Source organism: Mesorhizobium sp. ES1-3, from assembly GCF_020164795.1.
In the GTDB taxonomy this organism is placed as follows: domain Bacteria; phylum Pseudomonadota; class Alphaproteobacteria; order Rhizobiales; family Rhizobiaceae; genus Mesorhizobium.
In genome coordinates, this window is sequence record NZ_JAIUGW010000006.1 from 57,672 (window position 1) to 113,713 (window position 56,042).

A 56,042-nucleotide genomic window follows, 5' to 3' on the forward strand; every position below is an offset into this window, starting at 1 on the left:
ACAAGAACCGGCCCGACCGGATCTACATCCTGCTTGGTCTGACGCTGATCATAGGCGGCTGGATCTACCTCGGCCTCGTCTTCGACAGGGATCCGCTGCACATCGTCCACATCGATCCCAATCAGCTCAACATCTTCGTGGCTGTGGTGTTCGCCTCCAGCCCCGGCGTGTTCCGCATCGTGCGCGGCCTGACCATGGATATCAAGACTCGCGACTATGTGGCGGCGGCGCAAACGCGCGGTGAATCACCCTGGTACATCATGCTGTGGGAGATCCTGCCCAATGCACGCGGTCCGCTGATCGTCGATGCCTGCCTGCGCATCGGCTACACCACGATCCTGCTCGGCACGCTGGGCTATTTCGGCCTCGGCCTTGCGCCCGAGAGCCCGGACTGGGGCACCGCGATCAAGGATGCCAGCCGATTGCTGCGCTCCTTCATCCACCCGGCGCTGCCGCCGACGATCGCGCTGATGTCGTTCGTGCTGGGGCTCAACCTGTTGGCCGATTCGCTGCGCGAGCAATCGATGAAAGACTGATTGACGGGTCTTGACCCGCATCTGGTATAATTTGGATTGGAGCGACCCATGAACGAGGCAGTTCGAAATCCCGCCAAGCCGACCAATGGGCCGATCATCGAGATCGAGAACTTGTCGATCTCCTTCTTCACCCGCAAGGGCGAAATACCGGCCGTGATGGATTTTTCCTGCACGGTCATGCCGGGCGAGGCGATGGGCATCGTCGGTGAATCCGGCTGCGGCAAGTCGACCGTGTCGCTCGGCATCATGCGCGACCTGTCCAACATCGGAAAGATCGTCGGCGGCAAGATCAAGTTCCAGGGCAAGGACATGGGCGAGCTCTCCGACGAGGAGCTGCGCGCCATCCGTGGCAACAAGATCGCCATGATTTACCAGGAGCCGATGGCCAGCCTCAATCCGGCGATGAAGATCGGCCAGCAGCTGATGGAAGTGCCGCTGATCCACGACAAGGTGTCGAAGGAAGAGGCCTATTCCAGAGCGCTCGAAATGGTGCGCTCGGTCAAGCTTCCGGATCCCGAGCGCATGATGCGCTCCTATCCGCACCAACTTTCCGGCGGCCAGCAGCAGCGCATCGTCATCGCCATGGCGCTGCTGTCGAAGCCGGCGCTGCTTCTGCTCGACGAGCCGACCACCGCGCTCGATGTGACCGTGGAGGCGGGCATCGTCGATCTGGTCAAGGGTCTCGGCGAGAAGTTCGGCACCTCGATGATCTTCGTCTCGCACAATCTCGGCCTCATCCTGGAAACCTGCGACCGCATCACGGTGATGTATTCGGGCGAGGCGGTAGAGACCGGCAAGATCAAGGACGTCTTCGACCGGATGCGCCACCCCTATACGCAAGGGCTGTTCCGTTCGATCCCGCTGCCGGGCGCGGACAAGAACTCGCGGCCACTGATCTCTATCCCCGGCCAATTGCCACTGCCGCACGAGCGGCCGAAGGGCTGCAATTTCGGCCCGCGCTGTCACCATTTCGTCGAGGGCGTCTGCAACGCCGCCGAGATCCCGATGATCGAGGTTCCGGGACACGAAGGCCATTTCTCGCGCTGCGTGCGCTTCAACGAGATCGACTGGGAAGCCCTGCCGCCCGGCGCCAAGAAGGTCAACGAACGTGTCGTCCCCGGCGCGCCGGTGCTCAAGATCGAGGACCTCCGGAAATACTACAAGGTCGGCGGCAGCGAGGTGTTCGGCTCGAGCGAGGGCCGTGTCGTCAAGGCCAACGAGACGATCTCGTTCATGGCGCGCGAATCCGAGACGGTCGCCATCGTCGGCGAATCCGGCTGCGGCAAGTCGACCCTGGCCAAGGTGCTGCTCGGGCTGGAGACGGCCAGTTCCGGCAGCGTGACGCTGGGCAACAAGGAAATCCAGTCGACCGGCATCGAGAGCCGCAGCGTCGACACCGTGTCGTCGATCCAGATGGTGTTCCAGAATCCATTCGACACGCTCAACCCCAGCCATTCGGTCGGATCGCAGATCATCCGCACGCTGGAAAAATTCAATGTCGGCAAGACGGTCGCCGACCGGCGCAAACGCATGCTGGAACTGCTCGACCTGGTGAAGCTGCCGCGTGCCTTCGAGACCCGCAAGCCGCGCCAACTCTCCGGTGGCCAGAAACAGCGTATCGGTGTGGCACGCGCCTTCGCGGGTGACGCCAAGGTGGTGGTGGCTGACGAGCCGGTTTCGGCGCTCGACGTCTCGGTGCAGGCGGCGGTGACCGAATTGCTGATGGACATCCAGCGCAAGAACAAGACGACGATGCTGTTCATCAGCCACGATCTCTCCGTCGTGCGCTACATCGCCGACCGCGTCGTCGTCATGTATCTCGGCTATATCGTCGAGCAGGGCACGACCGACCAGATCTTCGCACCGCCCTACCACCCCTATACCGAGGCGCTGCTGTCGGCGATCCCGATTGCCGACACCAGCGTGGTCAAGAAACATGTCGTGCTGGAAGGCGACATCCCCTCGGCGATGAACCCGCCGTCCGGCTGCCCGTTCCAGACACGCTGCGGCTACAAGAAGCTGGTGCCGGACAATCTATGCGAGACCAAGGTGCCGCCGGTCAAGAACCTCGGCGACGGCCATATGAGCCTGTGCTGGCTTTCCGACGAAGTGCTCAAGACCATGGAGCCGGTGATCAAATTCGACAAGGAACACGCCGCCAATGAGGGCGTGCCGGATGATGCGCCCCATGGCGACGGTCCGGGCTTTGCCGGAACTCCGCCCGACCGGCCGCATGGCAAGACGGCCAGTGCGGAAGCCGACACCGCGGGGGAGGCCGCCGAGGAGGCCGAAGCCGTTTCACGGGCCCGCCGGCACGAAGTTCGGGACGACGTCTCCGAGACCGGCGATGCCTCTCCGAAGCCCGCCAACGCCACCTCCGCGCCGTTCACGCCAAGGACGCTTGGAGACGGCCGCCAGGCGGAGAACGCACGCGTGGCTCCAATTGCTGAGCCGGCGGCGAGGCAGACCCGTCTGGCCGGCGCAAATGTCGACAAGAACCGCCCGTCCGGCATCGCCAAGCCTGCCAAATCCGATGACCTCAAGCTGATCTCCGGCGTCGGCCCGAAGACGGAGGGCATCCTCAATGGTCTCGGCATCTTCACCTACGCCCAGGTCGCCGCATGGAAGAAGGCAGAGCGCGAGTGGGTTGACGATCATCTGAGATTCCACGGCCGTATCGAGCGCGAGGACTGGGTCAAGCAGGCAAAGGCGCTAGCCAAGGGCGGCGAGGCTGAATACATCAAGGTGTTCGGCAAGAAGCCGCGCTGAAAGCCACGACCGTTGCGGCAACACTTTAGTTGCCGCACTGGCTCAGTTGCTGTGCATAATCGCGGGCCATCTTGTCGGTGGCCCGTGCATAGCCCTGTACCCCGGCATCGCCACGATTGCCTCGGCCATAGGCGGTCCAGCCGAGATAGTAGGCGAGATAGAGGTTGTAGGTGTCGTTGCGCGCGACGCCGTAGCTGTCTGATGTCTTGGAATGATACCAGCCTACGAAGTCGACGGCGTCGGCGAATTTCGTTCGCCGTGCCGCCCAATTGCCGGTCTCGCTCTGATATTGCGACCAGGTGCCGTCCAGCGCCTGCGAGAAGCCGGTGGCCGACGAGACGTGTTTCCAGGGGATGAAGCCGAGCAGCTTTGTACGCGGCGGCCGGGCGTTGCTCTTGAAGCCGGACTCCTTGCGCACGGTGGCCATCAGCACTGGCACCGGCACGCCGTATTTCTGGGATGCGCGCTCGGCCGCCGACTGCCAATTGTCAAACCAGCCGTCATTCTGGTCGAAGACGGCGCAGACATTGTTGATGTGGCTGGGCGCGGTGGCGCAAGCCGAAAGCGCCAACAGCGCGCAAACTGCTACAATTTTACTAAAACTCGACCTACGCATGTGAGGAGCAATAGGCCGAAATCATAAAGGGAATCTTGCTACCGTCGTTAAGGCTTCGCCGGCACCAGCAGATGGAAAATGCCGTATCGGTATTCCGACGCCGATTGTCGCTTTTTCTAAACAGACATTGCAGATATGCCGCCTTGGCTAAAATCACGCCGGCAAGCGGCGTATTTCTGACAGACCGGCCGCGCTGCCGAAGCTTTGATGCCGGCATGACCGAACCAAGACGCAAGCGCGGCGCCGAGCGCACCAGCAACAGAGGCCCAGCGCCTATCGCGCAGCTGCCGCCCAGGCGGGTGACGAATCCCTATCCGCCGATGGCGTTGTTGTCATCAGACCAGATCGAGGCGATCCATCAGGCGTCGATGCACATATTGGAGAATTTCGGTATCGAGGTGATGAGCCCGCGTGCGCTATCGCTGTTCGAGAAGGCCGGCGCCAAGGTCGATCACGCCTCGGCCAATGTGCGTGTCGATCGCGGCATGATCGATGAGGCGCTGAAGACCACGCGGTCAGACTATACGCTGACCCCACGCAACCCGGCCAAGTCAATCCATCTCGGCGGCAACACCATCAATTTCACGCTTGTAGCCGGTCCTCCCAATGTGCACGACATGGAGCGCGGCCGCCGCGCCGGCAATCTGCGCGACTATGCCGATCTCACCCGCCTGGCGCAGCATTTCAACTGCGTCCACATGCTTGGCAACCAGGTCTGCGCGCCGGTCGAGCTGCCGGCCAACTCACGCCACCTCGACACCTACTTCACCAATCTGACGCTGACCGACAAGAGTTTCCATGTCTCGGCGATCGGTCGGGGCAGGGCTCTGGACGGCATCGAGATGATGGCGATTTCACGCGGGCTGACACTGGATCAGATGCGCGATGATCCCGGCATCGCCACCATCATCTCGGTCAACTCGCCGCGCCGCTTCGACGAGATGATGGCAGAGGGGCTGATGACCATGGCCGAGTACGGCCAGTCGGTGGCGGTGACACCGTTCACGCTGATGGGTGCGATGAGCCCGGTGACGCTGGCCGGCGCCCTGGCGCAGCAGAATGCCGAGGCGCTGTTCGGCGTTGTGCTGACGCAACTCGTGCGTCCGGGCGCGCCTGTGATGTACGGCGCCTTCACGTCCAATGTCGACATGAAGTCGGGCGCGCCGGCCTTCGGCACGCCCGAAAACACCAAGGCCAACATCGCCTCGGGACAGTTGGCGCGGCGCTATGGCCTACCATACCGGACGACACCGGGCTCGGCCTCCAACGCCGCCGACGCACAAGGCGCCTATGAGACGCTGATGGCGCTGTGGGGGGCGGTGCTCGGCCACGGCAATCTCGTCTACCACGCCGCCGGCTGGCAGGAGGGCGGGCTGACGGCGTCGTTCGAGAAATTCATCATCGACGTCGAGATGATCCAGCACATGATGGAGTTTTTGCGCCCGATCGTGGTCGACGAGGCCGAGCTTGCCGTCGAGGCATTGGGCGCGGTGCCGACCGGCGGCCATTTCTTCGGCGAGCCGCACACGCTGGAGCGCTATGCGACCGCCTTCTACCAGCCGATGCTCTCCAACTGGCAGAATTTCGAAGCCTGGCAGGAGGCCGGCGGTCTCGACGCAACCGCGCGCGCGACGCGGCTGTGGAAGAAGGCGCTGGAGGATTATGTCGAGCCGGCAATGGACATTGCCGTGCGCGAGGAGCTCGAGGCTTACATTGCCAAGCGGCGCGAGGCGATCGGGCAGGGCGAGCCGTGACTTTAGCGTCGACGCGAGGCACTTCCCATCCCGATTCACATCACCCATCCAACTCGTTGACATCAGAGAAAAATTCATGAAATCGCATGCAAAGGTCGTGGTCATTGGCGGCGGTGTCGTCGGATGTTCCGTGCTGTTCCACCTCGCCCGCCATGGCTGGACCGACATCGTGCTGCTGGAGCGCGACGAGCTGACCTCCGGCTCGACCTGGCACGCGGCCGGCGGCATGCACACGATCAATGGCGACCCCAACGTCGCCAAGCTGCAGAAATACACCATCAACCTTTACAAGGAGATCGAGGAGCTGTCGGGCCAGGCGACCGGCGTCCACCTGACCGGTGGCGTGCTTTTGGCTGCAACCGAGGCGCGACTTGACTGGTTGCGCGGGGTGGTCGCCAAGGGCCGTTATCTCGGCATCGAGCTGGAGGAAATCTCGCCGAAGGAGGCGGCCGAACTGATGCCGCTGCTCGACCCCAGCCAGTTCGTCGGCGCCGTCCGCAACAAGGAGGACGGCCACCTCGATCCCTCTGGTGTCACGCATGCCTATGCCAAGGCGGCGCGAAAGCTGGGCGCCGAGATCGAACGGTTCACCAAGGTGGAGGACATCGTGCGCCGTCCCGACGGGATGTGGCGCGTCATCACCAACAAGGGCGAGGTGGTGGCCGAGCATGTCGTCAATGCCGGCGGCCTGTGGGCGCGCGAGGTCGGCCGCATGGTCGGGCTCGAACTGCCGGTGCTCGCCATGGAGCACATGTACCTGATCACCGAGGACATGCCGGAGGTCGCTGCCTGGAACCAGAAAACCGGGACCGAGGTCATCCATGCGGTCGATTTCGACGGCGAGCTCTATCTGCGCCAGGAGCGCGGCGGCATGCTGATGGGCACCTACGAGAAGGCCAACAAGCCGTGGTCAGAATACCAGACGCCGTGGAATTTCGGTCATGAATTGCTGGCGCCGGACATCGATCGCATCGCGCCGTCGCTCGAGGTCGGCTTCCGGCATTTCCCGGCTTTCCAGAACACCGGTATCAAGCAGATCATCAACGGACCCTTCACTTTCGCGCCGGACGGCAACCCGCTGGTTGGGCCGGTGCGCGGCCTGCCGGGCTTCTGGGTCGCCTGTGGCGTCATGGCCGGCTTCAGCCAGGGCGGTGGCGTTGGCCTGGCGCTGTCCAACTGGATGATCGAGGGCGATCCGGGCGCCGATATCTGGGCGATGGACGTGGCGCGCTACGGCGACTGGGCGACCATGGCCTACACCAATGCCAAGGTGCGCGAAAACTATTCCCGGCGCTTTTCGATCCGCTTTCCCAACGAGGAACTGCCGGCCGGGCGGCCGCTGAAGACGACGCCCGTCTATGACCTGTTGTCGGCCAGGGGCGCGCAATGGGGCGTCGCCTACGGGCTGGAGGTGCCGCTCTGGTACGCGCCGGAAGGCGTCAAGGACGAGTTCTCATGGCGGCGCTCGAGCGACTTCACCCATGTCGCCGCCGAAGTCGCGGCGGTGCGCTCAGGCGTCGGCCTGTCGGAGATATCGAGCTTCGCCAAATACAAGGTGACGGGCGAGGGGGCGGCGGCCTGGCTCGACCGGATGCTCGCCTGCAAGCTGCCGAAGCCCGGTCGCATGACCCTGGCACCGTTGCTCAAGGAAGACGGCAGACTGATCGGCGATTTCACGCTGGCCAATCTGGGCCCTCAAGATCGGGAAGAAGGGGGCTGGTTCCTGGCCGGCTCCGGCATTGCCGAGCAATATCACATGCGCTGGTTCGAGCAGCATCTGCCCGATGATGGCTCGGTCCACATCGAAGCGCTGGGGCAAAGGCTCACCGGCCTGTCGATCGCCGGTCCCAAGGCGAGGGACGTGCTGGCGAAAGCCACGCGCTGCGACATATCGAATGCGGCGTTTCCCTTCATGGCTATCGGCAAGATGGATATCGGCATGGCGCCTTGCCTGGTCGGCCGCGTCAGCTACACCGGTGATCTCGGCTACGAGATCTGGGTGGCGCCGGAATATCAGCGTGCGGCGTTCAACGCCTTGATGGCGGCGGGCGAAGAGTTCGGCATCGGCCTGTTCGGCTCGCGCGCGCTCAACGCGCTGCGTCTGGAGAAGAACCATGGCTCATGGGGGCGCGAATACCGGCCGATCTACGGGCCGCTGGAAGCCGGGCTCGACCGCTTCGTCGCTTATGGCAAGGAGGCGGATTTCATCGGCAAGGCGGCGGCGCTGGCCGAGCGCAAACAGGGTGGCAAGCTGCGGCTGCGCGCCTTCATCGTCGATGCCGATGATGCCGATGTCATCGGCGACGAGCCGATCTGGTTCGGCGGCGCGGTGCGTGGCTGGGTGACGTCGGGCGGTTATGCCCATCATTCGAAGAAGTCCGTCGCTGTGGGCTATGTGCCGAAGGAGATCGCCGACGAGAGCGACGGCTTCGAGATCGAGTTGCTGGGCAAGCGGCATGCTGCGCGCATGCAGGCGACGCCGCTGTTCGATGCGAATTTCGAACGAATGCGGGGGTGAGAGCGCATCCCCGCATAGGGCATCACGCGTTGCGGCGGTTGTCGAGCGCGAAGGCGCCGGCGCCGGCAAAGACCAGATAGAGGAAGATGAAGCAGAACGAGATCGCCGCGTCGCCGCTGTTGTTGACGGGGAAGAAGTCGCGCGGCATGTGCGCCGAGAAATAGGCGATCGCCATTTCACCGGCCAGGAGGAACGCGACCGGGCGGGTGAAAAGGCCGAGCGCCAGCAAGATGCCACCGGCGAATTCGAGGATGCCGGCGGTCGTGGTCAGCCCGGTAAGGGCGTGGGGTTGGGCGCTTACCGGGAAGTTGAACAGTTTCTGGCTGCCGTGTTCGATGAACTGCAGCGCGGTCATGATGCGCAACACCCCAAGCGCCTGCTGCTGGTACTTGGCAAGGCCTTCAAAAAGTTTCATCTGAACTCCATTTTTACCCTCCGGCCCGGCGATAGATTATCGCCCAGTGATGGACCATTCACTTCCCCTGGCATGTCATCAACAATCGGTGATTGAAAACGTTCCCCCAATATTATTCTCGCCTGGGTTGCATTTTTGTCGCTATGGTTGTATTGACATGGGCACTCTGAACGTGTGGATTTCCTTGCCATGAAAAAAGTTATCATCAGCCTATTCGCACTCGTTGCAGGCACCAGCTTCGCCATGGCCGAGGATGCCGGCTGCGAGGCCTTCAAATGGCCGGTGACGCGCGAACAGGCGCTGTTTCCCGCTGCACCCTCAACGCCGTCCGGAGCGACGCTCGCAGTTGGTGCCGCCGCGGATCTGGCGTTGGTGCCGGCCGAGAAGGCCGGCTTTGCCATGCCGCCCGAACACGCGCCGGCAGCGGGCACGTTCGGCGCCGTCGCCAGCGTGGCGGTGCCGCCGGAGGGAGCCATCCAGATCAGCCTGTCGGGCGAGGCCTGGATCGATGTCATCCAAGATGGCCATGCGGTGAAATCGGTGGGCTATAGCGGCGTCAAGACGTGCCCCGGCATCCGCAAGAGCGTGCGCTTCAAGCTGGCGGCCGGCCAAGCCACCGTCCAGTTCAGCGGTGCCAAGAAAGAGACCCTCAAGGTCGCGGTGCTGGCGCCGGAATGATCCGACGCCAGCAAGCGTGATATCAGCGGTCGGCGCGGGCTACCGCACCGGCGCCATCAAAGCGAAATGCGCACCTTGCGGATCCTGGCATTGCACGATCCAGCTGCCACCGGGGACGTCCATCGGCCCCATCAGGATCTTGCCGCCATTGTCGGTGACGCGTTTGGCGGCCGCGTCGATTGCCGGGACGTTGAAATAGAACTGCCAGACCGGCACCGGAATCTGCTCGGGCTTGTTCATGATGCCGCCACCGGATTCAGGGCCGGCGGTAAAGGTCTGGTAGATGCCCATCGGGCCCATGTCGAACTCGCCGGCATTGACCCAGCCGAACTGGCCGGAATAGAAATCGAACGCGGCCTTCCAGTCGCTCGTGTAGAGTTCGTGCCAGCCGATATGGCCCGGCGTGCTGGCCGGCACGACGGGCTGGTCCGGACCGTTCGGCTGCAGGAACATGAAGGTCGCGCCTTGCGGGTCGGCCACGACGGCGAAGCGGCCGACGCCTGGAATGTCGTCGGGCCGGCGGTGAACGGCGCCACCTGCTTTTTCCAGCGACGCCGTTGCTGCGTCGACATCCCTGGCGTGGATATAGCCCAGCCAGGCGGGCGGCATGCCCATCTTGGCCGCATCCTCGGGTATCGTCATCAGGCCGCCGACCCCGCGCTCGCCGACATTCATGACGATATAGCGCGGCATGCCCGGGGCTTTGTCGAAGGGCTCGGCCCGCCAGCCGACCACGGCGGTGTAAAAAGCCTCGGCGGCGTCGAGGTCTGATGTCATCAGTTCGTACCAGAAGAAGGGCATCGGGGATTTTGGCATGGTCGGTCTCCTCACCGTTGTGCACCGATCGTCGTTCGATCCATCCTAGGACGATCTCGATGACAGAAATCCGACATCTGGGCTAGAAATCGGAAACGGCAAGGCGCAGCCTCCAGGCATCTTGCATGCCTTGCGATTTTCGCCTTTGCTTGGACTTTAGAAGGGGGCGTCGATCCATGCGGCAGATGTCACTTACGGCCGAGCTTGTCGCACTATGTCATCGCGAGGAGGCCGATCCCGGGCCCAGTGGCAACTGGACGCAACTGAGCGACGAGGATTTCCGGGTCCTTTCCGCGCGGCTGTCCGGTGAAGCCGATGCGGGGCCGCTATGGGTGTTCGCCTATGGCTCGCTGATCTGGAAGCCGGCTTTCGAGTCTGTCGAACGGCAGCGCGCCACCGCGCATGGCTGGCATCGCTCCTTCTGCATCGACATGGTCCGCTGGCGCGGCAGCGTCGCGCAGCCAGGACTGATGATGGCGCTCGAGCGCGGCGGGCGATGCGATGGCGTGATCTATCGTTTGCCGGAAGGGGAGAAGACTGCTCAGATCGAAAGGCTATTGCGGCGCGAGATCGACGATCATGAGAGCGTCGCTTCGGTCAGGTGGGTTCCGGTGCGTACGGCGCAAGGGCCGTTGCGGGCGCTGGGTTTCTGGGTCGGGGTGACGGGTAGAGGCACTTCGCTCGGGCAGCCGCTGGAGACTGTGGCACGGGTGCTGGCGCGCGCCTGCGGCCATGTCGGCTCCGGCGCGGAATACCTTTACAATACGGTCAGCCATCTCGAGGAATTCGGCATCCGCGACCGCAATCTCTGGACATTGCAGCAATTGGTCGCCGATGAGATCAGGTCGATCCACGGCATTGGCATGGGCGGCGGCTCTATGCTTGCCTCACCGTCACCTTAACTTGAATGCTTGTGTCATCTTTTAGTTCAGCCTTTTCAGCAGTTTGCGTCAAAAATTGACCAATTGATAAAAAAATAAAACGTGCTAGCCTTCCCCAAAACGAAAACATGGGGAACTGAAAATGCCAGAGGGCCAGTTCAAAGAGGGTATCGTCGGCGGCCGACTTCTGCCCGACCAATACGCGGACAATTTTTCCGACCTGCATCCGCCGCTCGATCATCACGAGGCGCTGGTCGAATCCGACCGCTGTTATTTCTGCTACGACGCGCCGTGCATGAATGCATGCCCGACCTCGATCGACATTCCGCTGTTCATCCGCCAGATCTCGACCGGCAACCCGATCGGGTCGGCCAAGACCATTTTCGACCAGAACATCCTGGGCGGCATGTGCGCCCGCGTCTGCCCGACCGAGACACTGTGCGAGGAGGTCTGCGTGCGCGAGGTGGCGGAAGGCAAGCCGGTGCAGATCGGCCGCCTGCAGCGCTACGCCACCGACGTCGCGATGAGCGAGAACAAGCAGTTTTATCCACGTGCCGAACCAACAGGGAAGGCGGTCGCCGTGGTCGGCGCCGGCCCGGCCGGCCTTGCCGCGGCGCACCGGCTCGCCCGCCATGGCCATGACGTGACTATCCTGGAGGCGCGCCCGAAGGCCGGCGGCCTCAACGAATACGGCATCGCCGCCTATAAGAGCGTCGACAACTTCGCCCAGGCCGAGGTCGACTATGTCACCGCGATCGGTGGGATCGACATCCAGAACGGCAAGGCGCTCGGCCGCGACTATCAACTCTCCGACCTGATCCGCAATTACGATGCGGTGTTCCTCGGCATGGGGCTGGGCGGCGTCAACGCGCTGCGCGCCGACGGCGAGGACGCGGCCGGCGTCACCAACGCGGTCGAATTCATTGCCGAACTGCGCCAGGCCAGCGATCTTTCAGCCTTGCCGGTCGGCCGCCGCGTCGTCGTCATCGGCGGCGGCATGACGGCGATCGATGCCGCCGTGCAGTCGAAGCTGCTTGGCGCCGAGGAGGTGACGATCTGCTATCGGCGCGGCCAGGAGCATATGAACGCCTCCGAATTCGAGCAGGACCTGGCCGCCGCCAACGGCGTCACCATCCGTCATTGGCTGCAACCGAAGCGGGTGATTGCCGAAGGTGGCAAGGTGTCGGGCATCGAACTCGAATACACCGCGCTCAACGGTGACAAGCTTGCCGGCACCGGCGAGACGCTGACACTGGTTGCCGACCAGGTGTTCAAGGCGATCGGCCAGAGTTTTGTGCCGGTCGCACTCAACGGCAGCGGAGCGTCGATCGACCTCGAAGCCGGCCGCATCAAGGTTGACGAGGAAGGGCGCACCTCGCTGGCCAAGGTCTGGGCCGGCGGCGATTGTATTTTTGGTGGTGATGACCTGACGGTCTCAGCCGTTGCGCAAGGACGCGATGCGGCGGAATCGATCAACCGGGCACTGGCCTTGAACGGGAGGGCATGAGCATGGCAGACATCAGAAACAATTTCGTCGGCATCAAATCGCCAAATCCGTTCTGGCTGGCCTCGGCGCCGCCAACTGACAAGGCCTATAATGTCATCCGCGCGTTCAAGGCGGGCTGGGGCGGTGTCGTCTGGAAGACGCTAGGCGAGGAAGGCCCGCCGGTGGTCAACGTCAATGGCCCGCGCTATGGCGCGATCTGGGGTGCCGACCGGCGCCTGCTCGGCCTCAACAACATCGAACTGATCACCGACCGCGATTTGCAGACCAATCTGCGCGAGATGAAGCAGGTCAAGATGGACTGGCCCGACCGCGCGCTGATCGCATCGATCATGGTGCCTTGCGTCGAGGAAAGCTGGAAATCCATCCTGCCGCTGGTCGAGGAGACCGGCGCCGACGGCATCGAGCTCAATTTCGGCTGCCCACACGGCATGTCGGAGCGCGGCATGGGCGCGGCCGTCGGCCAGGTGCCGGAATACATCGAAATGGTGGTGCGCTGGTGCAAGCAGTACACGCGCATGCCCGTCATCACCAAGCTGACGCCCAACATCACCGATATCCGCAAGCCGGCGCGGGCCGCACATGCCGGTGGCACCGATGCGGTGTCGCTGATCAACACCATCAACTCGATCACCGGGGTCGACCTCGACAGTTTCGCACCAATGCCGACCATCGACGGAAAGGGTTCGCATGGCGGCTATTGCGGGCCGGCGGTGAAGCCGATCGCCATGAACATGGTGGCCGAGATCGCCCGCGACCCCGAAACCCGCGGCCTGCCGATCTCCGGCATCGGCGGCATCACCACGTGGCGCGACGCCGCCGAATTCATGGCGCTGGGCGCCGGCAATGTGCAGGTCTGCACGGCGGCGATGACCTACGGCTTCAAGATCGTGCAGGAGATGATCGCCGGTCTCGAAAATTGGATGGACGAGAAGGGCCACCGCTCGCTCGACGACGTCATCGGCCGTGCCACGCCAAACGTCACGGACTGGCAATATCTCAACCTCAACTATGTCGCCAAGGCGCGTATCGACCAGGACGCCTGCATCAAATGCGGCCGCTGCCACATCGCCTGCGAGGACACTTCGCACCAGGCGATCACCAGCATGGTCAACGGCGTCAGGCATTTCGAGGTGATCGAGGCCGAATGCGTCGGCTGCAATTTGTGCGTCAATGTCTGCCCGGTCGACAATTGCATCACCATGGAGCCGCTGGCGGCGGGCGTGATGGACGAGCGCACCGGCAGGCCGGTGTCGCCGGTCTATGCCAACTGGACGACGCACCCGAACAACCCGATGGCCAAGGTGGCGGCGGAGTAGGGGCAGACATTCGATGAAAAAGCGGCGCCTTCGGGCGCCGTTTTCATTTTCCTATTGCAGATAAAAACTATCCACGATAAAAGATATCCATGAATTGGAGATTGGCATCATGAAGCTGGGCGAGGGCGTTGAGGCGGCCATCCACTGCGCGGCCACCCTGGCGAGCGTCGACGGCAACAGCACCATGCCGGGCGCTGCGCTGGCGGAATCCTTCGGCCTGTCACCGAGCTATTTGTTGAAGCATCTCAACATGCTGACGGCGTCCGGTGTTCTGCAATCGGTGCCGGGTCCGGCCGGTGGCTACCGGCTGGCACGGCCTGCCGAGCGCATAACACTGCTTGACATCGTGCTGGCCATCGAAGGGCGCGAGCCGGCGTTTCGCTGCGGCGAGATCCGCCGCAACGGTCCGGTCAAGATCGATGCCTCGGCCTATGTCAAACCTTGCGGCATCAACGCCGCGATGTTGAAGGCGGAGCGCGCCTACCGGGCAGCGCTGGCCGAGGTGAAGTTGTCTGACATCGTGGCGGATTACGCAGCGGAAGGCGACCCCAGATCGTTTGCCGCGAGCTGCGCCTTTGTCGAGCGTCATCAGCGGCCGCAGAAATCCAGTTCAACCAACCAAGCCTAACCTCCCCAAGGATGCGAAAGGAAAGACGATGAAACAGAGAATGCAGTTTTTCGCCAAGGCGCCGGAAATCATGAAGGCGGTGTCGGCGCTCAACAAGGCGGTCGACGAATGCGGACTGGAGGTGAGCCTGCTGCACCTGATCAAGCTCAGGGCCTCGCAGATCAACGGCTGTTCCTTCTGTGTCGAGATGCACAGCCGCGAAGCCAGGCGCGACGGTGAGACCGAACAGCGGCTCTATCTCGTTGCCGCCTGGAAGGAATCGCCGCTCTTCTCCGAACGCGAACGCGCCGCCTTCGCCTGGACCGAGGCCGTGACGCTGATCGCCAACAATGGCGTGCAGGAAGAGCTTTACATCAGCGCGCTCGAGCATTTTTCGGAAGAGGAACTGGTCAAGCTGTCCGTCGCGGTCGGCATGATCAACACTTGGAACCGGCTCTGCGTCCCGTTCCATGCCATCCATCCGATGCCGGCCGCCAAGGCGGCCTGACAGTCCGAATATTTATTGGGGCGCCGCCGAGGAAGGCGGCACTTCTACTGTTTCAAGGGGAGAGTTCAATGCCTGTCGATTTGCCTTCGACCTTGCTGTTTCTCGGCCGCCTGCTGCTCGGCGGCGCCTTTGTCTTGGCCGGCCTGCGCAACATCCAGAACGCGGCCTTGCTGACCGGGTTGATGGCCGCGCGTGGCGTGCCCCAGGCCCGGCTGGCGCTGTGGGCCGGCATTGTCCTGCAGATCATCGCGGGGGTGCTGGTGGTGACCGGCATCTGGACCGCGATTGCCTGCGCGGTGCTAGTGCTGTTCCTGATCGTGGCGACGCCAATGTTCCACAATTTCTGGGATCATCAGGGGCCTGACCGGGCAGCGCGCATCAACGGTTTCGTGGGCAATGTCGCGCTGAGCGGAGGGTTCCTGACGCTGATCGCGCAGTCGCTCTAGTCGACGGACGGCGCCGTCGCCAAGGCAACTCCGATACTTATTGTTAGGACAGTCCCGATATCTAATCTCTAATCGTAATTTCGTTGAGCGTTAAATGTATATTCTCAGAGGGAGAAGGCGAGACGCCCTGAGATGGCTGCTTATGGGAGGAGGGCTGACAGTTGTCGTTGTCGTCCTTCTGGAACATTTTCGGTCAATTACGGCTAGGGATTCGTTCGTTTTATTAGATATCTATTTTATATCGAGCTTGTTGATGATTTCTGTCCTACTACGAAATTCGGACGAGAAAAGCTTTCTAGCGTCCCCTGGATTCCTAGGGAAATCAGCAACTCGCTTCACCCTATTTGTCTATTTCGTTTATGGCGCATTCGCGCTGTACCCTTTGGTGGAAGACCGCTCTCGCTCTGAATTTATGGGCGAGATTGGGTTTTTTATAATTCTCTTAGTAATGGGGTTCCCCGATGTCCTCCTTTTTCTTCGAACAAAGGCCGATTCCGGGAAACCTATCTATCAAAGGGCGAATCTGTTTGGCTTTTGGATATTGCTGCTGTTCGTCATCGCGGCAATCGGTGCTGGGATAGTCGCCGGGCGATAGAAGGCCCCCGGCTCGTCCAAGTCGCAATACCGTTGTCACGTTTCTTCCAGCCGCATGCACTGCCTATGCCGCGAATCGCAAGCCGCCGTCGCAGGTCAGGACCTGGCCGGTCATGAAGCTGTTGGAGACGAGGAAGGCTATCGCCGAGGCAACATCCTCGGCGCGTCCGATCCGGCCGACCGGGGTCTTGCCGGCATATTCGCTGAAGACTGCCTGCCGCTGCCCAGCGGGCAGAAAATCCCACCAGGGCGTATCGATGACGCCGGGCGCCACGACATTGACGCGCAGCGGCTTCAGTTCTACCGCCAGGATCGGCGCGACGGTCAGCAGCATGCCGTTGATGGCGCCGATGCCGGCGACGCCCGGCATCGCGATTTGAGCCGACACCGCCGAAATGAAGGTGACCGATCCCGATTTGTTCAGCGTCGGCAAGGCAGCCTGCAGGCAGGACAGTTGCGGCCGCACCTTCTCGTCGACGCCGCCGCCGATGTCTGCAAGGTCGAGCGTCTCGAACGGGCCAAGACCCTTGCCGCCGCTCGCCGCCAGAACGAGGTGGTCGAACGGACCGAGGCGCTCGAAGAACTGGCGCACCTCATCCGGCTTCGAAGCGTCGAAGGCGGCCTTGTCGGCGGCGCCGCCAAGGCTTTTCCAGGCGCTGACGAGCTTGTCCTGGTTGCGTCCGGTGATGGTGACCTTCATGCCCGGGCCGAGCAGTTTGCGCGCTGTCGCCAGGCCGATGCCGGACGAGCCGCCGATGATGACTGTGTGTTCGGTCCTGCTGGTCATGATTTTTCTTCCTTCGATTTTGGCGAAGCCAACCCGACGAGGTCGAGGCTCAGGCTGCGCAATTGACGTCTTGCCCTGGCGTCATAGGCCTGGGCGTCGGCGCGGGATTCGCGCAGGCCGTCGAAATAGAGGCCGCTGCGCCCTTCGAGCGCGGATGAGGTGGCGAGGTTCAAGATGGCGTCGGCGCCGGTTTCGACCGAACTCCATGGCGTCACGCCCGCCTGTCGGACCATGGTGGTGTTCATGTAGCTCGCCGGATGCAGCGCGTTGACGGTGACGCCGCTGCCTTTCAACTGCTCGGCCAGATCGACGGTGAACAGGATCTGCGCCAGTTTGCTCTGGCAGTAGGCGCGCACGCCGCTATAGCCGTGGGTCAGCATGACGTCGTCGAAATCGATCGCCTGCTGGCCGGCGGACGCGACGTTGACGATGCGCGCCGGGGCGCTTGCCCTGAGCAGCGGCAGCAGTTCCGAGGCCAGCAGGAAGCCGGCGAGATAATTGACGGCGAAGCGCAGTTCGTAGCCATCGGCGCTTGTCTGTCGCTTGTCGCCAGCAGTGCCGACGCCGGCATTGTTGATGAGGATGTCGAGGCGGGTTGTGCTGCTGCTCACGGCCTCGGCGAGGCGTCTTACCTCCGCCAGCGAAGCGAGATCGGCCGCGAAAAACTCGGCCTTGCCGCCGGCGGCTTCGATCTCGGCGACAACAGTCTTGCCGCGTGTGGCATCGCGGCCATGCACCAGCACGCGTGCGCCGGCGGCACCCAGCCTTTGCGCCACGACTCGGCCGACGCCGTCGGTCGAGCCGGTGATGAGGATGATCTTGTCTTTCAGTTCCATGTTCAGAGCCTCCTGTCGTTGCTCTGAATGCAAGATGGGGCGCTTCACCCATGGCAAACAGTTCAAACTTTATCCTGGTATCAATACTGCTATAATAGCCGGCATGGACGTTCCCGCTGCCTCCACCCGATCAACCGACGAGAGCCGCCGGCGCGAACTCGGCGCCTTCCTGCGTTCGCGCCGGGAAAGGCTGACGCCATCGGCCACCGGCATCGCGACAGGTCCGCGACGGCGCACGCCGGGTCTGCGGCGTGAGGAAGTGGCGATGATCGCCGGTGTCGGCACCACCTGGTACACCTGGCTCGAACAGGGCAGGGACGTGCGGCCCTCGGTGGAAGTGCTGGTGGCGCTCTGCGAGGCTTTGCGCCTCGACGCCGTCGAGAAGCGGCATCTGTTCATTCTGGCCGGCCGCCAGCAGCCGGAACGTCGTGTGGCGGCGCCCGAGAAGGTCGACGCCACACTGTTGCATATGCTGCAAAGCCTGGTGCTGCAGCCCGCCTATGTCGTCGGCCGGCGTTGGGACGTTCTTGCCTGGAACGAAGCGGCCGTGGCGGTGTTCGGCGACTATGGCCTGCTGGAGGGCGATAGCAGAAATATCGTCCACATGGTGTTCACCAACCCGCACCACCGCCGCCTGCTGGTCGACTGGGAAGAACTCGCCCGCGTGGTGCTCGCCTCGTTTCGTGCCGAAAGCGCCAAATATGTCGGCGATCCCGATTTCGACAGGCTGATCGCGCTGATGATGAACTCAAGTCCCGAGTTCCGCGACTGGTGGCCCCGGCGCGATGTGGCGCGAAAACTGACCGGCGTGAAGCACGTCCGGCATCCCAAGGCAGGCTTGATGGCTTTCGAGCATATGAGCCTGTCGATCGACGACGGCTCGGACATGCGGCTGATCGTCTACACGCCGCTCGCCGAGCAGAACTCGATCGCCAAGCTGCAACAATTGCTCGACGCGATGCCGGCCGAACGGCGCAGCGCCTGAGATCCCTCAGCTTCGTCATCCATGGGCGGAGCGGGAGCAAAGCGGACGCGCAGACCCGAGGATCCATTCCGTTACCTTTGCCGCGGGATGCAGCGGTGCAGGATTCTGGACCGCAGCGGCGCTTCCAAGGCACGGAATGGATCGCGCTGCGTCGCTACGCTCCTTGCTTCGCCCATATGGATGACGAAATGATGAGCGCCTCGGCTAACCTCCACGGTCAGCAGCAACCAAGCAATCGGTGGGTCGACCGCTAGCCCTTAGGCTTCAGCCCATCGAGGAACAATTGCTCCAGGAAGCGGGCAGCGTCCTCGAAGCGGCCGTCGCCGCCGCGGTTTGGTCCCAGCACGGCGCGGACCTGGACGTCGAAATCGGCATAATGCTGCGTCGTCGCCCAGATCGAGAAGATCAGGTGCCAGGGATCGGTCCGGGCGATCTTGCCGGCGCGCATCCAGCCCTTGATGACGGCGGCTTTCTCGTCGACCAATGTCTTCAACTCGCCCACCAGCAACGGCATGATGCGCGGCGCCCCCTGCAGGATCTCGTTGGCGAACAGCCGGCTCTCACGCGGAAAATCGCGCGCCATTTCCAGCTTGCGCCTGATATAGCTCCTGAGTTCGGTCATCGGATCGCCGATGTCGTCAAGTTCCCTGAGCGGCGCCAGCCAGGTTTCGAGCAGCCGCTCCATCAATGTCTCGTGAATGTCTTCCTTGCGGCGGAAATAGTAGAGCAGGTTCGGCTTCGACATGCCGGCGGCTTCGGCGATCTGGTCGATGGTCGAGCCGCGGAAGCCGTTGGTGGAGAACACTTCGAGCGCGGCCTCCAGGATCAGTTCACGCTTTTCCTGCTGGATGCGTGTGCGGCGAGGGGCTTGCGTGCTCGTGGTCACCGTTGCGGCCCCTCGCATAGACGGTCATCTGGACCAATTCTCTGGACCAGTTTTTCTCCAGCCTGTGGAACGCACTTCAGGAGCCGCATTTCCGCTAGTAATCCATTGACCGCCGACAGGGCGGTGCTAACGTTTGTCCAATCGGTCAAAATTTGCGTAGCATGAATGCGCGGCAAAGACCAAGCGTTGGACGCAGCGAAACAGGTTACAAGGGGAAGTCTTGGTCATGTCCAACCGGCTGAAAGTCACGCCGAACGATCTCAGCGCATTCTGGATGCCGTTCACGGCAAACCGGCAGTTCAAGCAGGCGCCGCGCATGTTCGTGTCCGCCAAGGACATGCATTACACGACCAGCGATGGCCGCAAGGTGCTGGACGGCACCGCCGGCCTGTGGTGCGTCAATGCCGGCCATTGCCGTCCGAAGATCACGGAGGCGATCCAGCATCAGGCCGCCGAACTCGACTATGCGCCTGCCTTCCAGATGGGCCATCCGATCGTGTTCGAGCTGGCCAACCGCCTGGTCGATGTCGCGCCCAAGGGCATGGACCATGTGTTCTTCACCAATTCCGGTTCGGAATCGGTCGAGACGGCGCTGAAGATGGCGATCGCCTATCACCGCGTGAAGGGCGAGGGCTCACGCACCCGCCTCATTGGTCGCGAGCGCGGTTATCACGGTGTCAATTTCGGTGGCATCTCGGTCGGCGGCATCGTTACCAACCGCAAGATGTTCGGCACACTGCTGGGCGGCGTCGACCACATGCCGCACACGCATCTGCCGGAGAAGAATGCGTTTTCGAAAGGCGTGCCGGAGCATGGCGCGGAACTCGCCAACGAGCTGGAGCGTATCGTCGCTTTGCATGACGCCTCGACCATCGCCGCCGTCATCGTCGAGCCGGTCGCCGGCTCCACCGGCGTCATCCTGCCGCCGAAGGGCTACCTGGAGAAGCTGCGCGAAATCTGCACCAAGCACGGCATCCTGTTGATCTTCGACGAGGTCATCACCGGTTTCGGCCGTCTCGGTGCACCGTTCGCCGCCGACTATTTCGGCGTGACGCCCGACATCATGACCACCGCCAAGGGCGTCTCCAATGGCGTCATCCCGATGGGCGCGGTGTTCGTGAAGAAGGAAATCCACGACGCCTTCATGACCGGCCCGGAGCACATGATCGAGTTCTTCCACGGCTACACCTATTCGGGCAATCCGATCGCCTGTGCGGCAGCACTCGGAACGCTCGACACCTACAAGGAAGAGGGCCTGCTGACGCGTGGCGAGGAACTGGCGCCTTACTGGGAAGACGCGCTGCATTCGCTGAAGGGCGAGCCGCATGTCATCGACATCAGGAACATCGGCCTGATCGGCGCGATCGAGCTGGCGCCGATCGCCGGCAGCCCGACCAAGCGGGCCTTCTCGGCCTTCGTCAAGGCCTTCGAGCGCGGCGCGCTGATCCGCACCACCGGCGACATCATCGCGCTGTCGCCGCCGCTGATCATCACCAAGGGCCAGATCAACGAACTGATCGACCATGTGCGCGAAGTGCTGCGGTCGATCGACTGAGGCACTACCGCGGCCACCTCCCGACGCAGGCGAGAGTGGCCGCAAACCGGCAGGTCAGCGCGGCGCCGCGCTGACCTGAATCTATTGTGGCAAAGGGCGGCCGCAGTCAGGCGGGCCGGGCGCCGATTCCGGTCAGGATCACCCGTTTGATATTTTCCTTGGCTTCCCGCCATTGCCGGTCGGACAGAGGCTTGCCGCCGTTGAGCGTCTCGATCTGATGGCCGAAATCGGCATAATGCTGGGTCGCCGCCCAAAGCATGTAGAGCAGGTGGCGCGGATCCACCGGGTCCATCTTGCGTTCCTCGATCCAGCGCCTGATGATCTCGACCCGACCGTCGGTCCATTCGCGCAGCGTCGATTCCATATAGTCCTGAAGCACCGGCGCACCGTGCATCACTTCAGAAGCCCAGACCTTGGAGCCGTCCGGATGGCGGCGCGATATTTCCATCTTGGCGTCGATATAGGCACTGATGCCGTCTATCGGCCCGCGCGCCGCGTCGAAGCAATTGGCGGCCTGTAGCCAGATTTCAAAAATGTTCTGGACGACGGATCGGTAGAGCTCTTCCTTGGTGGCGAAATAGTAGTGGAGATTTGCCTTTGGCAAACCCGCCAGATCGGCGATCAACTGCATCGTGGCGCCGCCAAACCCCGCCTCGGCGAATACCTTTTCGGCGGCGACGAGAATGGCTTTTTCGTTCTCCCGGCGGATGTCCTGGCGCCGCATGGGGCGGGTGGCTTCGGTCATGTCTTCCCCAAGATTCTAGTTGACCGCTTGGTCAGGTTGTGTAGTCTGAAAGCTGACCATACGGTCAGGATGCAAATCACTCAAGGGGCGACAAGACTCCTGGTGTAGATGGGAACTCGAGATGGCCGCACCCGGCGAAAATCTGCGAATCAATTCAGACCGCTTGTGGGATTCCATCATGGAGATGGCGAAGATCGGCCCCGGCATTGCCGGCGGCAACAATCGCCAGACCGTGACCGACGAGGACGGCGAGGGCCGGCACCTGTTCAAGCGCTGGTGCGATGCGGCCGGGCTCGAAATGGGCGTCGACGAGATGGGCACCATGTTTGCCCGCCGCGAAGGCACCGACCCCAGCCTGCCGCCGGTCTATGTCGGCAGCCATCTCGACACGCAGCCGACCGGCGGCAAGTATGACGGCGTTCTCGGCGTTCTCGGCGGCCTGGAGATCGTGCGCTCGCTCAACGATCTCGGCATCAAGACGAAACATCCGATCGTCGTCACCAACTGGACCAACGAGGAAGGCGCGCGCTTCGCCCCTGCGATGATGGCCTCCGGCGTGTTCGCCGGCGTGCTCGACCAGGCCGATGTCTACGAGCATGCCGACAAGAACGGCAAGAAATTCGGCGAGGAACTGGAGCGCATCGGCTGGAAGGGCACCGAGAAGGTCGGCGACCGCAAGATTCACGCCTTCTTCGAACTGCATATCGAACAGGGCCCGATCCTGGAGGACGAAGGCATCGACATCGGTGTCGTCACCCATGGCCAAGGGCTGAAATGGCTGCAGGTGACGCTGACCGGCAAGGAGGCGCATACAGGCTCGACGCCGATGCCCAAGCGCCGCAACGCCGGGCTCGGCATGGCTCGTGTAATCGAACTGGTGCACGAGATCGCCATGGACTACCAGCCCGATGCCGTCGGCGCGGTCGGCCACATGGAGGTCTATCCCAACTCGCGCAATATCATCGCCGGGCGCACCGTCTTCACCATCGACATCCGCTCGCCGGAGAAGGAAGTGCTCGACGCCATGGATGGCCGCATCCGCGAAGGCATCGACACGATCTGCGACGCGCTCGACATCCGATACGAGATCGAGCAGGTCGGTCATTTCGATCCGGTCACTTTCGACAAGGGCTGCGTCAAAGCGATCCGCGATGCCGCCGAGCGGCTTGGCTATACGCACCGCAACATCGTCTCAGGCGCCGGTCACGACGCCTGCTGGATCAATCGGGTCGCGCCGACCGCCATGGTGATGTGCCCTTGCGTGGATGGGTTGAGCCACAACGAGGCGGAAGAGATCACCAAGGAATGGGCCGCGGCCGGAGCCGACGTTCTGTTCCACGCGGTGGTGGAGACGGCCGTCATCGTGGAGTGAACCAAGAGATTTACCTTCAAACGTCGCTCACCAAGAAGCGCGAAGAGAAGAACAGGGAACAGCAAAATGACCAAAGTCATCAAGAACGGCACCATCGTCACCGCCGATCGCACGTGGAAGGCCGACGTGCTGATGCAGCACGGCAAGATCGTCGCCATCGGCTCGGGCCTGCATGGCGACCATGAGTATGATGCCACCGGTTGCTATGTGATGCCGGGTGGCATCGATCCGCATACCCATCTCGAAATGCCGTTCATGGGCACCTATTCCGCCGATGATTTCGAATCCGGCACGCGCGCGGCCCTTGCCGGCGGCACCACCATGGTGGTCGATTTCTGCCTGCCGTCCCCACAGCAATCGCTGCTCGAGGCCTTGCAGATGTGGGACAACAAGACCTCGAAGGCTGCCTGCGATTATTCCTTCCACATGGCGATCACCTGGTGGGGCAAGCAGGTGTTCGACGAGATGGCCACCGTCGTCGACAAGGGCATCACCTCGTTCAAGCACTTCATGGCCTACAAGGGCGCGCTGATGGTGGACGACGACGAGATGTACGCGTCGTTCCAGCGCTGCGCCGACCTCGGCGCGCTGCCGCTGGTGCATGCCGAGAATGGCGATGTGGTCGCTGCCCTGTCGCAGAAGCTGCTTGCCGCCGGGAACAATGGCCCCGAAGGGCATGCCTATTCTCGCCCGCCGGAAGTGGAGGGCGAGGCGACCAACCGCGCCATCATGATCGCCGACATGGCCGGCGTGCCGCTCTATGTCGTGCACGTCTCCTGCGAGCAGAGCCACGAGGCGATCCGCCGGGCCCGCCAGAAAGGCATGCGCGTGTTCGGCGAGCCGCTGATCCAGCACCTGACGCTGGACGAGAGCGAGTACTTCGACAAGGACTGGGACCATGCCGCGCGCCGCGTGATGAGCCCGCCCTTCCGCAACAAGTTGCACCAGGATTCTCTGTGGGCCGGCCTGCAGGCCGGATCGCTGCAGGTGGTGGCGACAGACCATTGCGCCTTCACCACCGAGCAGAAGCGCTTCGGCGTCGGCAATTTCACCAAGATCCCCAACGGCACAGGCGGTCTCGAGGACCGGCTGCCGGTGCTGTGGACCAAGGGCGTCAACACCGGGCGGCTGACGATGAACGAGTTCGTCGCGGTGACCTCGACCAACATCGCCAAGATCCTCAACATGTATCCGAAAAAGGGAGCCATCGTCGAAGGCGCCGATGCCGACATCATCGTCTGGGATCCCCAGCGCAAAAAGACGATTTCTTCGAAGAAGCAGCAGTCTGTCATCGACTACAACGTCTTCGAAGGCGTCGAGGTGACGGGTCTGCCGCGCTTCGTCTTCTCGCGCGGCGAGTTGTCGATCGAGGAAGCCGAGGTGAAGGCAAAGCCCGGCCATGGCCAGTTCGTCGGCCGCGAGCCGAACGCCGCGGTCAACCGGGCGCTGTCGACCTGGAAAGAGATCACCGCGCCGCGCAAGGTCGAGCGGACCGGCATTCCGGCGACCGGGGTTTGAGGATGCGGACTCTTGCTCCCGCGATGGCGGCAACCGCGATACTGACCTTGGATGGCAACACCCATATGGAAATGTCTCGGTGCCGATGATTGCCGAGGTCGGCGCCGCCCCTCATCTGCCTGCCGGCATCTTCTCCCCGTATAGAGACGGGGAGAAGGACGCCGTCGCGAAGGATTTCGCCAATCGCCTGCGTTGCCAGAAAGAGCACCGAGGTCGCACTCATCGCCCTTCTCCCCGTCACTATACGGGGAGAAGTGCCCGGCAGGGCGATGAGGGGTGGCGCCGGCCTGAGGCAATTGTTCTACCTGCATTCCCCATGCGGACTGCCCACCGGCCAATGCCGGTCTCAGGCGACCAGCGCATCCAGTTCCGGCAACAGGACGACGCTTTCCTGTTCGTTGGGGTCGGTGCGGGCGATGACGGCGGAGGAGGGGGCGTTGCTCAGATTGGCAGGCAAATGCGGCACCCCTGCGGGAATGTAGAAGAGGTCACCGGCCTTGACGACGATGTGATGCTCCAGCCGGTCGCCATACCAGGTATGGACCTCGCCGGAGAGCACGTAGATCGCCGTTTCATGGTTCTCGTGCAGATGCGCCTTGGCGCGGGCGCCGGGCGGCATGGTGAGCACGTGCATGCAGATGCCGGAAGAGCCGACCGACTCGGTGGCGATGCCGGCGAAATAGGTCAGACCCTGCTTGCCTTCATAAGTGCTTTCAGGGCGGATAAGATGACAAGTGGGTTTAGGCGACATCGGGAAACTCCGGGCGTCGGTTGAGTGGAACAAAGTCAGCAGGACTGAAGGCCAATGGGACGGGTCGAATGGAAAACAACATCGCGATAAAAGCAATCGGAATCGGGACGGCGCCGCGGGAACAGGCAGGCCGCAACCGATGACGGGAACTTCGCCAGCCGTCGTTTCGGCAAACAAACTTGGCCTCACCTTCCAGACCAATGACGGGCCGGTGCAGGCGCTGTCCAATGTCGACCTGACCATCGGCAAGGGTGAGTTCGTCTCCTTCATCGGGCCGTCGGGCTGCGGCAAGACCACTTTGCTGCGCGTCATCGCCGATCTGGAAAAGCCGACCTCGGGGGCGATTTCGGTCAACGGCATGACGCCGGAACAGGCGCGCGAGAAACGCGCCTATGGCTATGTCTTCCAGGCAGCCGCCCTGTTTCCCTGGCGCACCATCGAACGCAATGTCGCGCTGCCGCTGGAGATCATGGGCCTGTCCAGGGCCGAGCAGGCGGAGCGCATCAAGCGCACGCTCGACCTCGTCAATCTCAGTGGCTTCGAGAAGAAGTATCCCTGGCAGCTTTCCGGCGGCATGCAGCAGCGCGCCTCAATCGCGCGTGCGCTTGCCTTCGACGCCGACCTCCTGCTGATGGACGAGCCATTCGGCGCGCTGGACGAGATCGTGCGCGACCACCTCAACGAGCAATTGCTTGAACTGTGGGGACGGACGAACAAGACCATCTGCTTCGTCACCCATTCCATTCCGGAAGCCGTCTACCTGTCGACGCGCATCGTCGTCATGTCGCCGCGTCCGGGCCGGGTCAGCGATGTCATCGAATCGACGCTGCCGAAGGAGCGGCCGCTCGACATCCGCGAGACGCCGGAGTTCCTGGCGATCGCCGCGCGCGTGCGCGATGGCTTGAGGGCAGGGCATAGTTATGATGATTGAGTGGGGGCAGGATGAGCTTCCTCCTCTCCCCCACGGGGAGAGGGTGGCCGGAGCGAAGCGGAGGTCGGGTGAGGGGGCAGCGCCGACAGATCCGACCAAAAGGAAGGTCGGGGCAACCGAACGCGCCCGAAGGCTGCGGGTTGACGAGACCGAGGCTGAATACAGACTTTGGGGCGAACTGAGAGGCCGTCATCTCAACGGTTACAAATTTGTGAGGCAAGTGCCTCTCGGACCCTTCATCGCCGATTTCGTTTGCCGCGAGAACGGCCTGATTGTCGAACTTGACGGCAGCCAGCACGCGGATTCCCCAGCCGATGCCGTGAGAACCGCTTGGCTGAACGGCCAAGGGTATTCCGTTCTGAGATTCTGGAACCACGAAGTGTTGGCCGAGCGCCGAGCGGTCCTTGATACGATCTTGGCTTGCCTTGACGGAAAGATTTCTACCCCCTCACCCGACCTCCGCTTCGCTCCGGCCACCCTCTCCCCGTTGGGGAGAGGAGGGCGCCAGCCCGGCGAGGATCGCTAGATGGACACCTTCCGCGACAAACTCATCCCGGTCACCTCGATCCTCGCCGGCGTCATCGTGCTCTGGTACGTTTTCGCCGTCATCCTCAACGCGCCGTTCCAGCGCGATCTCGATACCCGCGCAAACGAAACGCCAGGCACCGTCGAATTCATCGGCAAGACGCTGTCGCAGCCGAAGCCGACGCTGCCGGCACCGCATCAGGTGGCGGTGAATTTCTTCGAGAACACTTTTCTGCGGCCCATCACCTCGAACCGCAGCCTGGTCTACAACGCCTGGGTAACGCTGTCGTCGACGCTGCTCGGCTTTGCCTTCGGCACCGCGCTCGGCATCGTCATCGCCGTCGGCATCGTCCATGTGGCGACGCTCGACCGCAGCCTGATGCCGTGGATCATCGCCTCGCAGACCATTCCGATCCTGGCGGTGGCGCCGATGATCATCGTCGTGCTGGCAGCCATCGGCATCACTGGCCTGATCCCGAAGGCGATGATCTCGACCTATCTGTCGTTCTTCCCGGTCACCGTCGGCATGGTGAAGGGGCTGCGCTCGCCCGAACTTATGCATCTCGACCTGATGCATACCTACAATGCCAGCCGCGCGCAGACCTTTTGGAAATTGCGCGTGCCGGCCTCGGTGCCGTTCCTGTTCACCTCGATGAAGGTGGCGGTGGCGGCGAGCCTGGTCGGCGCCATCGTCGGCGAACTGCCGACCGGTGCGGTCGCCGGCATCGGCGCCAAGCTGTTGGCCGGCGCCTATTACAGCCAGTCCATCGACATCTGGTCGGCGCTGGTCGCTGGTTCGATCGTGGCGGCGCTGCTTGTGATGGTGGTTGGCATAGCCGGCCGCGTCGTCGACCGCGCCATGGGCGGGAGGCCGGCATGAACCGGCTGAAACCCTCCTGGCAAGCGGCGCTGGCGATCCTGCTCTGCCTGATCGCGGTTGCGCTCGGAGCGATCGCGGCGCCAAAAGTGGATCCGCTGGCGCAGCCCGCGGGGACGTTGATCTATCCCTATGCAGCCACGAGCTGGCTGATCTTTGGCGCGCTGCTTCTCGCCGCTTTGATCCCGATGGCCAAAGTACCGCCCGTGGTCGAAGCCGTCGTGCTCTTCATCGGTGCGCATCTGGCGGCCTGGTTGCTCATCGGCGGCATTGCCGGCTTCGAAGGTCTGGCGCGGGCGCCATATTTCCTGCTGCTCGGGGCCGGCTGGCTGCTTGGCTGGCGTTGCGTCGCGGTCTTGTCTGGACTGCGCCCTACGGCAAGCTGGGCACGGACCGCGCTGCGCCTGATCATCCCTGCAATCTTCGGCGCGTGGATCCTGATCATCTGGGAGGCCGTCACGCGGGGCGCCGGCATTCCCTTCATCCTGTTGCCGCCGCCGAGCGCCATCGGCGCGCGCATCGCCAGTTCGCTGCCGGTGCTCGGTGCCGATGTCCGGCAGACCATCTTCAAGGCGGTGCTCTTCGGTTATGTCGTGGGCAGCGGCGCGGGCTTCGTCACCGCTGTTCTCGCCGACCGCGTGGCGTTCCTGCGGCGCGGGCTCTTGCCGATCGGCAACATGGTCTCGGCGCTGCCGATCATCGGCGTGGCGCCGATCATGGTCATGTGGTTCGGTTTCGACTGGCAGTCCAAGGCGGCTGTGGTCATCATCATGACCTTCTTTCCTATGCTGGTGAACACCGTCGCCGGGCTCGCCGCGTCCGGCCATATGGAGCGCGACCTGATGCGCACCTATGCGTCCGGCTATTGGCCGACGCTCGTCAAGCTGCGGCTGCCGGCGGCGGCGCCTTTCATCTTCAACGCGCTGAAGATCAATTCGACGCTGGCGCTGATCGGCGCCATCGTCGCCGAGTTCTTCGGCACGCCAGTCGTCGGCATGGGATTCCGCATTTCGACCGAGGTCGGGCGGATGAACATCGACATGGTCTGGGCCGAAATCGCAGTTGCAGCACTTGCGGGTTCGGTCTTTTATGGCGTGGTCGCCCTTGTCGAAAGGGCCGTCACGTTTTGGCATCCCTCTGTCCGTGGTGGATAGGGGCGGTGGGTTTAAGGCACTAACTTCAGAGGGTAAAAAAATGAAAAGACTTATTATTCCAGTTCTGGCCGGCGCGATGTCGCTGGCCGCTTTCCAGGCAATGGCCGCCGACAAGGTGACCTTGCAGCTGAAATGGGTCACGCAGGCGCAGTTTGCCGGCTACTATGTCGCCAAGGCCAAGGGTTTCTATGACGCCGAAGGCCTCGACGTCGACATCAAGCCGGGTGGCCCCGATATCGCGCCAGAGCAGGTGATCGCCGGCGGCGGCGCCGATGTCATCGTCGACTGGATGGGCGGCGCGCTCGCCGCGCGCGAAAAGGGCGTGCCACTGGTCAACATCGCCCAGCCGTTCAAGAAGGCCGGCATGGAACTGGTCTGCCCGAAGGACGGCCCGATCAAGAGCGAAGCCGACTTCAAGGGTCATACGCTGGGCGTCTGGTTCTTCGGCAACGAATATCCGTTCTACGCCTGGATGAACAAGCTTGGCCTAAAGACCGATGGCGGCCCCGATGGCGTCACCGTTCTCAAGCAGAGTTTCGACGTGCAGCCGCTGATCCAGAAGCAGGCCGACTGCATCTCTGTCATGACCTACAATGAGTACTGGCAGCTGATCGACGCCGGCTACAAGCCCGAACAGCTCACCGTGTTCAACTACTCGGCCATGGGCAACGACCTGCTCGAGGACGGGCTCTACGCGTCGGAAGACAAGCTCAAGGATCCAGCCTTCGAGGACAAGATGGTGCGTTTCGTGCGCGCTTCGATGAAGGGCTGGAAATACGCCATCGACAACAACGACGAGGCTGCTGGCATCGTCATGGATGGCGGCGGACAGGACGAGAACCACCAGAAGCGGATGATGAGCGAGGTCGCCAAGCTGATCGACAACGCCGACGGCAAGCTCGATCCGGCGACCTACGAGCGCACCGCCAAGGCGCTGCTCGACCAGAAGATCATCACCAAGGAGCCGACCGGCGCCTACACCACCGCCATCACCGACAAGGCGGTCAAATAAGCCCGGCAGGCGCGATCAACAGCGCCTGCGACCGTTTTGACGGCTGACACCAAAAGGGGGCGGGCGACCGCCCCTTTCCATTCGCATCGATCACAAAACCGTGTGCGGGGATACATTATGCCAACCAGCCGTTGCATTGAAGCATGCGCGCGTCGGGGGACCGTGACGGATGCTTGTTGCAATCGGAGGTTCTTCATGCGCGCACACTCCTTCCTGCCGGCGCTATCGGCGCTCGCCATTTCCACCGCTTTCCTGTTCGCATCACCGGCCATGGCCGAGATGGTAAAATACAAGGCGACCCTGGATGGCGGCCAGCAGAGCCCGCCCGTCACCACCAAGGGCAAGGGGACGGCCACTCTCACCTTCGACACCACGAAGAAGAAGCTCAGCTGGAACGTGAAGTATTCCGGCCTCAGCGGCCCGGCGGTGGCCGCGCATATCCACGGCCCGGCGGCAATGGGTGAAAACGCGGACCCCGTGATCCCGTTCAAAGGCAAGCTCAAGAGCCCGATCAAGGGGTCGGCGACGCTGACGGATGCGCAGGCCGCTGATCTGGAGGCCGGCAAATATTACGTCAACGTGCATACGGCGGCCCACAAGGACGGCGAGATCCGCGGTCAGATCGAAAAGGCGATGTAGGAGGAGCCGAAGGAGCCGAAGCCCAGCGGGACAGACGGGCGCGCCAGCGAATTCAGCCTGGCGGCCCTTAAACCTTGTCGCGTATCTGGGTCATCGTCCGGGTCGGCGTGATTGCCTCGGGATCGAGCCTGATCTCGACGATCGCCGGCTTGCCGCTGGTTCGCGCGCGCTCGAAGGCAGGCGCGAAATCAGCTGTCTTCTCCACCGTCTCGCCATGGCCGCCATAGGCGCGGGCAAGTGCCGCGAAATCGGGGTTCTTCAGATCGGTGCCGACGACACGCCCGGGATATTCGCGCTCCTGGTGCATGCGGATGGTGCCGTAAATGCCGTTGTTGACGACAATCACGATGATCGGCAGGTTGTACTGTACGGCGGTGGCGAATTCCTGGCCGTTCATCAGGAAGCAGCCGTCGCCGGCAAACGCAACCACGGTGCGCTCCGGATAAAGCGCCTTGGCGGCGACCGCCGCCGGCGTGCCGTAACCCATCGAGCCCGACGTCGGCGCGGCCTGCGTGCCGAAGCGGCGGGAACGGTGGAAGCGATGAACCCAAGTCGCGTAATTGCCGGCGCCATTGGTCAGAATGGCATCGTCGGGCAACACTTTTTCCAGATAGTCCATGATCGGACCCATCTGCACCGCGCCAGGGCCGGTCTGTGGTGGCGTCGACCATTCGAGATAGGCCGCGTGGTGCCTGGGTGTCTCGGCCGCCCATGAGAGCTGTCCGGCCGGCTTGCGCTTGGCGAAAGCCTCGACGAAAGCCGCTGGCGAGGCGTTGATCGCCAGCGTCGGGCGGTAGACCCGGCCGAGTTCGCCGGCATCGGCATGGACATGCACCAGTGCCTGGTCGGGATAGGGGCTTTTCAGCAGCGTGTAGTCGGAAGAGGGCATCTCGCCCATGCGGCCTCCGATCAGCAGCACGAGGTCCGCCTGCTTGATCGCAGTCGCCAGCTTTGGATTGATGCCGATGCCGACATCGCCGGCATAGTTCGGATGAAGGTGGTCGAACAGCATCTGGCGCCGGAAAGAGCATCCGACCGGCAACGACCAAGCCTCTGATATCGCCTGCATCCGCGCCACGGCCTCGGCATCCCAGCGCGTTCCGCCGAGAATGACGAAAGGCCTGGTGGACTTGGCCAGAAGCTTCTCCAGTGCGTCGAGTTCGGCTTCGCCGGGCCGCGTTTCGACGGGCGTGTGCGGCAAGGCTTTCGGCGCTTCGACGATGCTGGTCAGCATATCCTCCGGCAGCGAGATGACCACCGGGCCGGGGCGGCCCGACGTCGCTATCGCGAAGGCGCGGGTGACGAATTCGGGGATGCGCGAGGCGTCGTCGATCTCGACAACCCATTTGGCGATGTCGCCGAAGAACCTGACGTAATCAACCTCCTGGAACGCTTCGCGCTCCTTGGCGTGGCTGGCGACCTGGCCGATGAACAGGATGAGCGGAACCGAATCCTGCATGGCGATGTGGATGCCGGCGGAAGCGTTGGTGGCGCCGGGGCCGCGGGTGACGAAGCAGATACCGGGCTTGCCGGTCAGCCGGCCCTGGCAGTCGGCCATCATGGCGGCGCCGCCTTCCTGGCGGCAGACGATGGTGCGGATCGAGGAGTCATGCAGCGCGTCGAGCACCGCAAGGTAGGATTCGCCCGGCACGCAGAAGATACGGTCGGTGCCGTTGGCTTCGAGGGCGTCGACGATCAGTTGTCCACCGGTCTTCATTTCCCAGACTTCTCCAGTTCGGCAAGGATTTCGTCAGTGTGCTCGCCAAGGCGCGGCGAGGGGCGCTCGTAGACGAGCGGCGTTTCGGACATCACCATCGGCGCGCGCACCGACGGCAGGCGATTGCCATGGCCGTCGTCGAGATCGAGCCGCATGCCGCGGGCAATGGTCTGCGGATCGGCGAACATCTGGCCGATCGTGTTGATCGGGCTTGCCGGCACGCTGGCGGCTTCGAGCTTCGCCAGCAGCGGATCGCGATCAAAAATCTTCAGCGCCTCGATGATGCGTGCGCGAAGTTCCACGCGGTTGGCGACGCGGGACGGATTGGTGGTGAAATCGGGATTGGCCGGCAAATCGTCCAGCCCGACCGCAGCGCAGAATTTGGCGAACTGGCCGTCATTGCCGACAGCCAGGATGATGTGGCCGTCCCTGACCGGAAGCACTTCGTAGGGGGCAATGTTCATATGCGCATTGCCCATCTGCACCGGCGACTTGCCGGAGACGAGATAGTTGAGGTTCTGGTTGCCGAGCGCTGAGATTTGCGTGTCGAACAGCGCCATGTCGATGTGCTGGCCTTCGCCGGTCTGTTCGGCATGACGCAAGGCGGCCTGGATGGCGATGACCGAATAAAGGCCGGTGAAGATATCCGAGATGGCGACGCCAGCCTTCTGCGGCTCGCGGCCGGCTTCGCCGGTGATCGACATCATGCCGGCCATGGCCTGGATGATGAAGTCGTAGCCCGCGCGTGGCGCATAGGGCCCGTCCTGACCGAAGCCGGTGATGGAGCAGTAGACCAGGCGAGGGTTGATCTTGCGAAGGCTGTCATGGTCGAGCCCATATTTCTTCAGGCCGCCGAGCTTGAAGTTCTCGATCAGCACGTCCGCCGTCGCGACCAGCCGGCGCACCGTCTCGGCGCCTTCCGGCGTCGAGAAGTCGATGGCGATGGAACGCTTGCCGCGATTGCAGGAATGGTAATAGGCGGCCGACAGGTTCTCGCCGTCATGGCTCATGACGAAGGGCGGACCCCATTTGCGAGTGTCGTCGCCGCCGTCGGGGCTCTCGACCTTGATGACATCGGCTCCGAGATCGGCAAGCAACTGCCCGGCCCAGGGCCCGGCAAGAATGCGGGCGAGTTCGACGACGCGGACGCCTTTCAGCGGGGGTTCGGCCATAAATCACCGTGTTTGCCGCAATCATCCTGATTGCTGCGAAAGCAGAGCCTCTATCAAGCCCGGCAGCGGCTGTCACGGTCCTTGCAATGGGCCAACCCGTCACGCTTTCAAGACAGTGTCCGCCCAGGTGGCGAAATCGTCCATGATGACGTCCCGGTTCACGTCGTTCAGGCTTTCGTGGCGGGTGTCGGCGTAAACCTTTGAAGCCAGATTCGAAAAGCCTATCCTGCGCATGCGGCTGGCGAGATGGCTGATGCCTTTGCCGTAGTCCGAGGCCGGGTCCTTTTCGCCGCCGACGATGGCGACAGGGATGTCGCGGCGAATGGCGGCAAAGCCTGCATCCTTGCCGCCGTTCAGCGCCATGGCGATCACATCGCGCCACATCGAAATGGAGGCATCCCAGCCGCAGAGTGGATCGGCGATGTATTTCGCCACCTCCGCCTCGTCGCGCGACAGCCAGTCGAACAGCGTGCGATGGTTGGGCACCGCCTCGCCCCAGGCCTGGAAAGTCAGTTTCGGCAGCAGGCGCGACGGGACATCGGAGCCCAGCCGCATCCGTTCCCAGGCGAGAATACCGAGCGCCACCTGGCCGAGCAGGCCTTGCGAGAAATTGCCGTTCCAGATCGCCGCCGCATGAACGCGGCCAGAGTGGCGTAACAGGTAGTTCAGCGCCACGGACGCGCCCATCGAGTGGCCGAAAAGGATCACCGGCAGGTCAGGCTGCTCCCGGGCGATGAGATCGTGGATGGCGTCGACATCGGCGACCAGCTTGGCCGGGCCATCCTTGTCGGCGAATCTGCCGAGCGGCGCGTCGGGCGCCTTGGTCGCGCCATGGCCACGGTGGTCATGGACATAGACATGGAAGCCCCGGGCGGCCAGGAAACCGGCGAAGCGATCGTAGCGCGCGGCATGTTCGGCCAGGCCATGATTGATCTGGACCACCGCGCGTGGAGAGCTGTCGGCCTGCCGGACGAACAGATTGAGGTCGGCGCCGGTCGGCGAGCGAACCACGCGCTGCTGGCTGAATGGCATGCCCGCTGGTCTCCCCCTGGCTCCGCCCTCGTGATGTCCAACCTGTGCGCCGGTGCCAGATTTGCGTCAATCGGACCTGCCGGCTTTTCCGCGACGATCTTTCTTGCCACCGGCCTGCAAAATATCGCAATTCTGACATGGAGACAGCTTCAGTCTGTCGCCCACTTTCCAGCAGGGGATTCTCCATGCGCGTTGCTGTTGTTTTCGGATTGGCCTTGCTGGCGGGATCGCTGGCAGGCGCGGCGCATGCCGACGTCAAGATGAGCGGCACCTTCGTGGCCGACGCTGCCTGTCCGGCGACGCAGGCGATCAAGAACGGCAAGAACCCCGGCAGTGTCTCGACCGATGCGGGCAAGACCTACCAATTGCTGGCCGGCAACAAGGACGCTCCGACCCACTACCTCATCCTGGTGCCGGGCGCCGATCCCGAGCGCCGCTGGGTGAAGGTGAGCTGCGGTCATCTCTCGGGCAGCAGTGCCGCGACCGTGCCGGCGACACCGAGCGGGCAAGGCAAGCCCGCGCCCGCGGGAAAGCCCGAATATGTCTTCGCGTTGAGCTGGCAGCCGGCCTTCTGCGAGACCAAGTCGAGCAAGACCGAATGCAAGGCGCAAAATCCCAGCGAGTTTGATGCCACCAATTTCACACTGCACGGCCTGTGGCCGCAACCGAACGGCAATTTCTATTGCCAGGCTTCGGCCAGCGACAAGGCCAATGACAGTCCGGCCCACTGGCAGGACCTGCCACCGGTCAACCTCGATGCGGACACCCGCACCGAGCTCGACAAGGTGATGCCGGGCACCGCCTCGAAGCTGGAACGACATGAATGGATCAAGCACGGCACCTGCTACGGCAAAAGCCAGCAGGAGTATTTTTCCGACGCCCTCCATTTGATGCGTGAGGTCAACAGCTCGCCCGTGCGCGACCTCTTCGCCAAGAACATTGGTGGCAAGCTGACGGCGGACCAGATCCGCGGTGCCTTCGACCAGGCCTTCGGCGCAGGGGCGGGGGACCGGGTGCGTGTGTCCTGCCTTATCGATCCGTCGAGTGGCCGGCGGCTGATCGGCGAACTGACGCTCGGCCTTGCCGGTCCGATCGGCCCCAACAGCTCGCTCAAGGACCTGTTGCTGGCCTCGGTGCCGACCAACAAGGCCGGTTGCCCGACCGGCACGGTTGATCCGATCGGCTTCCAGTAAGTGCGGGATCGCCGCTTCCGGTAAGCCGTCGCGGAGAGAGCTAAACCTGGGCGGACCTGGTCCAGGCAATGGCGGCGTGGGCCTCATGCCCGCCAGGTTCGCCGACGACGCGGTCGCGACCGGTCGATTTCGCCTTGTAGAGGCGCTGGTCGGCAAGCGCGAACAGGTCGGCCAGGCACTGTGTCGTTTCGCTGACGGTGGAAACGCCGGCGCTGACGGTCAGCTCGAACCGGCTGGTGGCGGCCGAGGCCTTGAGCGCGGTGCGGACGCTTTCGCCAAACAGCCTGGCGACGGAATGCGGACGCGAACTCAGGATGGCGAATTCCTCGCCGCCGATCCGGAACACCTGGTCCTCGGCGCTCGCCGCTTCGCAAAGTACGCCTGCGACCGCCTTCAGCACCTTGTCGCCTTCGGCATGGCCGAATCGGTCGTTGATCGACTTGAAGTGATCGACGTCGACGATGAGCAGGCTGAGCGGCCTCGCCGTGCGCAGGCTGGACTGGACGGCGGCTTCACCGTCGGCATCGAAGCGTCCCCTATGCAGCAGGCCGGTGAGGCCATCGCGGCCGACATGCTCGACCAACGCCTCATAGCGTTCGCGATAGGTCAGCGTCTCGAAAATGTCGGTCAGCCCGCGCGGCATCTGGACGTCCCGGACCTCGAACCATTTGAGATAGGCGACCAGCATGGCGCTGAAAGTCAGCGCCGCCGCCATCTTGGCGAACCAGCCGCCGAAGAAGACGGCGATCGGCGCGCCGGCAACGAAATGCAGCGCGGTGAAGAAGCCGGCCTGATCGAAGGTAAGCACGCAGGCGACCGAAACCAGAATGCGCGCGAACTGCGCCTTGCGCAAAGTGCGCCCAAGTTTTTCGTAGAGCAGGATGATCAGGATGGCGTCGATGACCAGCAGCGTCGTGCCCCACACCATCAGCCAGCCCATCTCGTCGATGAAGCCGATGTCGGGGAGCCGGCCATCGGGAAGTGGTGCGACGGCGTGCAGGCGAAGCAGCAGCACTAGCCCGATCATCAGCACATTGCCGAGCAGCAGGCCGTAGATCGGTTGGCGCACGGTGGCGGCGTCTTCCTTGATGTAAAGCAGAAGCAGCATGACCAGCTTTCCCGAAAACATGACCGCTGAGCCTGGCGAGACCAGGCCGAACGGCAGGGCGACGTAAAAGACGCTGGCGAGATAGGTTTCCAGGAAATGCATGACGCCGAGGGCGCAGACGAAGACGCCAAGGCCGATGCGCTTACGGAACCGGAAAAGCGTCACCATGACGCTGAAGTAGACGACCGCTTCGGCAAGGAGCAGGAAACTGTTCAGCAATGCCGTCGATCCGATCTCTCTCTCGAAATCGCGGCAAGCCGGCGATTCCAAACCCGATCCTTTTTTGACCCGCAAGGGTTAACCGGCGATTTCCGTGCGCCATCGACCGGTTGAAAACTTGGCTGTCGGTGCACACATGTCCGTGTGGTTGGCTCGACGTGGCAAAAGCGATTGCCGTTCGCCGCCGCATCGCCTACATAGCGGCCAACCTCCATTCAATTCGGCAAATCCAGTCAGTTTTTCAGGGAAAGCGCGCGTGGCACGCCAGTTCATCTATCACATGTCCGGCCTGTCGAAGGCCTACGGCACCAAGAAGGTGCTCGATAACGTTCATCTGTCCTTCTATCCGGACGCCAAGATCGGCATCCTCGGCCCCAACGGCTCGGGCAAGTCCACGATCCTGCGCATCATGGCCGGGCTTGACAAAGAGTTCCAGGGCGAGGCCTGGCTGGCTGAGGGCGCGACCGTGGGCTACCTCGCGCAGGAACCGCAGCTCGACAACAGCAAGACCGTGATGGAAAACGTCATGGACGGCGTTGCCAGGAAGACCGCCATCATCGAGCGCTACAACGAGCTGATGATGAACTATTCCGACGAGACGGCCGACGAGTCCGCCAAGCTCCAGGATGAGATGGACCGGCTCAATTTGTGGGATCTCGAGCAGCAGGTCGAGATGGCTATGGACGCGCTGCAGTGCCCGCCGCCGGATTCCGAGGTGACCAACCTGTCCGGCGGCGAGCGTCGCCGCGTGGCGCTGTGCCGGCTGCTTCTGCAACAGCCCGATCTGCTTCTGCTCGACGAACCGACCAACCATCTCGACGCCGAGACCACGGCGTGGCTGGAAAAGCACCTGCGCGACTATCCGGGCTCGGTGCTGATCATCACCCACGACCGCTACTTCCTCGACAACGTCACCGGCTGGATTCTTGAACTCGATCGTGGCCGCGGCATCCCGTACGAGGGCAACTACACCAGATATCTCGACGCCAAGGCCAAGCGCCTGATCCAGGAAGGCCGCGAGGACGACGCCCGCCAGAAGTCGATCTGGCGCGAGCGCGAGTGGATCCAGTCCTCGCCGAAGGCCCGCCAGACCAAGTCCAAGGCGCGCATCAAGGCCTACGAGGAACTGGTCGAGCAGTCACAGAACCGCAAGCCGACCGACACGCAGATAGTCATTCCGTCGAGCGAGCGTCTCGGCAATGTCGTCATCGAGGTCGAAGGCCTCAATAAGGGCTTTGGCGACGAGCTCCTGATCGAGGATCTGTCGTTCAGGTTGCCGCCGGGCGGCATTGTCGGCGTCATCGGCCCGAACGGTGCCGGCAAGACGACGCTGTTCAAGACGTTCACCGGCCAGGAGAAGCCAGACGCGGGCACCGTCCGCATCGGCGAGACGGTCAGGCTCGGCTATGTCGACCAGAGCCGCGACGCACTCGATGCCAACAAGACGGTGTGGGAAGAGATCTCCGGCGGCGCCGAGATCATCAAGCTCGGCAAGCACGAGGTCAACAGCCGCGCCTACTGCTCCTCCTTCAACTTCCGTGGCGGCGACCAGCAGCAGAAGGTCGGTAATCTCTCGGGCGGCCAGCGCAATCGCGTGCACCTGGCCAAGATGCTGAAGACCGGCGGCAATGTGCTGCTGCTCGACGAACCGACCAACGACCTTGATACGGAAACGCTGAGCGCGCTGGAAGACGCGCTGGAAGCCTATGCCGGCTGCGCGGTCATCATCAGCCACGATCGCATGTTCCTCGACCGCATGGCCACCCACATGCTTGCCTTCGAGGGCGACGCGCATGTCGAATGGTTCGAAGGCAATTTCGAGGAATACGAGAAGGACAAGCTGCGCCGCATGGGCGCGGAAGCGGCGGCTCCGCACCGTATGACGCACAAGCGGCTGACGCGGTAAGGGCTTCATTGGGCGGCGAATTTCTCAGGGATACGAGGAGAGCTCAAATGGCTGATTGGTCCGCCGCCCAATATCTGAAATTCGAGGACGAACGCACACGGCCGGCGCGCGACCTCGCAGCCCAGGTGCCGGTCGACTTTCCCCGCCGCGTCGTCGACATCGGCTGCGGGCCGGGCAATTCGACCGAACTTCTGGTCGAGCGCTGGCCGGATGCGCAAGTGAGCGGCTTCGACACATCGCCTGACATGATCGAAAAGGCGAGGGCACGCCTGCCCGATGTCAGCTTCGACCTCGCCGATGCGTCGACATGGCAGCCGGCCGAGCCCGTCAACGTCATCTTCGCCAATGCCGTGTTCCAGTGGCTGCCCACGCATCCAGCGGTGTTCCAGCGGCTGATGGGTTTTCTGGCGCCTGGTGGCGCGCTGGCGATCCAGATGCCCGACAATATGGGCGAGGATTCGCATCGCCTGATGCGGGAGACCGCGGTGCAAATGCCTTTCGCGGCGAAGATAAAGGGCGCGGCCCGTGCGCCGCTGCCGCCGGTATCGTTCTACTACGACCTTCTGTCGCCGCTCTCCGCTCGGCTCGACATCTGGCACACCATCTACAATCATCCGCTGGCCGACGCCGAGGCGATCGTCGAATGGGTGAAGTCGACCGGACTGAAGCCGTTTCTCGATCCGCTGGAAGCCGACGAGCGCAAGCTGTTCCTCGACAGCTACACGGCCAAGATCGCCAAGGCCTATCCGAAGACCGCTGATGGCAAGGTGCTGCTGCGTTTCCCCCGCATTTTCATTGTCGCCAAGCGGGCGGGGTAGGCTGGCGTAAACCTTGGTTTAAGCCGGTGTAAACCGGCCGAGTGAGAAAAGTGTTGCGCCGAAGCGTTTCGGCGCCCACATGATGCCGCAATGCCCGCGGACGGGACGGACTGGAAACATGCATCGCGTCATCATCAGCGGCATCGGCGCTGAAATTCCCAAGCCTGTCATCACGAATGAGGAACTGGTCGCCAGCTTCAATGCCTGGGTCGACACGGAGAACGCGCGGCGCCAAGCTGCCGGCGAGACGCTGCTGCAAAAATCGGATTCCGACTTCATCGTCCATGCCTCGGGCGTGCGCGCCCGCCATGTGATCGAACGGGAAGGTATTCTCGACCCGACCCGCATGGCGCCGCGCATTCCGGCGCGTTCGGACGACGCGCTCTCGCTGCAGGCGGAATTCGGCGTCGCTTCGGCCAGGAAGGCGATCGAGCACGCCGGCATCGCGGCGTCGGACATCGATCTGGTGATCTGCTCGTCCTCGCATCAGCAGAGGCCGTATCCGGCGATCGCAATCGAAATGCAGCAGGCGCTGGGCACAAGGGGTGCCGGCTTCGATATGGGACTTGGCTGTTCGTCCGCGGCGGCTGCGCTGCACATGGCGGTCAATCTGGTGCGCTCGGGCGCGCACAAGCGCATCCTGGTGACCACGCCCGAAATCATCACCGGCCATCTCAATTTCCGCGATCGGCAGACGCATTTCATCTTCGGCGACGCTTCGGTGTCGATGGTCGTGGAGGGGCTCGCCCAGGGTGAGAAGCGGCCGGGCCGCTTCGAGGTGCTGGACACGCGCATCTGGACGCAGATGTCGAACAACATCCGCACCAATCTCGGCTACCACACGCGGACCGCGCAGGACGATCCCTACATGATCAACCTGGAAGGCAACCTCATCAAGCAGGTCGGCAACAAGGTGTTCAAGGAAGTCACCGTCGCCGGGCATAAATTCATCGTCGAATTCCTGGCCGAGCATGGGCTGACGCCACAGGCGGTCAGGCGCTTCTGGCTGCACCAGGCCAATGCGCGCATGAATGCGATGATCCTGAAGCTGGCATTCGGCCACGATGTCGGCCATGACCGCGCGCCCATGGTGCTGGAGCGGCTCGGCAATACGGCGGGCGCCGGCGCCATCATCGCTCTGTCGGAGAACCATGCCGACATGAAGCCTGCCGATTTCGGCCTGATCTGCGCCTTCGGTGCTGGGTATTCGATCGGCGGCGCGCTGCTGAAAATGCTCTGATCGAGCGTCGCGCCGCGTCAGGCAGGTGCGAAGGGGACCAGCATCGGCACCCGCTTGGCGTAGTCGTCATAGGCGGGGCCGAGTTCGCCACGCAGGAAACGCTCCTCCAGCCTCGCCTTCACGACGACGCCGATGATGAGCAAGGCCGTACCGGCAATGCCCCAGACCGTGCCCTTCGCCACCATGGTGGCGAGCACCGACAGCAGCAGCCCGGTGTAGATCGGATGCCGGACCAGGCGATAGGGGCCGGTGTCGACCACGCGATGATCCGCCTTGGCGGTGACGGTGGCGGACCACAGCCGCCCGAGATGGATGCGCGCCCACCACGCGAAGCCGATGCCGACCGCGACCAGGGCAACGCAGGCCCAGGCTTCGGCAAGGGTCGGCGTCCACAATCTCAGCCTGCCTTCATAGCCGTGCGCTGGAACGAACAGCAGGACGGTGCCGGCCAGCCAGAAGACGCGATAGCGGGCCTCCGCTCCGATGGAGGCGCGCTTTTGGACTGGATCGGCCCACAGGGCAGCCGCCATCCATGTGACCACCCAGATCAACCAAAGCGCTGCGATCGCCGCTCCGGGACGCATGAGAACCTCCGTCGACGGTCTGGTCTTCACCATGAAGCCGACGCAGCGCGGCGGCAATGCGGCGCGGCGCCGTTTTTCGGTAAGAAGGTTGTGATCGAGCGGTCAGCGACTGGCCTCTATTCATTGGAGCAACTGAACATCCACTGCACGCCGAAGGCGTCGACCAGCATGCCGAAGCTGCTCCCCCAATATTGCCGGGCAAACGGCACGGTGATCCGGCCGCCTGCGGCCATGCATGCGAAAAGTTCCTCGCGGGCGAAAACCTCTGGCGCTGCTGCGGGCCCGTCGAATTCCAGCATCATGGCGGACCCCTTCATCGGCTCCGCGTCGTCATTGTCCGAGGCGTGGAACAGCACACCCGGACCTTCGAAGCGGGCATGCAGGACTTTTCCGCGCATGGCTTCTGTGCGCACCGGCATATTGTTGTCGCCCCAGCGCAGCAGGACCGTTGCCCGGCCAAGACCGCATTGTTCGTAGAAGGCCAGCGCAGGCTCGCAGTTGGTGGTGAAGAACAGCGACGGGGAGAGCCGCATCATCCTGTTCGTCACTGCGCGGCGGCGGTGGCGGCCGCGATGAGCGCGTCGCCGGTATATTGCCTGTCACCGATGCCCCAGCCGCCGTCGGGCGCATTGACGATGTTGATCCAGGTGTTTTCCGGCTTGTGCTCTGGGATACAGAGATCGGCGACGATGCCGGCGGCGGCGGTGATGAAATCCTTGCGGGCCTCGATCGAGCCAAGGGCGATATTGGGCAGCTTCAACTCGACCATAACGACCGGCCGGTTGGCGCCACCCGCGTAAATGTCGCGCGGCGGCAGGATATGGACGGTGCCGCCAACGATCGCGGTGAAGAATGAATTGCCGGTGGCGCCGGAGGCTTCGATGAGGGCAGCGCTCAGGCGCGGCAGGATTTCGCGCTCTCCCGCTGGGGTCAGTACGCCCTCCGGCGCGGTCACGGTGATCGGCATTGCTTTCTCCTTGGGTTGCACGGCCCTCGCCGGGAGGTCATCTTCCGGTTTGCCTGGTTACGTATCGATTGATATGTTATGAGGGAAAGGTGAGTCAATAGGTTTCGTATCGATCACTATGGAAAACTCGGACAAACCACGCGGCGGCCGGCCGCGCGCATTCGACCCGGACCGGGCGCTCGATGCCGCGATGCATCTCTTCTGGGAGCACGGCTATGAAGCGACGTCGCTGGCCATGCTGCGCGAAGCGATGGGGCTGACGCCGCCACAGATCTACAACGCCTTCACCGACAAAGAGACTTTGTTTCGCGGGGCGTTGACGCGCTACCACGAGACCGAGATAGGCTTCGCGCTGGAAGCGCTGAGGGCGCCGGTGTCGACGGGGGAGGCGATCCGGCGCTTGCTGCTGGGCGCGGCGGCGGCCTATTCCAGGCCCGGCAAGCCGGGTGGCTGTCTTTTCGTCAGCGGCGCGCTGGCGGCCTCGCCGCAGGCGCAAGCCATTGCCGATGAGCTCAAGGCCTATCGCAAGGCGAGCGAGGCGGCGATCGCGGCGCGGCTGGCCAGAGGCAAGGCAGAAGGCGACTTGCCGGAAAACCTCTCCGTCGAAGGCTTCGCTAAATATATTGCGGGCGTCATGAACGGCATGTCGATCCAGGCACGGGACGGCGCGTCGACCGAAGAGTTGCGCATTTTGGCCCGAACCGCTCTTGCGGCCTTGCCGGCCGAAGGGCAAAACCAGGGCACGTCATCCAAGGAATGAAGCCATGCTGGATCTCTTTCCCGAGGCTGAAAAGCCGACCGAAATCATTCCGTCGAAGAAGCTTACCGCCCGCGCGGCGGCGCTGTATGTCGCGCCAGCGGACGATTTCCAGACGCGTCCGGTGGACGAATTGCGGCTCGACTTCGACGGCATTTCAGGCGACTTCCATGCCGGACCGACGCGGCGTTCCGGCGGGCGTGAACCCTGGTATCCGCGCGGCACCGAGATGCGCAACGAACGGCAGATATCGATCGTGGCAGCGGACGAATTGGCCATCGTCGCCGAACGGATGGGGCTGGCCGAAATCAAGCCTGAGTGGATCGGTGCCAATCTGGTGATCGAAGGCGTGCCGCATCTGTCGATGCTGCCGGCCGGCACTTTGCTGTTCTTCAAGGGTGGCGTGACCCTCAAGGTCGACGCCCAGAACGGGCCATGCCGCATCGCCGGGCGATCGATCGCCGAAAATGCTGGAATGGCCGACGTTGAAGCCGGCGCGCTGTTGTTTCCGAAGGCGGCGAAAAGGTTGCGCGGCGTGGTCGCCTGGGTTGAAAAGCCCGGCATCGTCAGGGCCGGCGAGCAGATTTCGGTGCGGGTGCCGGAACAATGGATTTATCAGGCATAGCCGCGCGCTCGCGTCGTGGCCGAGGTGGGAGCTACGCCGCCTGTGAGGCGGCGTAGCAGAAGTCGTCGGGCTTTAGCCCTTGCGGTTCTTGTTGGCGCCTTGCGCCATGACGGAAACGTGGTCCCATTTGTCCCAAGTGGCGAGGCGGTTGGCGTATTCCTGGCGTATCATCGGCAGGCCGCCATCGCCGAAGAATACCCGCAGCGGCGGCTCGGCCGCATCGACGATGGCCAGCATGGCCGGACCGGTCGCCTCGGGATCGCCGGCGACCGAGTTGGCGCGGCGCTCGGCCATCCTGGCGCGGGCAGGCGCATAGGCCTCGATCGGCTTGGAGACCTTGGACGATGCTCCCGACCAGTCGGTGGAGAAGCCGCCCGGCTCGACCAGCGTGACATGAATGCCGAATTCCGCGACCTCGATGCTGAGTGACTGGCTGAAGGCTTCCAGCGCCCATTTCGAGGCATGATAGAGGCCGAGCGAGGCAAAGGCGTTGACGCCGCCGATCGACGAGATCTGGATGATGTGGCCCGACCGCTGCGCGCGCATGATCGGCAGGGCGGCCTGGGTGACCCAGAGAGCGCCGAAGACATTGGTCTCGATCTGATCGCGGGCTTCCTGCTCGCTGACTTCCTCGATGGCGCCGAAATGGCCGTAACCGGCATTGTTGATGACGACGTCGAGCCGGCCAAAGCGCTTGTGTGCTTCGGCGATTGCGGCATCGACGGCTTTCTTGGCGGTGACGTCGAGCTGAATCGCAGCGACGTTGTCGCCATATTTTGCCACGAGATCGGCGAGCGTGCCGACGTCACGGGCGGTCGCGGCAACGCGGTCGCCGCGCGCCAATGCGGCCTCGGTCCAGACGCGGCCAAAGCCTTTCGACGATCCGGTGATGAACCAAACCTTTGATGTCATGATGTGGAATCCTTGCCCCTCCGGGCACAATTTCTGGATGAAAGCGGAGGCTTCTCCGCTTTCGGGCATATACGGCCTGTCCCGTGATTTTCCAGAGGCGGGGGAAATCTTTTTGAACCTGGGGCTTTCCCGTAGAACAAGAAATCGTGTGGATCAGGGGTAATTCACCAAACTCGACCATGCCGGGTCGTCGTGCTTTTGCCAGTAGAGCGCCATCAACCGGCTGGTGATCGGCCCGACCTTGCCGTCGGCGACGTCGGCACCGTCGATCTCCGTCACCGGCATGATGCCGCCGGCGGTCGAGGTGACGAAGACTTCATCGGCTGCCTTGAGCGAGGCTACGCTGACATCGGCGGCCTTCGCGGTGAGCCCTTCCTCGCCACAGAGATCGAAGACGGTGCGGCGCGTGATGCCTGGCAGCACGCCGATAGCCGGCGTCGACAGTCTGCTGTCCTTGACGCAGAAGACGTTGAAGCCAGGACCCTCGGCGACATTGCCGTTGAAGTCGAGAATGAGGGCCGTCTCGGCGCCGCGATCATAGGCATCGTAGAGGCCGCGCACCAAGTCGAGCCAGTGGTAGTTCTTGATCGCCGGATCGATCGAGGCCGGCGGAATGCGCACCTTGTCGCTGATCGCGACACGCAGGCCGCGCTGCAACTGCTCGGCATTGGCGACCGAGCCGAACGGCACGGCAAACGCCATGAAGCGGTTGATCGCCTGGCGCGGGTCGCGGCTGAAGCTTGGTGAAGCGCCGCGCGTGCACAGCATCTCGACATAGGCGGCGCGATGGCCTGACAGCGCGACACAATTGTGCAGGATCTCGGCCACGCCATCGCTATCGAACGGGATCGTCATGCGCAGCTTTTGCAAGCCGCCGAAGAAACGGTCGAGATGCAGATCGAGGCGAAAGAAGCGGCCGTTCCAGACATGCACCGTATCGTAGGTGGCGTCGGAATGCAGAAAACCCCAATCCAACACCGAAACCTTGGCTTGCGACATCGGCAGGTACTGGCCGTCGAGGAAGGCAATGCCTTCGGGATAGGAATGCGGGTCGACATGGCGGTCGCCCACCACAGGCAGCGGCGGTCTATCCTGTGCGATTTGGCTCATCGGCAGCTCCTTGCCATTGCGTCACAAGCTATCGGCGGCACGCCGAACGCATAGAGCCAGCACTCCGACTTCAGTCGTCCTCGAGATGAAGATCCGGCCCGGCAATGGCCTCATTCCTCCTCGTCATCGGCGTCGAGCAGGCGGGTGGCGCGCCAGCGCGTGAGCATGATGTTGGTTTGCTCGATGACGAAGAAGCGCGCCGAGTCGCGATCATAGCCCTCGGCCAGCAGCTTTTCGTAGTCGGTGTGCATGTGACGGATATGGGCGATCGTCGCCAGCCACACCGCGATCGTCGGCGGCAAGGTCTTCATATGCACCGAGCCGGCGTCAGTGCGAATCTTCTCCATATCGGCATAGGGCGCCAGCGGCAGCAGTGCTGTCAGCGCCTTGGCGATGGCGCGGCGGCGACCGGTCGGCGCGGTCATCGCTCCTCGCGCCCCTCAACGGTCGCCTCGGCAATGGCGTCGGTCGAGGCGAAATAGGGTTTGATGTCGATGACCGGCGTGCCGTCGAGCACGTCGATGGCGTCGAGGTCGATGCGCCCGGTGGCAATGTCCAATCCGACGAGCTTGGCTACATGCAGGCCGATCGGGTTCGGCCGGGCTGGGGAGCGCAGGCCGAATACGCCTTTTGCTTCAGCCGCATGGCGAGGTTTCTGCACGATCAGATTCCGTGGCGCGTGATGCAGCCAGGACAGGATGACGACGTGGCTGGCGCGTTCCAGGCCTCGCAAGCCGCTGCGATAGGGCGCGTCGATGGTCAGCGCCGCCGGCTGTCCCGTCTCGCGCGCGGCGCGCATGTTTTTCGGGCAGCTTTCCCGGGTGGTCCAGGGCGAGGCGATGCGGCCGATGAAGACGATGCCGCCGTCAGGAGGCATCATTGCCGGATCCTGGTCCAGTCTCTGCTCGCCTTCGCGTGCCTCGAACATCTCACGCGGTTCAGTCATTGCCTGTCTCTTTGCTGGTTCATGCCATTGTCTCGAACCGCTAGACGTTTCGGGGTGACCTGGACCGGGAAATCACGCATGCGGCATTTTCTGGTCCGGAAGCGACATAGCGCTTGCAAGACTGCCAAAATCGACATAAACATATGTTTATATCTTTTTCAAAGAGAATACGCTGATGCATGTCTCGCTCGACACCATGGTGGATACGCTGAAGGCGGCGGCCGAATCCAGCCGCCTGCGCATATTGGCATTGTTGTCGCGCGGCGACCTCACCGTTTCCGACCTTACCGAAATTCTCGGCCAGTCGCAGCCGCGTGTCTCGCGACACCTGAAGCTGCTGCTCGAGGCCGGGCTGATCGGCCGCTACCAGGAAGGGTCGTGGGCCTTCTTCCGACTGTCGGACGCCGATTCGGCACGGGACTTCGTGATGGGGCTGGTTTCCGGCATTCGCGGAGCCGACCCGCGGGTAGAGCGCGATCTGGAGCGGCTGACCTCGGTCAAGCGCAAGCGCCAGGACCGCGCGACCGCGTATTTTTCGCAGAACGCGGCGAGTTGGGATCACATCCGATCGCTGCATGTGCCCGACCGCGCCGTAGAGGCCGCGATGCTGAAGCTGGTCGGCAAACGGCCGTTCCAGTCCATGCTCGACCTTGGCACCGGCACCGGGCGGCTGCTCGAAATCTTCTCGCCACTCTACCGGCGCGGGATCGGCATCGACATGTCGCGCGAGATGCTGACCGTGGCGCGCGCCAATCTCGACAAGGCCGGCGTTTCGAATGCGCAGGTGCGGCAAGGCGATATCTTTTCGCCGCCGGTCGAGCGCGATGCTTTCGATCTCGTCACCATCCACCAGGTGCTGCACTATCTCGACGATCCGGCCCGCGCCATCCATGAGGCGGCGCGGCTGCTGCGCCCGGCGGGCCGTCTGGTCATCGTCGATTTCGCGCCGCACGCGCTGGAGTTCCTGCGCGACGAGCATGCGCATATGCGCCTCGGCTTTTCCGACCGGCAGATCGGGGAGTGGTTCTCCGAAGCCGGCCTCGATCTGGAGGATGCCCAGGAATTCGAACCGCGCGGCGGCAACGAGGCCAGGCTCACCGTAAAACTTTGGCTTGGCCGCGACCGGCGCCTGCTGATCGCCGATCCTGCCAATGCCAGCCAGCAGACCAGAGTGAGCTCGATAGGGGAAATCGCCTGATGAACCAGTTTCGTTTTTCCCGCCGTCCCGATATCGGCGACAAGGTCAGGGTTTCGTTCGAGTTCTTCCCGCCGAAGAACGACGAGATGGAGGCAAGGCTGTGGGATACGGTCACGCGGCTGGAGCCGCTGCGGCCGAAATTCGTCTCGGTGACCTATGGCGCGGGCGGTTCGACGCGTGAGCGCACGGCGCGCACCATCGGCCGCATCCTGAAGGAAACCAGCCTGACGCCAGCCGCCCACATGACCTGCGTCGATGCCGCTCGCCATCAGGTCGACGCGGTGATCCAGGAATTCACCGACATGGGCGTGAAGCGCTTCGTCGCCTTGCGCGGCGATCCGGCGGAAGGCGTCGGCGCCGCTTACCGGCCGCATCCGGACGGCTATGCCAATGGCGCCGAGCTGGTCGGGGCGCTGAAGGACGCCGGCGATTTCGACATCTCGGTTTCGGCCTATCCGGAAAAGCATCCGGAAAGCCCTGACTTCGCCACCGACATCGACATGCTGAAGCGCAAGGTCGACAATGGCGCGACGCGGGCGATCACCCAGTTCTTTTTCGACAATGATCTCTACGAACGTTACGTCGAGCGCGCGCGCCGCGCCGGCATCTATATCCCGATCGTTCCCGGCATTTTGCCGGTGCATAATTTCACCCAGGTCGCCAATTTCTCGGCGCGTTGCGGCGCGCTGGTGCCGGCTTGGCTGGCCGAGCGCTTCGAGGGACTCCAGAACGATCCGCAAACGCATGCGCTGGTGGCTTCAGCCGTGGCGGCCGAACAGGTGCTGGACCTCGTCGAGCGCGGCGTCGGCGATTTTCACTTCTACACGATGAACCGGGCCGATCTGGTGTTCGCCGTCTGCCACATGATCGGCATCCGCTCGCATGAGGCGGAGGTGGCTGGTTCCGCTGCTGCATAAGGGTCGGCTGGAAAAGCAAAAGGCCGGGTAAAAACCCGGCCTTTCGAATTGGTTAGACTATTTGGTGCTGGTCTTCCCCGTCTTGGCGGGTTCAGGGAAGGACGCCGATAATGAGGGCGCCGATGAAAGCAAACGCAGCACAAATCATCAATGCGTTGATTGGCCTCGTAAGTCCCATGACATAGCCTCCTCTTAAAGAGCTATGCCCTGGAGTCTAGGTTCATTTGTGCCACAGGCAAGCGGAAAATATGCTGCATTGCGACGTGATTGTGAAATTCGCGACCTCGGTTTTGCCGTTAGCCGTTGAAACTCTTCGGCAAAAACCCGCTTCAGACCTGTGAATAAATTATGGCGGTGGCGTGTCGATGCTGTGTCATGGCAGCGCTACCCCTGCGAAAGTCGGCTTCGACTTTCGCGATTGCACATGCCGTGCCTAACGGCGACCGAACACTCGTCCGTCGATTGTGAGAAGACCGAGTCCGATCAGCACCACGCCGCCGATCTCGAACGCTTCCAGCCGCTCGCCCAGGAAAAGAAAGCCGAGCAGCATGGCACTGGCCGGCACGATCAGCGTGACCAGCGAGGCGTTGGTGGCGCCGGCCGAGGCGACGAGGTTGAAGTAGAGGATGTAGGCGAAGGCCGTGGACAGAAGCGCCAGCGCCAGCACCGCCGCCCATACCGGCGGCGAGGCCGAGAACAGGCCGGCCGGGCCATGAGCGAAGAGCACGATCGGGATCATGATGATGGTCGAGGCCGTCAATTGTCCGGTGGCGACGACCGGCGAGGGCACGCCCTTGAAGCGGCGGGCGACCATCAGCGCAATGCCATAGGACAGCGAGGCGCCGATCAGCGCGAATTTGGCCCAGACAGGGCCGCCGAGCCCGGCGAGCAGGCCGGGACCGATCATGACAGCGGTGCCGGCGACACCGAGCGCGATGCCGGCGAGCTTGTTCCAGGACAACTTTTCGTCCGATGTCAGCGCGTTGGCGAGGATCAGCGTCCAGAACGGCGTCGTCGCGTTGAGCACCGAGGCGACGCCGGCGCCAAGCTGGGTCTGGCCGGCGAAGATCAGCGAGAAGGGGACGACGTTGTTGGTGAAGGCCAGCAGGAAGAACAGGCCGGCATGCGGCAGGGCGAGGCGGAAGGAGGGGCCGCGCAAGCCGAGATAGAGCTGCAGCGCCAATGCGGCGATGGCGACGCGAAACAGAACCAGCACCAATGGGTGAAGTTCCGCCACCGCGATGCGGGCGAAGAAGAACGAGCCGCCCCAGATCGCGCCGAGCAACAGCAACTGCCCCCAGTCCCTGAGCGTCATTGGTCCGCGTGCTGCGGATGTAGCGGTCACTGTCACGTGAATTCTCCCCCAGACGCCGGATGCCAGCGATCAGCCGGAAGCCATATCCGGTTCGCTGGCAAGAGCCACCCGAAACCGGACCGATGGACGCCGGCAAAGGCTAATGCCGCACCGAGACGCGCAAAGGACGCTGCAAGATTCGTTCCTGGCGCATGATCCTTTCCGAAAGTCGAAATTGACTTTCGGGGTCATGCGCCAGCCGCTAGCTTGGATTAATTGTGCGAGCTGAAGCCGGGGATTCGTCCATGCAGCGATTCGAGAACGCAAGCGAGGCGGCACTGGCGCTTCGTCCGGACGACCCCGTCTACTGCTTCCGCCCACAGGTGCTCAAGGCCGACGCCTTGCAGTTCATGGGCATGTTTCCCGGCAAGACCGCCTATGCGGTCAAGACCAATGGCGAGCAGATCGTGCTGAAGACGCTGGTCGAGGCCGGCGTCACCGCCTTCGACGTCGCTTCACCAGGCGAGTTCGCCGCCGTGCGCGCCGTCTCGCCCGACGCCGAGATGCTCTACATGCACCCGGTCAAGGCGCAGTCCGACATCAAGCTGGCGCTGGAAAAATACGGCATTCGCGTCATCTCGCTCGACCACGAAGACGAGATCACCAAGCTGACCCGGGTGGTGCGGGCGCTCGATATCGACCCGGGCGCGGTCAGCGTTTTCGTGCGTGTGCAGACCAAGGGGCATGCCGCCTACGAACTGTCGAAGAAATTCGGCGCCGGGCCGGCCTATGCGGTCGAACTCGCGGAGCGGCTGAACCGCCCCGGCTACAAGGTCGGCCTCTGTTTCCATGTCGGCAGCCAGATCGAGGATCCCGACACTTATGAGCGGGCACTGGCCTCGGCCGACTGGGTGCGCAACCGGCTGACCTTCGACATTGCCGGGCTCGATGTCGGCGGCGGCTTTCCGGCCGAATACGGCCATGATCCCAACCGCAAGCTGATCCAGATGCCGTCGCTCGGCCAGATCATGTCGCGGCTTTCCGGCGACCTGAAGGAATACCAGTTCGACCAGATACCGCTGGTGGCGGAGCCGGGCAGGGTGATCGTGGCGCGCTGCCTGTCGCTGATCGTGCGCGTGCTCCTGCGCAAGGGCAAGCGGCTCTACATCAATGACGGTATCTGGGCGTCGCTGTCGGATTCATGGACCGGCAAGATCACGCTGCCGGCACGCTTCATCCCCGATCCGGCGATCCGTACGCGCAATGGCGACGAGACCAAGATCGTGCCGTTCAAGGTGTGCGGCGCGACCTGCGATTCCGTCGACATCCTGTCGCGGCCGTTCTGGCTGCCGGAAACCGTCGACACCGGCGACTGGATCGAGATCGGCCATATCGGCGCCTACTCGCTGTCGCTCAGGACCCGCTTCAACGGCTTTTATCCCGACACCTTCGTCGAGGTGACGACGCCCTTCGACGAGGGCGACGCGCCGCAGGGGTTTGCGAGCCTGGAGACGATGGCGGATTAGGAAAAAGAAGTGAGTAGTGAGTAGTCAGTAGGGAATTTCCTCTATTCCACTACTCGCTACTCACTCTCTTCACAGCTTCGTCAGCAACTCCGGCGTCGGCCAGCCATCCACCGGCAGGCCTAGCCGCATCTGTTCCTTGCGGATGGCTTCGCGGGTGTTGGTGCCCAGAATGCCGTCGACCGTGCCGACGTCGTAGCCCCTGGCCTCGAGCTTGGTCTGCAGCGCCTTCATCTGCTCGTTGTCGAGACCCGGCTCGGGATCGCGCGGATCGAGCGGCGGCGCGCCCGCCAGCCGCGCGGCGAGATTGGCCGCGGTCAGCGCGTAGGTGAAGGACTGGTTCCATTCGAGATAGACGTCGAAATTCTCGTAGGTGAGGAAGGCCGGACCCTTGCGGCCCATGGGCAGCGCCAGGCCGGCCTTCAGGCCCTTATCGATCAGCGGCGAGCCGTCGGGGTTGGTGACGCCCCACTGCGCCCACTGTGTCAGCGGCAATTTGTTGGTGCGCCCGGTCTGGTCCCACGGCATCTCGTCGGGCACGCGCACTTCCTGGATCCAGGGTTCGTCGCGCTTCCAGCCGCGCGACAGCACCTTGTTGCCCGTGGTCATGATCACGTCCGGCGCGCTGTTTCTAAGATCGATCTTGCCGTCGCCATCGCCATCGACGCCGCGCGCGAGATAGTCGGACGGCAGGATCTGCGTCTGCCCGATCTCGCCGGCCCAGGCACCCGTGACATCTGTCGGCAGCACGCCGCGATCGATCAGTTCCAGCAGCGGCACCAGTTGCTGGCGGAAAAGCTGCGGACGGCGGCAGTCATGCGACAGCGTCACCAGTGCGCTCAGCGTATGGAAATCGCCCTGCACGGCGCCGAAATCCGTTTCAAGCGCCCAGAAGGCGGTGATGACAGGCGCCTGGACGCCGAACTGCTGGTCGGCGCGGGCGAAGATATCGGCGTATTTCTTCATGTTCGCCGCACCTTGCTTCAGCCGGTAGGCCGAGATCATGCGGTTGGAAAATTGGATGAAGGTTTGTGTGAAAACGCCCTGTGCGCGGTCGCGCGCCAGAGCCCTATCGTCGATCCTGGCGTCCTCGAGCGCGTCGAGGCCGACGGCGCCGACACCGGCCGCCTTCGCTTCCGCCGCCACGCCCTGTTTCCAGGTTTCGAAATCGCCGCCGCATTCCTGCGCCATCGCCGGCAAGGCCGTGGCGCACAAGAATAGCGCCGCGAGGGCTTGGGAACGCAGTCGCATCAGCTTCCTTTCGAAACGAAGAGGGCAATGTCGTGCCTGGCTGGAAGCCCAACGCCCTGAATTACCAGCGGTTGCACTCTACCGCTGGCAGTGTCGAAAAGCAGGCGGCAGGCCCGGTGTCAACGGGTCTTCTGCTTCAGCCGCTATTCCAGACGGCTTCGCTGCCGTTGCCACGGTGTCGACGGGTCTTCTGCCGGAGCCGCTATTCCAGGCGGCTTCGCTGCCGTTGCCACGGCATCAGCGTGTGTTCTGCCGCAGCCACTTATGCCAGGCGGCTTCCGAGCCGTTGAAGACGTTGATGTCGGACTTGCCGGTCATGCCGGGAACGATGCCGGTTCCGGTGTACTGCCAGAAGGTGAAGGGGTGGCTGCCATATTTCTCGCGCGGGTGGCCGGCGACGGAGCGCAGCCAGTAGGGGTAGCCGCGGAAGCTCGACAGGTCGTTGTCCTCGAAGAAATCGACCGAGGTGTAGATGATCGGTTTCTTGCCGTAATGGCGCTCGACGATCTCGAGGAAGGCGGTCATCTCAGCGCGCACCGTGGCCGCGTCGGGGCGCAGGCGGCAGGTCGGCGAGTTCGGGTTCCATTCCATGTCGAGAACCGGCGGCAATGCGGAGCGATCGACGGGGACATTCTGGATGAACCAGCGCGCCTGCACGGCGGCGGGCGTGCAGAAATAGAAGAAGTGATAGGCCGCGCGTGGAATCCCGTTGGCTTTGGTGCGCGCCCAGTGCTCGCTGAAATATTCATCGAAACGGTCGCCGCCTTCGGTCGCCTTGATGAAGGCGAAGGAGATGCCGCTGGCCTTGGCCATCGGCCAGTCGACCGATGTCTGGTATTTGGAGACGTCGGTGCCGTGGACGGCATAGTTCCACGGTGCGCCGCTGTCCCACTCATGCGGTTTGGAATCGGCAAAGCGCGGCGCGCGCACGGCCACCGTCGGACTGCTCGACGCGGACGGCGACAGCGGCGAGAGATCGTCCACGGTCGAGCAGGCGCCGAGCAGCGTCAGCATGAAAAGGACCGCAAGACGGCGCATCGAAACTTCCAAGCCGGAATCAGCCGGTCGCTGATGGGTCTGTGCACCGATGGCCGAAGTTGACCTGGCCCCTCCAGACGATCGCCCCACGCATCGGCCGGTCTATTCGTTTTTCGTGCATGTCGTTGTCGCAAAACCGCTGCGCACTTTTGGGCGACATGCATCCCTGTGATCGCCGATCATGGTTGATATCTGGTTTATGGCGCTCGACAAGAAGCCCGATTTTGCGGAAGCAATGGCGGCAATTCGATGACATAAAGGTCGGGCGAGTGCCTGGGAGGCAATGGATGCGGATCATCGTCAGGATCGTCAAATGGCTGCTTGGCCTGATCGTGCTGGCGGTCGCCGCGCTGTTTGCCTGGCTTTATATCGCGCCGCCGGAACTGATCCGCGTCGGCTCGGGCTATTCGGCCAAGATCGTCTGTTCCAACGTCTTCATCGCCGGGCGCGACGCCGACGAGGTGCTGGCTGTCGATGTGCAGGCGCCCGGCCACCCGCTGCTGCGGCTGATGCGGGTCTCGGTCGACAAGAACCGCGGTACGGTTTCCGCCGGCCTGCTCGGCTTCCTCGGCAAGAGCGAGGCGGTGGCCCGCGAGGGGCTGGGCTGTGCCTCGGTTCCCGACGGCGATGTCGGCAAGGCGCGGCGCACGGCCGTCCATGCCGAACCGGCCGCGACAAGCCAGGATGCGCTGTGGCCCGAGGGCGAACGGGTGGATGCCTCGCAGAACCCCGAAGTCTCGAAGGTCGTCGCGGACGACGCGATGGCCGGCACCGGCATGCGCGCGATCGTCGTGGTCAAGAACGGCCGCGTCGTCGCGGAACGCTATGGCGACGGCTTTTCGGCCAAGACGCCTCTGCTCGGCTGGTCGATGACCAAGACGGTCAACGCCGCCATCGTCGGCACACTGGTCAAGGACGGCAAGCTGGCGGTCGACAACAAGGGCCTGTTCGCGCCTTGGAAGGTCGACGGCCGCGCTGCGATCAGCCTTGCCGACATGATGGCGATGTCGAGCGGGCTGGAGTTCAACGAAGACTATGGCGACGTCGCCGATGTCACGCGCATGCTCTATCTCGAACCCGACATGGCGGGCTTTGCCGACTCCAAACCGCTCACCGGCGAGGTCGGCAAGGTGTTTTCCTATTCCAGCGGCACGGCGGTGATGCTGTCGCGCCTCTGGCAGGACGCGATCGGCGACAAGGCCAAGGCATTGACATGGCCGCGCACGGCATTGTTCGAACCGCTCGGCATGCACAGCGCGGTGTTGGAGACCGACGAGCAGGGCACGTTCGTCGGCTCGTCCTATCTCTACGCCACGGCGCATGACTGGGCTCGCTTCGGCCAGTTCCTGCTGCAGGGCGGGGTATGGAACGGCAACCAGGTCCTGCCTTCCGGCTTCGTCGACTGGATGCGCGAGCCGGCATCCGCCTCGAAAGTCTACGGCAAGGGCCAGCTGTGGATCGAGGCGCCGGGCGACGAGGAAAATCCCGGCGCCGGCGTTGCCGCCGGCCTGCCCAAGGACACTTACTGGATGGAAGGCCATGACGGACAGACGGTTGCCATCATTCCATCCGAGCAATTGGTGGTGGTGCGGCTGGGGCTAACGCCGGCCAAGCTCAATTATCGTCCGCAAGCAATGGTGGGCGCGCTGGTGAAGGCGCTGCATTAAGCGGCAGTCGATTGCTGCAAGTTTCTTCTATGCCGCAGTCGCCAAAGGCTTGGCGCGATCGACGCGCGCGCGCTCGTCGGGCGAGTTCATGACCGACCAGAGATCGCTACGGCGCTGCACGTTCAGCCAGAAATCCGGGCTGTTGCCGAAGACCCGCGCCAGAATAAGCGCGGTCGCAGCCGTCACGTTGCGGCGGTCGTTGCACAATTCGTTCACATGCTTGCGCTGGACCCCCATCGCTTCGGCCAAAGCCGCCTGTGTCAGGCCAAGCGGTTGCATGAATTCTTCCGTGAGGATTTCGCCAACTGTTGCAG

Annotated in this window: 54 protein-coding genes (2 of these 54 cut by a window edge); 31 read left to right on the forward strand and 23 right to left on the reverse strand. The window is 63.2% G+C overall.

Annotated features, from left to right (window positions below; all coding sequences use genetic code 11):
• Together LB536_RS11330 and LB536_RS11335 are read left to right on the forward strand one after the other, a co-directional pair.
• On the forward strand, window positions 1-536 hold the 3' portion of the coding sequence (locus LB536_RS11330) for an ABC transporter permease (RefSeq protein ID WP_140759045.1). It extends 622 nt beyond the left edge of the window; the window shows 536 of its 1,158 coding nt (coding positions 623-1,158); its start codon lies off the left edge, out of view; its stop codon occupies window positions 534-536.
• A 48-nt stretch (window positions 537-584) separates the two neighbouring features.
• Window positions 585-3,305: a dipeptide ABC transporter ATP-binding protein gene (locus LB536_RS11335; RefSeq protein WP_411966541.1), complete on the forward strand. Its 2,721-nt coding sequence runs from the start codon at window positions 585-587 to the stop codon at window positions 3,303-3,305.
• 25 nt (window positions 3,306-3,330) lie between these two features.
• On the opposite strand, the gene LB536_RS11340 is transcribed toward LB536_RS11335, so the two are convergent.
• A complete protein-coding gene (locus LB536_RS11340; RefSeq protein ID WP_140759041.1) occupies window positions 3,331-3,921 on the reverse strand; it encodes a transglycosylase SLT domain-containing protein in 591 nt (196 codons plus the stop codon).
• A 215-nt stretch (window positions 3,922-4,136) separates the two neighbouring features.
• Between LB536_RS11340 and LB536_RS11345 the strand changes: the two genes are divergently transcribed.
• Window positions 4,137-5,675: a trimethylamine methyltransferase family protein gene (locus tag LB536_RS11345; protein WP_224592005.1), complete on the forward strand. Its 1,539-nt coding sequence runs from the start codon at window positions 4,137-4,139 to the stop codon at window positions 5,673-5,675.
• 76 nt (window positions 5,676-5,751) lie between these two features.
• Complete coding sequence (locus LB536_RS11350) at window positions 5,752-8,193, forward strand: FAD-dependent oxidoreductase (RefSeq protein WP_224592009.1); 2,442 nt, start codon at window positions 5,752-5,754, stop codon at window positions 8,191-8,193.
• A gap of 22 nt (window positions 8,194-8,215) precedes the next feature.
• Here LB536_RS11350 and LB536_RS11355 read toward each other — a convergent pair whose 3' ends face one another.
• Window positions 8,216-8,608, reverse strand: a complete 393-nt coding sequence (locus LB536_RS11355) for a DoxX family protein (protein ID WP_224592012.1) — start codon at window positions 8,606-8,608, stop codon at window positions 8,216-8,218.
• A 189-nt stretch (window positions 8,609-8,797) separates the two neighbouring features.
• Here LB536_RS11355 and LB536_RS11360 point away from each other — a divergent pair, with 189 nt between their 5' ends.
• Complete coding sequence (locus LB536_RS11360) at window positions 8,798-9,286, forward strand: hypothetical protein (RefSeq protein WP_224592015.1); 489 nt, start codon at window positions 8,798-8,800, stop codon at window positions 9,284-9,286.
• Between the two features lie 39 nt (window positions 9,287-9,325).
• Here the strand turns inward: LB536_RS11360 and LB536_RS11365 are convergent, their stop codons facing one another.
• The gene (locus LB536_RS11365) at window positions 9,326-10,102 is read right to left on the reverse strand and encodes a VOC family protein (protein WP_224592018.1); all 777 of its coding nucleotides are present in this window, start codon (window positions 10,100-10,102) and stop codon (window positions 9,326-9,328) included.
• A gap of 176 nt (window positions 10,103-10,278) precedes the next feature.
• On the opposite strand from LB536_RS11365, the gene LB536_RS11370 reads away from it, so the two are divergent.
• The 6 genes from LB536_RS11370 to LB536_RS11395 all read left to right on the forward strand — a co-directional run bounded on the left by LB536_RS11370 (window position 10,279) and on the right by LB536_RS11395 (window position 15,367).
• On the forward strand, window positions 10,279-11,004 hold the full coding sequence (locus LB536_RS11370; protein ID WP_224592020.1) for a gamma-glutamylcyclotransferase: 726 nt from the start codon (window positions 10,279-10,281) through the stop codon (window positions 11,002-11,004).
• A 121-nt stretch (window positions 11,005-11,125) separates the two neighbouring features.
• Window positions 11,126-12,490 carry an NAD(P)-dependent oxidoreductase gene (locus LB536_RS11375; protein ID WP_224592023.1) on the forward strand — a complete coding sequence of 455 codons (1,365 nt, stop codon included), beginning with the start codon at window positions 11,126-11,128 and terminating at the stop codon, window positions 12,488-12,490.
• Window positions 12,491-12,492: 2 nt separating this feature from the next.
• Window positions 12,493-13,806 carry an NAD-dependent dihydropyrimidine dehydrogenase subunit PreA gene (preA, locus tag LB536_RS11380; protein ID WP_224592026.1) on the forward strand — a complete coding sequence of 438 codons (1,314 nt, stop codon included), beginning with the start codon at window positions 12,493-12,495 and terminating at the stop codon, window positions 13,804-13,806.
• Between the two features lie 109 nt (window positions 13,807-13,915).
• On the forward strand, window positions 13,916-14,434 hold the full coding sequence (locus tag LB536_RS11385) for an RrF2 family transcriptional regulator (protein WP_224592029.1): 519 nt from the start codon (window positions 13,916-13,918) through the stop codon (window positions 14,432-14,434).
• Between the two features lie 28 nt (window positions 14,435-14,462).
• Window positions 14,463-14,921, forward strand: a complete 459-nt coding sequence (locus tag LB536_RS11390; RefSeq protein WP_224592032.1) for a carboxymuconolactone decarboxylase family protein — start codon at window positions 14,463-14,465, stop codon at window positions 14,919-14,921.
• Between the two features lie 68 nt (window positions 14,922-14,989).
• Complete coding sequence (locus tag LB536_RS11395; protein ID WP_224592035.1) at window positions 14,990-15,367, forward strand: DoxX family protein; 378 nt, start codon at window positions 14,990-14,992, stop codon at window positions 15,365-15,367.
• 658 nt (window positions 15,368-16,025) lie between these two features.
• Here LB536_RS11395 and LB536_RS11400 read toward each other — a convergent pair.
• Entirely contained in the window at window positions 16,026-16,748 is a 723-nt protein-coding gene (locus tag LB536_RS11400) for an SDR family oxidoreductase (RefSeq protein WP_224592037.1), read from the reverse strand.
• Window positions 16,745-17,584 (reverse strand): SDR family NAD(P)-dependent oxidoreductase, encoded by an 840-nt coding sequence (locus LB536_RS11405; RefSeq protein WP_224592040.1) that lies wholly within the window; start codon window positions 17,582-17,584, stop codon window positions 16,745-16,747. Before LB536_RS11405 ends, LB536_RS11400 begins: the two co-directional genes overlap by 4 nt.
• 103 nt (window positions 17,585-17,687) lie before the next feature.
• Between LB536_RS11405 and LB536_RS11410 the strand changes: the two genes are divergently transcribed.
• Window positions 17,688-18,569, forward strand: a complete 882-nt coding sequence (locus tag LB536_RS11410; protein WP_140759014.1) for a helix-turn-helix transcriptional regulator — start codon at window positions 17,688-17,690, stop codon at window positions 18,567-18,569.
• Window positions 18,570-18,819: 250 nt separating this feature from the next.
• Here the strand turns inward: LB536_RS11410 and LB536_RS11415 are convergent, their stop codons facing one another.
• On the reverse strand, window positions 18,820-19,455 hold the full coding sequence (locus tag LB536_RS11415) for a TetR family transcriptional regulator C-terminal domain-containing protein (protein WP_224592043.1): 636 nt from the start codon (window positions 19,453-19,455) through the stop codon (window positions 18,820-18,822).
• A gap of 226 nt (window positions 19,456-19,681) precedes the next feature.
• Between LB536_RS11415 and LB536_RS11420 the strand changes: the two genes are divergently transcribed.
• Window positions 19,682-21,010 (forward strand): aspartate aminotransferase family protein, encoded by a 1,329-nt coding sequence (locus LB536_RS11420; RefSeq protein ID WP_140811953.1) that lies wholly within the window; start codon window positions 19,682-19,684, stop codon window positions 21,008-21,010.
• A gap of 106 nt (window positions 21,011-21,116) precedes the next feature.
• Here LB536_RS11420 and LB536_RS11425 read toward each other — a convergent pair whose 3' ends face one another.
• Window positions 21,117-21,755, reverse strand: coding sequence for a TetR/AcrR family transcriptional regulator (locus LB536_RS11425; RefSeq protein WP_140811952.1), 639 nt, complete (start codon window positions 21,753-21,755; stop codon window positions 21,117-21,119).
• 121 nt (window positions 21,756-21,876) lie between these two features.
• On the opposite strand from LB536_RS11425, the gene LB536_RS11430 reads away from it, so the two are divergent.
• On the forward strand, window positions 21,877-23,127 hold the full coding sequence (locus LB536_RS11430) for a Zn-dependent hydrolase (RefSeq protein ID WP_224592046.1): 1,251 nt from the start codon (window positions 21,877-21,879) through the stop codon (window positions 23,125-23,127).
• Window positions 23,128-23,193: 66 nt separating this feature from the next.
• Window positions 23,194-24,645 carry a dihydropyrimidinase gene (gene hydA / locus LB536_RS11435; RefSeq protein ID WP_140811950.1) on the forward strand — a complete coding sequence of 484 codons (1,452 nt, stop codon included), beginning with the start codon at window positions 23,194-23,196 and terminating at the stop codon, window positions 24,643-24,645.
• 346 nt (window positions 24,646-24,991) lie between these two features.
• Here hydA and LB536_RS11440 read toward each other — a convergent pair whose 3' ends face one another.
• Window positions 24,992-25,396 (reverse strand): cupin domain-containing protein, encoded by a 405-nt coding sequence (locus LB536_RS11440; protein ID WP_015317160.1) that lies wholly within the window; start codon window positions 25,394-25,396, stop codon window positions 24,992-24,994.
• Window positions 25,397-25,535: 139 nt separating this feature from the next.
• Here LB536_RS11440 and LB536_RS11445 point away from each other — a divergent pair, with 139 nt between their 5' ends.
• The 6 genes from LB536_RS11445 (at window position 25,536) to LB536_RS11470 (ending at window position 30,534) form a co-directional block, all read left to right on the forward strand.
• Window positions 25,536-26,327, forward strand: a complete 792-nt coding sequence (locus LB536_RS11445; protein WP_140759008.1) for an ABC transporter ATP-binding protein — start codon at window positions 25,536-25,538, stop codon at window positions 26,325-26,327.
• Entirely contained in the window at window positions 26,320-26,853 is a 534-nt protein-coding gene (locus tag LB536_RS11450; protein WP_411966542.1) for an endonuclease domain-containing protein, read from the forward strand. The genes LB536_RS11445 and LB536_RS11450 overlap by 8 nt, the downstream gene beginning before the upstream one ends.
• Window positions 26,854-27,732: an ABC transporter permease gene (locus tag LB536_RS11455; RefSeq protein WP_224592048.1), complete on the forward strand. Its 879-nt coding sequence runs from the start codon at window positions 26,854-26,856 to the stop codon at window positions 27,730-27,732.
• Window positions 27,729-28,883 (forward strand): ABC transporter permease, encoded by a 1,155-nt coding sequence (locus tag LB536_RS11460; RefSeq protein ID WP_140811948.1) that lies wholly within the window; start codon window positions 27,729-27,731, stop codon window positions 28,881-28,883. Before LB536_RS11455 ends, LB536_RS11460 begins: the two co-directional genes overlap by 4 nt.
• Window positions 28,884-28,923: 40 nt before the next feature.
• A complete protein-coding gene (locus LB536_RS11465) occupies window positions 28,924-29,895 on the forward strand; it encodes an ABC transporter substrate-binding protein (RefSeq protein WP_140811947.1) in 972 nt (323 codons plus the stop codon).
• A 195-nt stretch (window positions 29,896-30,090) separates the two neighbouring features.
• Window positions 30,091-30,534 carry a CHRD domain-containing protein gene (locus LB536_RS11470; protein ID WP_140759003.1) on the forward strand — a complete coding sequence of 148 codons (444 nt, stop codon included), beginning with the start codon at window positions 30,091-30,093 and terminating at the stop codon, window positions 30,532-30,534.
• 67 nt (window positions 30,535-30,601) lie between these two features.
• Here LB536_RS11470 and LB536_RS11475 read toward each other — a convergent pair whose 3' ends face one another.
• The 3 genes from LB536_RS11475 to LB536_RS11485 form a co-directional block, all read right to left on the reverse strand.
• Window positions 30,602-32,251, reverse strand: coding sequence for a thiamine pyrophosphate-binding protein (locus tag LB536_RS11475; RefSeq protein WP_224592051.1), 1,650 nt, complete (start codon window positions 32,249-32,251; stop codon window positions 30,602-30,604).
• Complete coding sequence (locus LB536_RS11480) at window positions 32,248-33,423, reverse strand: CaiB/BaiF CoA transferase family protein (RefSeq protein WP_224592058.1); 1,176 nt, start codon at window positions 33,421-33,423, stop codon at window positions 32,248-32,250. Before LB536_RS11480 ends, LB536_RS11475 begins: the two co-directional genes overlap by 4 nt.
• A 99-nt stretch (window positions 33,424-33,522) precedes the next feature.
• The gene (locus tag LB536_RS11485) at window positions 33,523-34,455 is read right to left on the reverse strand and encodes an alpha/beta fold hydrolase (RefSeq protein WP_224592060.1); all 933 of its coding nucleotides are present in this window, start codon (window positions 34,453-34,455) and stop codon (window positions 33,523-33,525) included.
• 185 nt (window positions 34,456-34,640) lie between these two features.
• On the opposite strand from LB536_RS11485, the gene LB536_RS11490 reads away from it, so the two are divergent.
• Entirely contained in the window at window positions 34,641-35,648 is a 1,008-nt protein-coding gene (locus LB536_RS11490; protein WP_224592063.1) for a ribonuclease T2 family protein, read from the forward strand.
• Window positions 35,649-35,688: 40 nt separating this feature from the next.
• Here the strand turns inward: LB536_RS11490 and LB536_RS11495 are convergent, their stop codons facing one another.
• Window positions 35,689-36,975 carry a sensor domain-containing diguanylate cyclase gene (locus LB536_RS11495; protein ID WP_224592483.1) on the reverse strand — a complete coding sequence of 429 codons (1,287 nt, stop codon included), beginning with the start codon at window positions 36,973-36,975 and terminating at the stop codon, window positions 35,689-35,691.
• A 256-nt stretch (window positions 36,976-37,231) separates the two neighbouring features.
• Here LB536_RS11495 and ettA point away from each other — a divergent pair, with 256 nt between their 5' ends.
• The 3 genes from ettA (at window position 37,232) to LB536_RS11510 (ending at window position 40,939) form a co-directional block, all read left to right on the forward strand.
• The gene (gene ettA, locus LB536_RS11500) at window positions 37,232-38,881 is read left to right on the forward strand and encodes an energy-dependent translational throttle protein EttA (RefSeq protein ID WP_140758998.1); all 1,650 of its coding nucleotides are present in this window, start codon (window positions 37,232-37,234) and stop codon (window positions 38,879-38,881) included.
• 47 nt (window positions 38,882-38,928) lie between these two features.
• Window positions 38,929-39,699 (forward strand): trans-aconitate 2-methyltransferase, encoded by a 771-nt coding sequence (tam, locus tag LB536_RS11505; RefSeq protein ID WP_140758997.1) that lies wholly within the window; start codon window positions 38,929-38,931, stop codon window positions 39,697-39,699.
• Between the two features lie 118 nt (window positions 39,700-39,817).
• Window positions 39,818-40,939, forward strand: a complete 1,122-nt coding sequence (locus tag LB536_RS11510; RefSeq protein ID WP_224592066.1) for a beta-ketoacyl-ACP synthase III — start codon at window positions 39,818-39,820, stop codon at window positions 40,937-40,939.
• A 17-nt stretch (window positions 40,940-40,956) separates the two neighbouring features.
• On the opposite strand, the gene LB536_RS11515 is transcribed toward LB536_RS11510, so the two are convergent.
• The 3 genes from LB536_RS11515 to LB536_RS11525 all read right to left on the reverse strand — a co-directional run bounded on the left by LB536_RS11515 (window position 40,957) and on the right by LB536_RS11525 (window position 42,490).
• Window positions 40,957-41,523, reverse strand: coding sequence for a methyltransferase family protein (locus LB536_RS11515; RefSeq protein ID WP_224592086.1), 567 nt, complete (start codon window positions 41,521-41,523; stop codon window positions 40,957-40,959).
• A gap of 116 nt (window positions 41,524-41,639) precedes the next feature.
• Window positions 41,640-42,056: a VOC family protein gene (locus tag LB536_RS11520; protein ID WP_224592486.1), complete on the reverse strand. Its 417-nt coding sequence runs from the start codon at window positions 42,054-42,056 to the stop codon at window positions 41,640-41,642.
• Window positions 42,057-42,067: 11 nt separating this feature from the next.
• A complete protein-coding gene (locus tag LB536_RS11525; RefSeq protein ID WP_224592100.1) occupies window positions 42,068-42,490 on the reverse strand; it encodes a hypothetical protein in 423 nt (140 codons plus the stop codon).
• A 118-nt stretch (window positions 42,491-42,608) separates the two neighbouring features.
• On the opposite strand from LB536_RS11525, the gene LB536_RS11530 reads away from it, so the two are divergent.
• Together LB536_RS11530 and LB536_RS11535 are read left to right on the forward strand one after the other, a co-directional pair.
• Entirely contained in the window at window positions 42,609-43,250 is a 642-nt protein-coding gene (locus LB536_RS11530; protein ID WP_224592102.1) for a TetR/AcrR family transcriptional regulator, read from the forward strand.
• A 4-nt stretch (window positions 43,251-43,254) separates the two neighbouring features.
• A complete protein-coding gene (locus LB536_RS11535; protein ID WP_140758992.1) occupies window positions 43,255-43,872 on the forward strand; it encodes an MOSC domain-containing protein in 618 nt (205 codons plus the stop codon).
• Between the two features lie 72 nt (window positions 43,873-43,944).
• Here the strand turns inward: LB536_RS11535 and LB536_RS11540 are convergent, their stop codons facing one another.
• The 4 genes from LB536_RS11540 to tsaA all read right to left on the reverse strand — a co-directional run bounded on the left by LB536_RS11540 (window position 43,945) and on the right by tsaA (window position 46,840).
• A complete protein-coding gene (locus LB536_RS11540; protein ID WP_224592104.1) occupies window positions 43,945-44,784 on the reverse strand; it encodes an SDR family oxidoreductase in 840 nt (279 codons plus the stop codon).
• Window positions 44,785-44,937: 153 nt separating this feature from the next.
• Window positions 44,938-45,894, reverse strand: coding sequence for a D-amino acid aminotransferase (locus tag LB536_RS11545; RefSeq protein ID WP_224592105.1), 957 nt, complete (start codon window positions 45,892-45,894; stop codon window positions 44,938-44,940).
• A 110-nt stretch (window positions 45,895-46,004) separates the two neighbouring features.
• Window positions 46,005-46,319 carry a DUF2293 domain-containing protein gene (locus LB536_RS11550; protein ID WP_015317180.1) on the reverse strand — a complete coding sequence of 105 codons (315 nt, stop codon included), beginning with the start codon at window positions 46,317-46,319 and terminating at the stop codon, window positions 46,005-46,007.
• A complete protein-coding gene (gene tsaA, locus LB536_RS11555; RefSeq protein WP_224592108.1) occupies window positions 46,316-46,840 on the reverse strand; it encodes a tRNA (N6-threonylcarbamoyladenosine(37)-N6)-methyltransferase TrmO in 525 nt (174 codons plus the stop codon). The genes LB536_RS11550 and tsaA overlap by 4 nt, the downstream gene beginning before the upstream one ends.
• Window positions 46,841-47,015: 175 nt before the next feature.
• Between tsaA and LB536_RS11560 the strand changes: the two genes are divergently transcribed.
• Both LB536_RS11560 and metF read left to right on the forward strand, forming a co-directional pair.
• Entirely contained in the window at window positions 47,016-48,038 is a 1,023-nt protein-coding gene (locus LB536_RS11560) for an ArsR/SmtB family transcription factor (protein ID WP_140811934.1), read from the forward strand.
• Window positions 48,038-48,955, forward strand: a complete 918-nt coding sequence (metF, locus tag LB536_RS11565; protein WP_140758986.1) for a methylenetetrahydrofolate reductase [NAD(P)H] — start codon at window positions 48,038-48,040, stop codon at window positions 48,953-48,955. Before LB536_RS11560 ends, metF begins: the two co-directional genes overlap by 1 nt.
• A gap of 433 nt (window positions 48,956-49,388) precedes the next feature.
• Here metF and LB536_RS11570 read toward each other — a convergent pair whose 3' ends face one another.
• On the reverse strand, window positions 49,389-50,306 hold the full coding sequence (locus tag LB536_RS11570; RefSeq protein WP_224592111.1) for a DMT family transporter: 918 nt from the start codon (window positions 50,304-50,306) through the stop codon (window positions 49,389-49,391).
• 248 nt (window positions 50,307-50,554) lie between these two features.
• Between LB536_RS11570 and LB536_RS11575 the strand changes: the two genes are divergently transcribed.
• Complete coding sequence (locus LB536_RS11575; RefSeq protein WP_224592114.1) at window positions 50,555-51,775, forward strand: alanine racemase; 1,221 nt, start codon at window positions 50,555-50,557, stop codon at window positions 51,773-51,775.
• Between the two features lie 69 nt (window positions 51,776-51,844).
• Here LB536_RS11575 and LB536_RS11580 read toward each other — a convergent pair whose 3' ends face one another.
• Both LB536_RS11580 and LB536_RS11585 read right to left on the reverse strand, forming a co-directional pair.
• Complete coding sequence (locus LB536_RS11580; RefSeq protein WP_224592117.1) at window positions 51,845-53,023, reverse strand: lytic murein transglycosylase; 1,179 nt, start codon at window positions 53,021-53,023, stop codon at window positions 51,845-51,847.
• A 237-nt stretch (window positions 53,024-53,260) separates the two neighbouring features.
• The gene (locus LB536_RS11585; RefSeq protein ID WP_224592120.1) at window positions 53,261-54,061 is read right to left on the reverse strand and encodes a GH25 family lysozyme; all 801 of its coding nucleotides are present in this window, start codon (window positions 54,059-54,061) and stop codon (window positions 53,261-53,263) included.
• 287 nt (window positions 54,062-54,348) lie between these two features.
• Here LB536_RS11585 and LB536_RS11590 point away from each other — a divergent pair, with 287 nt between their 5' ends.
• Window positions 54,349-55,728, forward strand: coding sequence for a serine hydrolase domain-containing protein (locus LB536_RS11590; RefSeq protein ID WP_224592122.1), 1,380 nt, complete (start codon window positions 54,349-54,351; stop codon window positions 55,726-55,728).
• 27 nt (window positions 55,729-55,755) lie between these two features.
• Here LB536_RS11590 and LB536_RS11595 read toward each other — a convergent pair whose 3' ends face one another.
• A protein-coding gene (locus LB536_RS11595; RefSeq protein WP_140758980.1) for a HigA family addiction module antitoxin crosses the window boundary here: on the reverse strand, window positions 55,756-56,042 show its 3' portion. Its footprint extends 22 nt past the window's final position; only the last 287 of its 309 coding nucleotides appear in the window; its start codon lies beyond the right edge, outside the window; it ends in the stop codon at window positions 55,756-55,758.

Coding starts and splice junctions, on each gene's coding strand:
- LB536_RS11335 (WP_411966541.1), top strand. CDS start 585: ATGAACGAGGCAGTTCGAAATCCCGCCAAGCCGACCAATGGGCCGATC.
- LB536_RS11340 (WP_140759041.1), bottom strand. CDS start 3,921: ATGCGTAGGTCGAGTTTTAGTAAAATTGTAGCAGTTTGCGCGCTGTTG.
- LB536_RS11345 (WP_224592005.1), top strand. CDS start 4,137: ATGACCGAACCAAGACGCAAGCGCGGCGCCGAGCGCACCAGCAACAGA.
- LB536_RS11350 (WP_224592009.1), top strand. CDS start 5,752: ATGAAATCGCATGCAAAGGTCGTGGTCATTGGCGGCGGTGTCGTCGGA.
- LB536_RS11355 (WP_224592012.1), bottom strand. CDS start 8,608: ATGAAACTTTTTGAAGGCCTTGCCAAGTACCAGCAGCAGGCGCTTGGG.
- LB536_RS11360 (WP_224592015.1), top strand. CDS start 8,798: ATGAAAAAAGTTATCATCAGCCTATTCGCACTCGTTGCAGGCACCAGC.
- LB536_RS11365 (WP_224592018.1), bottom strand. CDS start 10,102: ATGCCAAAATCCCCGATGCCCTTCTTCTGGTACGAACTGATGACATCA.
- LB536_RS11370 (WP_224592020.1), top strand. CDS start 10,279: ATGCGGCAGATGTCACTTACGGCCGAGCTTGTCGCACTATGTCATCGC.
- LB536_RS11375 (WP_224592023.1), top strand. CDS start 11,126: ATGCCAGAGGGCCAGTTCAAAGAGGGTATCGTCGGCGGCCGACTTCTG.
- preA (WP_224592026.1), top strand. CDS start 12,493: ATGGCAGACATCAGAAACAATTTCGTCGGCATCAAATCGCCAAATCCG.
- LB536_RS11385 (WP_224592029.1), top strand. CDS start 13,916: ATGAAGCTGGGCGAGGGCGTTGAGGCGGCCATCCACTGCGCGGCCACC.
- LB536_RS11390 (WP_224592032.1), top strand. CDS start 14,463: ATGAAACAGAGAATGCAGTTTTTCGCCAAGGCGCCGGAAATCATGAAG.
- LB536_RS11395 (WP_224592035.1), top strand. CDS start 14,990: ATGCCTGTCGATTTGCCTTCGACCTTGCTGTTTCTCGGCCGCCTGCTG.
- LB536_RS11400 (WP_224592037.1), bottom strand. CDS start 16,748: ATGACCAGCAGGACCGAACACACAGTCATCATCGGCGGCTCGTCCGGC.
- LB536_RS11405 (WP_224592040.1), bottom strand. CDS start 17,584: ATGGAACTGAAAGACAAGATCATCCTCATCACCGGCTCGACCGACGGC.
- LB536_RS11410 (WP_140759014.1), top strand. CDS start 17,688: ATGGACGTTCCCGCTGCCTCCACCCGATCAACCGACGAGAGCCGCCGG.
- LB536_RS11420 (WP_140811953.1), top strand. CDS start 19,682: ATGTCCAACCGGCTGAAAGTCACGCCGAACGATCTCAGCGCATTCTGG.
- LB536_RS11425 (WP_140811952.1), bottom strand. CDS start 21,755: ATGACCGAAGCCACCCGCCCCATGCGGCGCCAGGACATCCGCCGGGAG.
- LB536_RS11430 (WP_224592046.1), top strand. CDS start 21,877: ATGGCCGCACCCGGCGAAAATCTGCGAATCAATTCAGACCGCTTGTGG.
- hydA (WP_140811950.1), top strand. CDS start 23,194: ATGACCAAAGTCATCAAGAACGGCACCATCGTCACCGCCGATCGCACG.
- LB536_RS11440 (WP_015317160.1), bottom strand. CDS start 25,396: ATGTCGCCTAAACCCACTTGTCATCTTATCCGCCCTGAAAGCACTTAT.
- LB536_RS11445 (WP_140759008.1), top strand. CDS start 25,536: ATGACGGGAACTTCGCCAGCCGTCGTTTCGGCAAACAAACTTGGCCTC.
- LB536_RS11450 (WP_411966542.1), top strand. CDS start 26,320: ATGATTGAGTGGGGGCAGGATGAGCTTCCTCCTCTCCCCCACGGGGAG.
- LB536_RS11455 (WP_224592048.1), top strand. CDS start 26,854: ATGGACACCTTCCGCGACAAACTCATCCCGGTCACCTCGATCCTCGCC.
- LB536_RS11460 (WP_140811948.1), top strand. CDS start 27,729: ATGAACCGGCTGAAACCCTCCTGGCAAGCGGCGCTGGCGATCCTGCTC.
- LB536_RS11465 (WP_140811947.1), top strand. CDS start 28,924: ATGAAAAGACTTATTATTCCAGTTCTGGCCGGCGCGATGTCGCTGGCC.
- LB536_RS11470 (WP_140759003.1), top strand. CDS start 30,091: ATGCGCGCACACTCCTTCCTGCCGGCGCTATCGGCGCTCGCCATTTCC.
- LB536_RS11475 (WP_224592051.1), bottom strand. CDS start 32,251: ATGAAGACCGGTGGACAACTGATCGTCGACGCCCTCGAAGCCAACGGC.
- LB536_RS11480 (WP_224592058.1), bottom strand. CDS start 33,423: ATGGCCGAACCCCCGCTGAAAGGCGTCCGCGTCGTCGAACTCGCCCGC.
- LB536_RS11485 (WP_224592060.1), bottom strand. CDS start 34,455: ATGCCATTCAGCCAGCAGCGCGTGGTTCGCTCGCCGACCGGCGCCGAC.
- LB536_RS11490 (WP_224592063.1), top strand. CDS start 34,641: ATGCGCGTTGCTGTTGTTTTCGGATTGGCCTTGCTGGCGGGATCGCTG.
- tam (WP_140758997.1), top strand. CDS start 38,929: ATGGCTGATTGGTCCGCCGCCCAATATCTGAAATTCGAGGACGAACGC.
- LB536_RS11510 (WP_224592066.1), top strand. CDS start 39,818: ATGCATCGCGTCATCATCAGCGGCATCGGCGCTGAAATTCCCAAGCCT.
- LB536_RS11515 (WP_224592086.1), bottom strand. CDS start 41,523: ATGCGTCCCGGAGCGGCGATCGCAGCGCTTTGGTTGATCTGGGTGGTC.
- LB536_RS11520 (WP_224592486.1), bottom strand. CDS start 42,056: ATGCGGCTCTCCCCGTCGCTGTTCTTCACCACCAACTGCGAGCCTGCG.
- LB536_RS11525 (WP_224592100.1), bottom strand. CDS start 42,490: ATGCCGATCACCGTGACCGCGCCGGAGGGCGTACTGACCCCAGCGGGA.
- LB536_RS11530 (WP_224592102.1), top strand. CDS start 42,609: ATGGAAAACTCGGACAAACCACGCGGCGGCCGGCCGCGCGCATTCGAC.
- LB536_RS11535 (WP_140758992.1), top strand. CDS start 43,255: ATGCTGGATCTCTTTCCCGAGGCTGAAAAGCCGACCGAAATCATTCCG.
- LB536_RS11540 (WP_224592104.1), bottom strand. CDS start 44,784: ATGACATCAAAGGTTTGGTTCATCACCGGATCGTCGAAAGGCTTTGGC.
- LB536_RS11545 (WP_224592105.1), bottom strand. CDS start 45,894: ATGAGCCAAATCGCACAGGATAGACCGCCGCTGCCTGTGGTGGGCGAC.
- LB536_RS11550 (WP_015317180.1), bottom strand. CDS start 46,319: ATGACCGCGCCGACCGGTCGCCGCCGCGCCATCGCCAAGGCGCTGACA.
- tsaA (WP_224592108.1), bottom strand. CDS start 46,840: ATGACTGAACCGCGTGAGATGTTCGAGGCACGCGAAGGCGAGCAGAGA.
- LB536_RS11560 (WP_140811934.1), top strand. CDS start 47,016: ATGCATGTCTCGCTCGACACCATGGTGGATACGCTGAAGGCGGCGGCC.
- metF (WP_140758986.1), top strand. CDS start 48,038: ATGAACCAGTTTCGTTTTTCCCGCCGTCCCGATATCGGCGACAAGGTC.
- LB536_RS11575 (WP_224592114.1), top strand. CDS start 50,555: ATGCAGCGATTCGAGAACGCAAGCGAGGCGGCACTGGCGCTTCGTCCG.
- LB536_RS11580 (WP_224592117.1), bottom strand. CDS start 53,023: ATGCGACTGCGTTCCCAAGCCCTCGCGGCGCTATTCTTGTGCGCCACG.
- LB536_RS11585 (WP_224592120.1), bottom strand. CDS start 54,061: ATGCGCCGTCTTGCGGTCCTTTTCATGCTGACGCTGCTCGGCGCCTGC.
- LB536_RS11590 (WP_224592122.1), top strand. CDS start 54,349: ATGCGGATCATCGTCAGGATCGTCAAATGGCTGCTTGGCCTGATCGTG.